Origin of the sequence: Acetomicrobium sp. UBA5826, from assembly GCF_002433005.1 — a bacterium.
Classification (GTDB): Bacteria; Synergistota; Synergistia; order Synergistales; family Acetomicrobiaceae; genus Acetomicrobium.
In genome coordinates, this window is record NZ_DJHF01000017.1 from 57,672 (window position 1) to 115,342 (window position 57,671).

The 57,671-nt window shown below is 44.3% G+C and carries 54 protein-coding genes, 5 tRNA genes and 1 other RNA gene (2 of these 60 cut by a window edge); 4 read left to right on the forward strand and 56 right to left on the reverse strand.

All coding sequences use genetic code 11. The features are described from left to right. The 28 genes from tpiA to rnpB form a co-directional block, all read right to left on the reverse strand. Positions 1 to 194 carry the start of a triose-phosphate isomerase gene (gene tpiA, locus B3N34_RS04675; protein ID WP_286975365.1) on the reverse strand. Its footprint begins 616 nt before the window's first position, so the window shows 194 of its 810 coding nt (coding positions 1-194); its start codon is at positions 192 to 194; its stop codon lies off the left edge, out of view. 78 nt (positions 195 to 272) lie between these two features. Continuing rightward, a complete protein-coding gene (locus tag B3N34_RS04680; RefSeq protein ID WP_286975367.1) occupies positions 273 to 1,466 on the reverse strand; it encodes a phosphoglycerate kinase in 1,194 nt (397 codons plus the stop codon). A gap of 18 nt (positions 1,467 to 1,484) precedes the next feature. Next, positions 1,485 to 2,498 carry a type I glyceraldehyde-3-phosphate dehydrogenase gene (gene gap, locus B3N34_RS04685; protein ID WP_286975369.1) on the reverse strand — a complete coding sequence of 338 codons (1,014 nt, stop codon included), beginning with the start codon at positions 2,496 to 2,498 and terminating at the stop codon, positions 1,485 to 1,487. Between the two features lie 113 nt (positions 2,499 to 2,611). Further along, complete coding sequence (gene whiA, locus B3N34_RS04690) at positions 2,612 to 3,514, reverse strand: DNA-binding protein WhiA (RefSeq protein WP_213698028.1); 903 nt, start codon at positions 3,512 to 3,514, stop codon at positions 2,612 to 2,614. Continuing rightward, positions 3,475 to 4,650, reverse strand: coding sequence for a gluconeogenesis factor YvcK family protein (locus tag B3N34_RS04695; protein WP_286975372.1), 1,176 nt, complete (start codon positions 4,648 to 4,650; stop codon positions 3,475 to 3,477). The genes whiA and B3N34_RS04695 overlap by 40 nt, the downstream gene beginning before the upstream one ends. Then, positions 4,634 to 5,605, reverse strand: a complete 972-nt coding sequence (gene rapZ, locus B3N34_RS04700) for an RNase adapter RapZ (RefSeq protein ID WP_286975374.1) — start codon at positions 5,603 to 5,605, stop codon at positions 4,634 to 4,636. Before rapZ ends, B3N34_RS04695 begins: the two co-directional genes overlap by 17 nt. After that, entirely contained in the window at positions 5,592 to 6,386 is a 795-nt protein-coding gene (locus B3N34_RS04705; RefSeq protein ID WP_286975689.1) for a MogA/MoaB family molybdenum cofactor biosynthesis protein, read from the reverse strand. The genes rapZ and B3N34_RS04705 overlap by 14 nt, the downstream gene beginning before the upstream one ends. After that, positions 6,379 to 6,879: a cyclic pyranopterin monophosphate synthase MoaC gene (gene moaC / locus B3N34_RS04710; RefSeq protein ID WP_213697943.1), complete on the reverse strand. Its 501-nt coding sequence runs from the start codon at positions 6,877 to 6,879 to the stop codon at positions 6,379 to 6,381. Before moaC ends, B3N34_RS04705 begins: the two co-directional genes overlap by 8 nt. Positions 6,880 to 6,882: 3 nt before the next feature. Next, positions 6,883 to 7,857 (reverse strand): GTP 3',8-cyclase MoaA, encoded by a 975-nt coding sequence (gene moaA / locus B3N34_RS04715; RefSeq protein WP_213697942.1) that lies wholly within the window; start codon positions 7,855 to 7,857, stop codon positions 6,883 to 6,885. Then, complete coding sequence (locus B3N34_RS04720; RefSeq protein ID WP_286975377.1) at positions 7,848 to 9,752, reverse strand: molybdopterin biosynthesis protein; 1,905 nt, start codon at positions 9,750 to 9,752, stop codon at positions 7,848 to 7,850. Before B3N34_RS04720 ends, moaA begins: the two co-directional genes overlap by 10 nt. Then, on the reverse strand, positions 9,746 to 10,990 hold the full coding sequence (locus B3N34_RS04725) for a molybdopterin molybdotransferase MoeA (RefSeq protein ID WP_286975379.1): 1,245 nt from the start codon (positions 10,988 to 10,990) through the stop codon (positions 9,746 to 9,748). The genes B3N34_RS04720 and B3N34_RS04725 overlap by 7 nt, the downstream gene beginning before the upstream one ends. 19 nt (positions 10,991 to 11,009) lie before the next feature. Further along, positions 11,010 to 11,660: an SPOR domain-containing protein gene (locus B3N34_RS04730; RefSeq protein ID WP_213697939.1), complete on the reverse strand. Its 651-nt coding sequence runs from the start codon at positions 11,658 to 11,660 to the stop codon at positions 11,010 to 11,012. Positions 11,661 to 11,693: 33 nt separating this feature from the next. Beyond that, positions 11,694 to 13,181 carry a B12-binding domain-containing radical SAM protein gene (locus tag B3N34_RS04735; RefSeq protein ID WP_286975381.1) on the reverse strand — a complete coding sequence of 496 codons (1,488 nt, stop codon included), beginning with the start codon at positions 13,179 to 13,181 and terminating at the stop codon, positions 11,694 to 11,696. Between the two features lie 3 nt (positions 13,182 to 13,184). Next, positions 13,185 to 14,339: a cell division protein FtsZ gene (ftsZ, locus tag B3N34_RS04740; RefSeq protein WP_213697937.1), complete on the reverse strand. Its 1,155-nt coding sequence runs from the start codon at positions 14,337 to 14,339 to the stop codon at positions 13,185 to 13,187. A 26-nt stretch (positions 14,340 to 14,365) separates the two neighbouring features. Further along, positions 14,366 to 15,673: a cell division protein FtsA gene (gene ftsA, locus B3N34_RS04745; RefSeq protein WP_286975384.1), complete on the reverse strand. Its 1,308-nt coding sequence runs from the start codon at positions 15,671 to 15,673 to the stop codon at positions 14,366 to 14,368. Positions 15,674 to 15,728: 55 nt separating this feature from the next. Further along, the gene (locus B3N34_RS04750) at positions 15,729 to 16,526 is read right to left on the reverse strand and encodes a hypothetical protein (RefSeq protein ID WP_286975386.1); all 798 of its coding nucleotides are present in this window, start codon (positions 16,524 to 16,526) and stop codon (positions 15,729 to 15,731) included. A gap of 4 nt (positions 16,527 to 16,530) precedes the next feature. Next, positions 16,531 to 17,988: a UDP-N-acetylmuramate--L-alanine ligase gene (murC, locus tag B3N34_RS04755; RefSeq protein WP_273702080.1), complete on the reverse strand. Its 1,458-nt coding sequence runs from the start codon at positions 17,986 to 17,988 to the stop codon at positions 16,531 to 16,533. Then, positions 17,975 to 19,084: a UDP-N-acetylglucosamine--N-acetylmuramyl-(pentapeptide) pyrophosphoryl-undecaprenol N-acetylglucosamine transferase gene (locus tag B3N34_RS04760; RefSeq protein ID WP_286975389.1), complete on the reverse strand. Its 1,110-nt coding sequence runs from the start codon at positions 19,082 to 19,084 to the stop codon at positions 17,975 to 17,977. Before B3N34_RS04760 ends, murC begins: the two co-directional genes overlap by 14 nt. Beyond that, positions 19,084 to 20,220 (reverse strand): FtsW/RodA/SpoVE family cell cycle protein, encoded by a 1,137-nt coding sequence (locus B3N34_RS04765; protein WP_213697934.1) that lies wholly within the window; start codon positions 20,218 to 20,220, stop codon positions 19,084 to 19,086. The genes B3N34_RS04760 and B3N34_RS04765 overlap by 1 nt, the downstream gene beginning before the upstream one ends. Further along, positions 20,213 to 21,574, reverse strand: coding sequence for a UDP-N-acetylmuramoyl-L-alanine--D-glutamate ligase (gene murD / locus B3N34_RS04770; protein WP_273003317.1), 1,362 nt, complete (start codon positions 21,572 to 21,574; stop codon positions 20,213 to 20,215). The genes B3N34_RS04765 and murD overlap by 8 nt, the downstream gene beginning before the upstream one ends. A gap of 3 nt (positions 21,575 to 21,577) precedes the next feature. After that, positions 21,578 to 22,537, reverse strand: a complete 960-nt coding sequence (gene mraY / locus B3N34_RS04775) for a phospho-N-acetylmuramoyl-pentapeptide-transferase (protein WP_286975396.1) — start codon at positions 22,535 to 22,537, stop codon at positions 21,578 to 21,580. Further along, positions 22,527 to 23,933 (reverse strand): UDP-N-acetylmuramoyl-tripeptide--D-alanyl-D-alanine ligase, encoded by a 1,407-nt coding sequence (locus B3N34_RS04780; RefSeq protein ID WP_286975399.1) that lies wholly within the window; start codon positions 23,931 to 23,933, stop codon positions 22,527 to 22,529. Before B3N34_RS04780 ends, mraY begins: the two co-directional genes overlap by 11 nt. Further along, positions 23,930 to 25,447 carry a UDP-N-acetylmuramoyl-L-alanyl-D-glutamate--2,6-diaminopimelate ligase gene (locus B3N34_RS04785; RefSeq protein ID WP_286975401.1) on the reverse strand — a complete coding sequence of 506 codons (1,518 nt, stop codon included), beginning with the start codon at positions 25,445 to 25,447 and terminating at the stop codon, positions 23,930 to 23,932. Before B3N34_RS04785 ends, B3N34_RS04780 begins: the two co-directional genes overlap by 4 nt. Positions 25,448 to 25,477: 30 nt before the next feature. Next, on the reverse strand, positions 25,478 to 27,127 hold the full coding sequence (locus B3N34_RS04790; protein WP_286975404.1) for a peptidoglycan D,D-transpeptidase FtsI family protein: 1,650 nt from the start codon (positions 27,125 to 27,127) through the stop codon (positions 25,478 to 25,480). A 2-nt stretch (positions 27,128 to 27,129) separates the two neighbouring features. Further along, on the reverse strand, positions 27,130 to 27,519 hold the full coding sequence (locus tag B3N34_RS04795) for a cell division protein (RefSeq protein WP_286975407.1): 390 nt from the start codon (positions 27,517 to 27,519) through the stop codon (positions 27,130 to 27,132). Between the two features lie 25 nt (positions 27,520 to 27,544). Further along, the gene (rsmH, locus tag B3N34_RS04800; protein ID WP_286975410.1) at positions 27,545 to 28,447 is read right to left on the reverse strand and encodes a 16S rRNA (cytosine(1402)-N(4))-methyltransferase RsmH; all 903 of its coding nucleotides are present in this window, start codon (positions 28,445 to 28,447) and stop codon (positions 27,545 to 27,547) included. Further along, positions 28,435 to 28,863, reverse strand: coding sequence for a division/cell wall cluster transcriptional repressor MraZ (mraZ, locus tag B3N34_RS04805; protein ID WP_273003324.1), 429 nt, complete (start codon positions 28,861 to 28,863; stop codon positions 28,435 to 28,437). Before mraZ ends, rsmH begins: the two co-directional genes overlap by 13 nt. 104 nt (positions 28,864 to 28,967) lie before the next feature. After that, positions 28,968 to 29,303, reverse strand: an RNA gene (rnpB, locus tag B3N34_RS04810) — RNase P RNA component class A. 85 nt (positions 29,304 to 29,388) lie between these two features. On the opposite strand from rnpB, the gene B3N34_RS04815 reads away from it, so the two are divergent. Continuing rightward, positions 29,389 to 30,186 carry a CheR family methyltransferase gene (locus tag B3N34_RS04815; protein ID WP_273003325.1) on the forward strand — a complete coding sequence of 266 codons (798 nt, stop codon included), beginning with the start codon at positions 29,389 to 29,391 and terminating at the stop codon, positions 30,184 to 30,186. Positions 30,187 to 30,264: 78 nt separating this feature from the next. On the opposite strand, the gene B3N34_RS04820 is transcribed toward B3N34_RS04815, so the two are convergent. The 13 genes from B3N34_RS04820 to B3N34_RS04880 all read right to left on the reverse strand — a co-directional run bounded on the left by B3N34_RS04820 (position 30,265) and on the right by B3N34_RS04880 (position 40,103). Further along, positions 30,265 to 30,897, reverse strand: coding sequence for a V-type ATP synthase subunit D (locus B3N34_RS04820; RefSeq protein WP_213697925.1), 633 nt, complete (start codon positions 30,895 to 30,897; stop codon positions 30,265 to 30,267). Between the two features lie 20 nt (positions 30,898 to 30,917). After that, entirely contained in the window at positions 30,918 to 32,348 is a 1,431-nt protein-coding gene (locus B3N34_RS04825) for a V-type ATP synthase subunit B (protein ID WP_213697924.1), read from the reverse strand. Then, positions 32,338 to 34,140, reverse strand: coding sequence for a V-type ATP synthase subunit A (locus B3N34_RS04830; RefSeq protein ID WP_273003326.1), 1,803 nt, complete (start codon positions 34,138 to 34,140; stop codon positions 32,338 to 32,340). The genes B3N34_RS04825 and B3N34_RS04830 overlap by 11 nt, the downstream gene beginning before the upstream one ends. A 36-nt stretch (positions 34,141 to 34,176) precedes the next feature. Then, on the reverse strand, positions 34,177 to 34,515 hold the full coding sequence (locus B3N34_RS04835) for a V-type ATP synthase subunit F (protein WP_009201038.1): 339 nt from the start codon (positions 34,513 to 34,515) through the stop codon (positions 34,177 to 34,179). Continuing rightward, positions 34,505 to 35,542, reverse strand: coding sequence for a V-type ATPase subunit (locus B3N34_RS04840; protein ID WP_286975417.1), 1,038 nt, complete (start codon positions 35,540 to 35,542; stop codon positions 34,505 to 34,507). The genes B3N34_RS04835 and B3N34_RS04840 overlap by 11 nt, the downstream gene beginning before the upstream one ends. A 22-nt stretch (positions 35,543 to 35,564) precedes the next feature. Further along, positions 35,565 to 36,155 carry a V-type ATP synthase subunit E gene (locus B3N34_RS04845; RefSeq protein ID WP_286975420.1) on the reverse strand — a complete coding sequence of 197 codons (591 nt, stop codon included), beginning with the start codon at positions 36,153 to 36,155 and terminating at the stop codon, positions 35,565 to 35,567. A 12-nt stretch (positions 36,156 to 36,167) separates the two neighbouring features. Further along, positions 36,168 to 36,641 carry a V-type ATP synthase subunit K gene (locus tag B3N34_RS04850; RefSeq protein WP_009201041.1) on the reverse strand — a complete coding sequence of 158 codons (474 nt, stop codon included), beginning with the start codon at positions 36,639 to 36,641 and terminating at the stop codon, positions 36,168 to 36,170. Between the two features lie 69 nt (positions 36,642 to 36,710). Beyond that, the gene (locus B3N34_RS04855; protein WP_286975421.1) at positions 36,711 to 38,744 is read right to left on the reverse strand and encodes a V-type ATP synthase subunit I; all 2,034 of its coding nucleotides are present in this window, start codon (positions 38,742 to 38,744) and stop codon (positions 36,711 to 36,713) included. After that, the gene (locus tag B3N34_RS04860; protein ID WP_213697918.1) at positions 38,731 to 39,057 is read right to left on the reverse strand and encodes a hypothetical protein; all 327 of its coding nucleotides are present in this window, start codon (positions 39,055 to 39,057) and stop codon (positions 38,731 to 38,733) included. Before B3N34_RS04860 ends, B3N34_RS04855 begins: the two co-directional genes overlap by 14 nt. Before the next feature lie 527 nt (positions 39,058 to 39,584). Beyond that, positions 39,585 to 39,661: transfer RNA gene (locus B3N34_RS04865), tRNA-Arg, on the reverse strand. Positions 39,662 to 39,674: 13 nt separating this feature from the next. Then, positions 39,675 to 39,751: transfer RNA gene (locus B3N34_RS04870), tRNA-Gly, on the reverse strand. A 196-nt stretch (positions 39,752 to 39,947) separates the two neighbouring features. Continuing rightward, positions 39,948 to 40,017 (reverse strand) — tRNA-Pro (locus tag B3N34_RS04875). A gap of 11 nt (positions 40,018 to 40,028) precedes the next feature. Then, positions 40,029 to 40,103: transfer RNA gene (locus tag B3N34_RS04880), tRNA-Ala, on the reverse strand. A gap of 120 nt (positions 40,104 to 40,223) precedes the next feature. Here B3N34_RS04880 and B3N34_RS04885 point away from each other — a divergent pair. From B3N34_RS04885 to B3N34_RS04895, 3 genes are read left to right on the forward strand one after another with little or no spacing between them, the layout of a single operon-like run. Next, complete coding sequence (locus B3N34_RS04885) at positions 40,224 to 40,412, forward strand: MoaD/ThiS family protein (protein ID WP_213697917.1); 189 nt, start codon at positions 40,224 to 40,226, stop codon at positions 40,410 to 40,412. A gap of 6 nt (positions 40,413 to 40,418) precedes the next feature. Then, positions 40,419 to 41,321 (forward strand): ATP-binding protein, encoded by a 903-nt coding sequence (locus B3N34_RS04890; protein WP_286975425.1) that lies wholly within the window; start codon positions 40,419 to 40,421, stop codon positions 41,319 to 41,321. A 14-nt stretch (positions 41,322 to 41,335) separates the two neighbouring features. Continuing rightward, positions 41,336 to 42,982: an Rqc2 family fibronectin-binding protein gene (locus B3N34_RS04895; RefSeq protein WP_286975428.1), complete on the forward strand. Its 1,647-nt coding sequence runs from the start codon at positions 41,336 to 41,338 to the stop codon at positions 42,980 to 42,982. Here the strand turns inward: B3N34_RS04895 and B3N34_RS04900 are convergent. From B3N34_RS04900 to nusA, 15 genes are all read right to left on the reverse strand, one after another. Beyond that, complete coding sequence (locus B3N34_RS04900) at positions 42,945 to 43,844, reverse strand: RluA family pseudouridine synthase (RefSeq protein WP_286975429.1); 900 nt, start codon at positions 43,842 to 43,844, stop codon at positions 42,945 to 42,947. The two genes, B3N34_RS04895 and B3N34_RS04900, sit on opposite strands and share 38 nt — an antisense overlap. Before the next feature lie 14 nt (positions 43,845 to 43,858). Next, complete coding sequence (locus tag B3N34_RS04905; RefSeq protein ID WP_286975432.1) at positions 43,859 to 44,227, reverse strand: TraR/DksA family transcriptional regulator; 369 nt, start codon at positions 44,225 to 44,227, stop codon at positions 43,859 to 43,861. Between the two features lie 28 nt (positions 44,228 to 44,255). Continuing rightward, positions 44,256 to 47,039, reverse strand: coding sequence for an isoleucine--tRNA ligase (gene ileS, locus B3N34_RS04910; RefSeq protein ID WP_286975434.1), 2,784 nt, complete (start codon positions 47,037 to 47,039; stop codon positions 44,256 to 44,258). Positions 47,040 to 47,151: 112 nt separating this feature from the next. Beyond that, on the reverse strand, positions 47,152 to 49,083 hold the full coding sequence (locus B3N34_RS04915) for a TRAP transporter permease (protein ID WP_286975436.1): 1,932 nt from the start codon (positions 49,081 to 49,083) through the stop codon (positions 47,152 to 47,154). Positions 49,084 to 49,134: 51 nt separating this feature from the next. Beyond that, a complete protein-coding gene (locus B3N34_RS04920) occupies positions 49,135 to 49,608 on the reverse strand; it encodes a DUF1850 domain-containing protein (protein ID WP_286975438.1) in 474 nt (157 codons plus the stop codon). Then, on the reverse strand, positions 49,605 to 50,258 hold the full coding sequence (locus B3N34_RS04925) for a protein-L-isoaspartate(D-aspartate) O-methyltransferase (protein WP_009201053.1): 654 nt from the start codon (positions 50,256 to 50,258) through the stop codon (positions 49,605 to 49,607). Before B3N34_RS04925 ends, B3N34_RS04920 begins: the two co-directional genes overlap by 4 nt. 135 nt (positions 50,259 to 50,393) lie before the next feature. Beyond that, positions 50,394 to 50,470, reverse strand: a tRNA-Arg gene (locus tag B3N34_RS04930). A gap of 240 nt (positions 50,471 to 50,710) precedes the next feature. Then, complete coding sequence (gene ribF, locus B3N34_RS04935; protein ID WP_286975441.1) at positions 50,711 to 51,682, reverse strand: riboflavin biosynthesis protein RibF; 972 nt, start codon at positions 51,680 to 51,682, stop codon at positions 50,711 to 50,713. 30 nt (positions 51,683 to 51,712) lie between these two features. Next, the gene (gene truB / locus B3N34_RS04940) at positions 51,713 to 52,627 is read right to left on the reverse strand and encodes a tRNA pseudouridine(55) synthase TruB (protein WP_286975444.1); all 915 of its coding nucleotides are present in this window, start codon (positions 52,625 to 52,627) and stop codon (positions 51,713 to 51,715) included. Then, positions 52,620 to 53,612 (reverse strand): DHH family phosphoesterase, encoded by a 993-nt coding sequence (locus tag B3N34_RS04945; protein ID WP_286975447.1) that lies wholly within the window; start codon positions 53,610 to 53,612, stop codon positions 52,620 to 52,622. Before B3N34_RS04945 ends, truB begins: the two co-directional genes overlap by 8 nt. After that, positions 53,602 to 53,988 carry a 30S ribosome-binding factor RbfA gene (gene rbfA / locus B3N34_RS04950; RefSeq protein ID WP_009201057.1) on the reverse strand — a complete coding sequence of 129 codons (387 nt, stop codon included), beginning with the start codon at positions 53,986 to 53,988 and terminating at the stop codon, positions 53,602 to 53,604. The genes B3N34_RS04945 and rbfA overlap by 11 nt, the downstream gene beginning before the upstream one ends. Then, positions 53,969 to 54,298, reverse strand: a complete 330-nt coding sequence (locus tag B3N34_RS04955; protein ID WP_286975450.1) for a DUF503 domain-containing protein — start codon at positions 54,296 to 54,298, stop codon at positions 53,969 to 53,971. The genes rbfA and B3N34_RS04955 overlap by 20 nt, the downstream gene beginning before the upstream one ends. Continuing rightward, the gene (gene infB, locus B3N34_RS04960; protein ID WP_009201059.1) at positions 54,295 to 56,262 is read right to left on the reverse strand and encodes a translation initiation factor IF-2; all 1,968 of its coding nucleotides are present in this window, start codon (positions 56,260 to 56,262) and stop codon (positions 54,295 to 54,297) included. The genes B3N34_RS04955 and infB overlap by 4 nt, the downstream gene beginning before the upstream one ends. Positions 56,263 to 56,322: 60 nt before the next feature. Continuing rightward, entirely contained in the window at positions 56,323 to 56,616 is a 294-nt protein-coding gene (gene rnpM, locus B3N34_RS04965; RefSeq protein WP_273702077.1) for an RNase P modulator RnpM, read from the reverse strand. Continuing rightward, positions 56,601 to 57,671 carry the 3' portion of a transcription termination factor NusA gene (gene nusA, locus B3N34_RS04970; protein WP_213697907.1) on the reverse strand. Its footprint extends 48 nt past the window's final position, so 1,071 of the gene's 1,119 nt are visible here — the last part of the coding sequence; its start codon lies off the right edge, out of view; it ends in the stop codon at positions 56,601 to 56,603. Before nusA ends, rnpM begins: the two co-directional genes overlap by 16 nt.

Here is a 57,671-nt window from a genome sequence, read left to right on the forward strand (position 1 = left end):
GCAATTTCTCTACCAGCGGTCTCTAAACTGACGAAGGGCGGGAATATACCGAGTTCTACTTTGTTTTCTTTTAAAAACCCTTTAAGAGACGTATCTTTTGCTATAGCTGCAAAAAGCTCGACGATAAATTCCTTCGTCTCCTTGGGTCCTTTGTGCATCTTCCAATTGCCTGCAAGAAAAGGAACTCTTCTCATGGTTGATCCTCCTTAATTAAAGTCAAGCGGAGCACTTTTGGCGCTCCGCTTGCGTGATCTTCCCTAATCTTCTAATTTTTATTCACCCAACAGGGGCTCGATACCGGGAAGCATCTTACCCTCCATAAACTCAAGGCTGGCTCCGCCTCCCGTGGAAACGTGAGACATTTGATCGGAAAATCCGAGCATATTCACGGCCGCAGCGGTGTCTCCCCCACCGACAACTGTGTGTCCGCCATTTTTAGTGACTTGTGCTACAGCAAATGCCACCTTTTCGGTACCGGCTCTGAAGGGCTCTAGTTCAAATACTCCCATAGGACCGTTCCAAAAAACTGTTTTTGCTTTGCCTATTATCTTGCTAAAATTATCAATGGACTTTGGTCCAATATCAAGGGCCATCATGTCCTCCGGTATTGGCGTCTCAAGATTTACGACAGATGTCGGCACATCGGCTTTTACGTCTGGCGCTGCGACGGAATCAACGGGAAGATGAATCTCAACACCCCTGGAACGGGAAAGCTCAAGCATTTCCTTAGCATATTCCAGTTTTTCTACTTCACACAAAGATTTTCCTATTCCATATCCCCTAGCCTTTAGGAAGGTATATGCCATGCCTCCGCCTATGATGATGTGATCAACCTTGGAAATGAGGTTCTCGATAACTCCTATTTTATCCGACACCTTGGCTCCCCCTAAGATAAGTACATAGGGATGAGCCGGATTGTCCCTTACAAGGCTGAGGGAATCGATTTCTCTTTTTACGAGAAAACCTGCAAAGGACGTCAGATAATCGACCACCCCACGTGTAGAAGCATGTGCTCTATGGGCAGCGCTAAAGGCATCCATTACGAAAACCTCAAAGGGCTTTGCAAGCTCTTTCGCAAAGCCGGGGTCATTTTTAGTCTCCCCCTTATAGAAACGTACATTTTCCAAGACGAGCACTTCTTTTTGTTGCTGAGAGGCAACTGCGCGTGTTACTTCTTCGCCAATGCAATCTGGAATAAAAGTAACCTTCCATCCGGTCAATGTCTTTAAATGCTCTGCTACGGGCTTAAGCGAGAACTGCGGATCCCGTCCCTCTTTAGGGCGACCTAAGTGGGATACCAGAGCGAGATGGGCTCCGCTATTTCTCAAAAACGTTAAAGTATCGAGGTGTGCTTTAATGCGCGTGTCATCGGTAACGACACCGTCCTTCATAGGCACATTAAAATCGACCCTGACTAGAACTTTTTTACCTGATACGTCTTTGGAGTCTGGGATCCTCAATTTCATATGCAACCACCTGCCTGACTAGAGCGATTTTGCAACGTAGTTTGCCAAATCGACCAGCCTGCAGGAATAGCCCCATTCGTTGTCGTACCATGCAAAGACCTTAACCGTGCTGTCTATTGCCATCGTTTGATTGGGCATAAAAATAGCAGAATGGGGATCTCCTATGAAGTCAGCGGACACCAAAGGACCGGGTTCGTAGGCGAGAATGCCTTTCAATTCTCCTTCCGCGTATTTTTTCATTGCTGCATTGATTTCTTCAACTGTTGCCGGTTTCTTTAATTCTGCAACCAGATCCACGATGGACACATCAGGCGTAGGAACGCGGAGCGCAATTCCGTTAAGCAATCCCTTCAATTCCGGAATTACCTTGCCTATGGCCTTTGCTGCACCCGTAGATGTAGGAATTATAGAAAGGCCCGCAGCTCTGCCGCGAGCGGGGTCTTTTTTATGGGGGAAATCCAAAGTCACCTGGTCGTTCGTATAAGAATGCGCCGTAGTCATGAGCCCACGCAAAATACCGAATTCCTTGTGCAACACCTTAACTAAAGGAGCAAGGCAATTTGTGGTACAAGACGCATTGGAGATGATTACATGTTTGGTAGGATCATATTTATCTTCATTTACTCCCATTACTATTGTGATGTCTTCATTGCTGGCAGGTGCCGAAATTATTACCTTTTTAGCTCCTGCTGCCAAATGAGCTTTTGCCTTTTCTCCATCGGTGAATCGACCCGTAGATTCCACAACGACATCTACTCCGAGGTCCTTCCACGGAAGTTTGGAAGGGTCCGGCTCAGCGCACACCGTTATCTTATGCCCATCGATAATTATATAATCACCGTCCACTTTCACTTCGCCAGGATAACGACGATGGACGGAATCATATTTGAAGAGATAGCCCAATATCTCCGGCGATGCCAAATCATTGACGGCAACTACCTCGCATTCTTTTTGGGCATTGTATTGCATCAAAGCCCTCAAAAACAAACGTCCAATACGCCCAAAACCATTTATAGCTATTTTTTTTGTCATAATACACTCCACCTCCCGTAAGCTTTAGAAGATCAACTTGCAACCTGGTTGTTCGAAATTAGGTGCAACTTATATTATATTTTAACAGCCGTGATGGGTTATTACAAATCGAATCATGAGCCGGAAAATTCGACTTCTTCGAAACCGCCATCCAGGTCTATATCGATGATTTCTTTTATGATGTTTTCAAGTTTGTTCCATCTGTATTCTACAGTGCTTTTACTTACGGGCTTAGATAACAATTGCCCGACTTCCCGAAGAGTAGCACTGGGGTAGTTTAGTCGTACAAGCACTAGATCCTGCATATATGCAGGAAGATCGTTTATAATGCCGGACTTAACGAGCAATTTACTAATATACAGCTGTTTTTCGGCCGCTTGAAGGCTTTTTCTGATATTGGACGTGTCACAATTAACCTGTTTATTCGCTCTACTTTTAACGGATCGGATTATAAATTTTTCCTCGACCATAAGAGAGGTCTTCATAAGTTCCATGCCCGCAAGAAGCCTCGTGATGGATTCGTGGCTACGAACCTGCACCTCGTAACTGCCAGAACGATTTCTAAAAGTATTCTTTATTCCCTTGGCATTTATGAAAGCTAATAGCTTATCGCATAACTTATCATTTTTAATCCTGAAGACTAAGTGATAGCCGTTTTTAGGCCAGAATATTGAACCGCAGCTGCCAAACAACCCCCGCAACCATGCCCAAGAGGCTTTTGATCTGGAGATGTCTTCGTAAATATCAAAGGGTAAAATCAACTTTACCCGACCTTTTTTGTTTTCGGGAACTCTCATATAAGACGAAATATTAACATCCGACCATCGCGTATATTTCCAGAGCGAATAAAGCCTCCTAAAGACATACAATCGCAGCGATGCGCATATTGCATAGTTCATCTTTTGCTTGACAAAAATTCCCTCTATGATTCCTGAACATTCGGTATCGGTCCTGCTTTTATCGAAAGATACGCTATTTATCCACTCATCCCAGAAAATTGAATCGATTCTTTCCATATTTCCTTTTCCCTCGCACTTCTTGCTATCTTCATCAGACATTCGGCTAATTTAATTGAATCATGCCGGACCGCCCCTTCTTCAATCTTACATAACTCATCCTCAATTAAGTATATACCGATTTTCTTGAACTTCTCCCTTTCCTCGGGTGTTAACAACAACGGCATCGAACCTTGGGCAACATATTTTGATACAATTTCATGAGGTAAAGCCTTAGAATTGGCCACTACAAAGTCAGGAAAGCCTTTTAAAACTTTACTGATCCATCTCACGTGGTCCCATACGGTAAACCCTTCGGTTTCGTAAGGTTGAGTCATGAGGTTGCAAACATAAACAACCGGCGTTGAAGAAGTTTTAACGGAATCGGCGACTTTTTCCACAAGGAGGTTGGGTATGACACTGGTAAAAAGACTGCCCGGTCCAAGGATTATAAGATCGGCATTTTCAATTGCCTTCAACGTCTCGGGCAGTGGCTTTACGCTCTTAGGCTCAAGCCAGATATCGTCCAGGCATTTGCCGTAATTTGTGATATTCAACTCACCCTCAATTCTCTCACCGTTTTTAGTTTTTCCCACTAAAGTTACGCTTTCAGTGGTAACCGGGAGAACTTGTCCCCTTATAGCCAGCATATTATTCAATTCCTCTATTCCCTTTCTGAAGTCACCAGCTATTTCCGTAGCTGCAAGGAGAAGCAGGTTGCCCAAACTGTGGCCGGTTAATTCTCCGCGATCAAATCGAAAGTTAAGAAGCCTGTTTAAAGAACTATCATCTTCAGCAAGAGCTAAAAGGCAATTTCTGATATCACCCGGCGGCAATACCCCCCACTCCTGGCGCAAACGCCCGGAGCTGCCACCCTCATCGGTCACTGTAACGACGGCCGTTATATTTCTGGTAAAACATTTCAAACCCCTCAACAAAGCAGCCAGCCCTGTTCCTCCGCCAATAGCGACCATGTAGGGCCCCATAGAAAGCCTCTGACGCGACGCGCTGAGATAGACATCCCTATATTTTTCTTTATTTTTTTCCCTGTCTTTTGCCATACCGTCGTTAGTGGAATCAGCTGCTTTCTTAGAAAATATATAAGCCACAGCTCCACCCAAAAATGCACCGGCAAAAAAACTAACCAGCGACGACATCGCTCACTTTCTCCTTATCCTTTTCTATATCCCGATGCCTGATAATACACTTTTCTCCATCGGCCGACAGCTCTTTGGCAAGCCATTCGGAATAGGCAACGGAACGATGCCTCCCTCCTGTACAGCCAACGGCAATGTGCACCTGCGGTTTGCCCGTTTTTCGATATAAGGGAAGAATCAGCTTTATCAAACGCAAAGATTCGTTGTAAAATTTCTCAGTTTCAGTGAAATTTAACAGATACTCCTGAACCTCAACGTCTACCCCGGTAAGATTACGAAGGGGTGGGCAATAAAATGGATTTTCCAAGAATCTTACGTCAAAAACGTAATCACAGTCCGAAGGGATGCCATATTTATATCCAAAGGAGGTTATGATAACCGATGGTTCCGCATCCATCATGCCCAATGATTTTAACAAGGCATCCTTCAGCTCTTGAATACTTAAATTACTCGTGTCTATTACCACATCGGCCAACTCCCTTACGGGAGCCACCACGCTTCTCTCTTTCGAGATCATTACGCTCAAAGGTAGATCTTTGCCCAGAGGGTGCCTTCTTCTCGTCGTTTCATAACGCCTTATTAATATATCGTCACCGGCATCCAAAAAAATCACCTTAACTAAGGACACTTTGCTTTTGAGCGTCGTTATAACATCTTCAAAACCTTTAAGAAGGATGCCGCCCCTAACATCAATTACCGCAACTATACCGTTATTGACGGCTGCCTCGTGAGTTTCAAGCATGTCTATCAATTGCGGCAGTATTGCCGGCGGGATATTATCTATGGCATAAAAACCAATGTCTTCCAATATCTTTAAGGCGGTAGATTTACCACCGCCTGACATTCCTGTAATGATAATACACTTTGAGATGCCTTGCTTCTCATGCTCCTCATTGTGGTTATTGCACGGTATATCGATTTGCCTTTTATTATTCTTCCCTTCAATGTTGGACATGCCTGTCTGTTAGCACCTCCACAGCGTGCCTTAGGGTAGGAGATACGGCGGAGAAGCATTCTGTTGCCCCTTTTTCACTCCCGGGAAGGGCAACTATAACGGTCTTTCCCCTCGTTACAGCCATTCCCCTGCTCAAGATGGACATGGGATTGTTTAAAGATGTCGACCAACGCATATACTCGCCTATACCATAGATAATCTTGTCCGATATTTCTAAAATGGCCTCAGGAGTCACATCCCTTGGCGAGATACCAGTGCCCCCAGTTATCAAAATTAAATCGAGCCCTACATCATCACACCAATGCCGGACAACCCTCTGTATTTCCTCTATTTCATCAGGTACTATATCGTAATTTTTTCTCACTGCACCTATGGATTGGGAAATCTCCTCAAGGGAGGGAGCTGATGTATCTATCAGCTCTCCTTTGCTTCTTCTGTCGCTGACTGTCAAAATCCCCAAGTTGATGGGGAACCACTCGTCATATTCCATAGATAGACGTAAAAATCCACCCTTGAATATCTCAGCTTCATTGTCACTATGTAACTTTAAGATAACCTCTCCGTTGTCAAAGGAAACGAGGTTTTCGCTGTCTTCGACTCCATGAGATAGTACCAACGTCAGAGCCGACTCGTTTAAGGGCAACAAAGGCATGGGAGCGGTTATAAAAATTTTTTTTACCATCCCATCGACCATAGTCTCTCCCTTATTACCTACATGAAGATATGCCATTGTAACGTCCTTTTCGCCATCATAAATTCTTATCAGTCTCTTCTTAATCATCCTGTGCACTTTCCCTATCCTCCCAAAGGTAGTTGCCGCTTTTGCCGCCGCTTTTTTCGACCAAGCGTATTGCCTCAAAATGCATTCCCTTGTCTATTCCTTTACACATGTCATATATGGTCAGAAGGGCTACGGAAACTGCCGTCAATGCCTCCATCTCTACGCCTGTAACTTCTCTGGCAGATACTTCAGACGTTACCTTTATGCCATGGCGCAATTCATCCAATTCGCACCGAACCTTCACATGATCCAGCCTTATGTTGTGGCACAGCGGAATTATCTCACAAGTCTTTTTGGCAGCCATTATGCCTGCAAGTTCGGCGACCTTTAAAACATCGCCTTTTGGGACATCGCCCTTATCAACCATATTATATATTTTATCCGGCAAAATGATCCAACCGCAGGCTACAGCTCTTCTTGAAGTCAAATCTTTCGAACCGACATCTACCATCATAGGATGACCTGAATCGTCCAGATGCGTTCCAAAGCCCATCGCTTAACCTCCTATTTGGGACATATGACTGTCTCCGGGAACCAACTTTTTCCAATTCGCGGGTTTTTCCCAGGCAGCCGTCAATATCCTGCGTTTTACTTCCTCTAAATCTCCCTTTCTTAATGGAGAAAGTAAATCGAATCCGCCGGCTGCAAAGAGACAGTTTTTCATCTCCCCTGTCGCGGTAATGCGCAATCGGTTGCAGCTATCGCAAAAATGGTGGGTTACCGCGGCTATTATCCCTATTTTCTGCCCGGTTTTCGAATTAACGTAATATTTTGCCGGCCCATCGGTTGCCGAAGGAGTTTCCTCCGCCATCTTCCAGTCTCCGGATGAAAAAAGTAAATTTTCTATAGTGGAAGCAGAAATAAAGGAGTCTCTAGACCACAAACCTTCATCGAGGGGCATGAATTCTATAAACCTTAGGGTAGCCCCCATCTTTTTGGCCAAATCGGCCAAGGACATTGCTTCCTCTTCGTTGAAGCCTTTTATCAAAACGGTATTGATCTTTAAAGGCAATTTCAAACAGCTCCATAGCGTTATCCCCTCAATTACTTCGTTTAAATTCCCGATCCTTGTTATGAACCTGAACTTTTCGGCATCGAGGGTATCCAGACTTACGTTCAGCCTTAATCCCAGATCTTTTATTTCATCTATATATTTTGAGAGCAGAGAAGCGTTAGTCGTTACTGCAAGCTCCAGCGCAGGAAAGGACTGGCGCAAGGTTTGCAATAATTGCGCAAAACCCTTTCTTACGAAAGGCTCGCCTCCCGTTAGCCTGACTTTTTTGACTCCGAGTTCCATTAAAAGTTGGATTAACAATCGTATCTCTTCATACGTCATTATTTTATCATGGGGTATCCACTCTACCCCTTCTTCAGGCATACAATACCGACAGCGATAGTTGCACCTGTCGGTGACAGATATGCGCACGTAGTTCAGTTTTCTTCCCAACCTATCTATGAGCTTCAGGGCCAACGGTATCCCCCCATTCTCTTAACCTTTTCTATAAATTTAGAATCGCTGACGGAATCGATGAGCGCCTCAATGCCGGGATGCGTCAATTCCTCTTCAGGAATTACAAGCTCGTAAGGTTCTTCAGTAATCGGAATAAAGTCCAAACCTAGAGCATCAGCAGCAAATTTTATGCCAAGCGCGACATCGGCCATTCCCCAGGCTACCCTACAGGAAGCATCGAGATGGGTCATCGTTTGATCCTCGTAGCCTTTGACGGAAGCACTCTCTATTCCCTCTTCCCTCAACAGCGAATCGAGCAACACTCTGGTCCCTGCACCCGGCTGTCTATTGACGATACGCACATCGCCACGTGCCAAATCTTGGACGGAACTTATCTTCTTCGGGTTTCCCCTTTTTACTATAAATCCCTGCTGACGATAGAAAAGCAAAAAACGCTTCCATTTATCGCTTATAGGCTTAAAACTTGCTATATAGGTATCGTTGTATGACATATCTTTCGGATCCAGAAGGTGTGCTGCCGAAAGGTGGGCTTCTCCTCTGGCTAATGCTGCCAATCCGCCCAAGCTTCCGACAGACCTAATTACCAAATCAGCACCTCTTTTTCTAACAAATGAGACCAACTGGGCCACTGCCGGGTCATCGGAGCCTTGAAATAAAACGCGCTTTTCCCACAGTACCTCTTTTGTTAACCTGACTTCAATTTCCTTGCCTTTAGGACATTCGTAGAGCTTTGGTGGTATTAAAGCAAAACCATCCGAATCGGCTGTCGCTCTCATGGAACTTGATCCCCCGGAAATAGGCCACGAGTACTTTTTGTCCCTTAGCCTGATAACCTTCACTCTCAGCCATTCGCTTATCCCCTGTGGGGATGAATGAGATATAAGAAGAGGCAGGCTAAACTTTTCCCTTACAACCATGGCTTCGTCCAAAATTTTATTCTCGTCAAAATTTCCCTTCATCAACAATTGCAACAAAGGATAGACAACGCTCCAAGCAACAACCATTGTTGACATCGGAAACCCCGGCATTCCCACCACAGGTTTGTCTTTTACTGTACCAAGCAAAGCTGGCCTTCCGGGTCGCATTAAAACCCAATGAAAGATAAGCTGTCCTTCCTGCTCTATTACATTTGCTGTGAAATCCCTCTTCCCTTTGGCCGAACCGGCGCCAATGAGAACCAAATCATATTTGTCTACGGCATCCGCCAAAACTTCCTTCAATTTTTCCGGGTCATCTTTTACGTGAGGGCCAACGACGAAGGGGATTTTCCATTGTTCAAACATTCCCTCAAGCATTATCGAGTTGCTTTCCATTACTTTACCGGGGGGCAAGCCATCGGGGCTTTCCTCGGGTTTCCTTGGAACGATCTCGTCACCCGTTGGAATAAATATTGCCCTAGGCTTGGAAAGCAAGGGCAATTCTCGCAATCCCACGGCATAAAATAGGGCCATTAAATTAGGATCTACCTCATCGCCAAAATGGGCCACAATTTGTCCTTTTACTATATCCTCACCTATGGGCCTGAGGTTTGCACCGGGAGGAACAGATATATAGACATATAGGTTATCATTTTTTAAAGATGTATCCTCCACCATCACAACCGAATCATATTGAGGCGGAACAAAAGCGCCTGTGTTTACCCATTGATATTGTCCCGTATTTAACGCTACAGGCGTGGCCGCAGTAGCCCTGGACGTAGAGTCAGAAGAGACGGCATATCCATCTACGGCTGATGCCGGATAGTGGGGCACATTGACAGGAGACGCTATATCCTCTGCGAGCAATCCCCCAAGAGATTCCGACAAGGGGACATTTTTGACTAGAAAATCCCGATTACCCCAATGTGCTTTTAATAATTCCCAAGCTTCTTTTAAGGATATATGTTCTCTCACCATAGAATAACTTCTATCTCCTCTCCCTTTCTAGTCGTCTCCCTATTGATGGGCAAGACAGCGAGTCCTGCTGTCCTTTTCAAGGCAGATATGTAACCCGATTTAGAATTCACAGGTACAACGCCGTCGAATTTTAATGAAACAGGTATATACTCTTCCACCCCACTCCGACTTATGAAATCATCAAGACATTTAAGTTTGATTATTTTAAAGTTTTTCTCATAAAGGCGAGCCCCCCCGATCATCATATCAAGCAATGGAAGCAAAACAACCCTGGCGACTACTGAGCAAGACAAGGGATGTCCCGGTAGAGAGATGACTAATTTTGATGATCCTTCTTTATTAATGCCTCCTATAAGGGTGGGCTTGCCAGGCTTCATGTTGATGCCTCTCACGATTAAACCGGGGTCTCCCAGGTTTTGGATTACGTCATAGCAAAAATCTCTACTCGAAACGGAGGACCCACCGCTCAAGATAATGACGTCAAAATCCTCTAAAGAATTTTCAACAGATTCCTTGAGACGACGAAAATCGTCGGGAACTATCCCTAAAAACCGAGAATGGAATCCGTAATGCTTTAACAAAAGATGAAGCATAACACCATTGACATCTCTTACACATCCGGGAGGAAGCGGTTTTGTAGATATATCAACGACTTCATCTCCTGTACTGAGGATCCCAATTTCAAGATCAATTACATCGATCTGTCTAACGCCTAAACCGCAGGCAGCCGGGATATTCTTAAAATCGAGAATGTCTCCGACTTCGGCTATAACATCATTTGTTGCTATCTCTTCTCCCCGGGAAATGACGTTTTCTCCGGGCATTACGCTTTTTCTTACCTCGATCCATGGGCCGCTTTCTTCGGTGTCCTCCAGCATAACCACGGCATCTCCATTGCAGGGTAGAATACCACCCGTAAAAATTTGCATTGCACCTTCATGAGGCAATGGCTCCTCAGCCACTCCTCCCATAGGAACAATGCCACACTTTCTTAAAAAAACGGGCGAAGAGGGCGATGCACCAATAACATCAGCACTTCTAACGGCATATCCGTCGCGGAGGCTCCTGGGAAAGGGAGGATGTGGTTCTGGAGCTTTCAGGTCTTTCCCCAAACGCAATCCACAGGCGTTGTCGATGTCCACTCTCCTCGTCCTCATTTTATAGGGAAAGCCCAAGCTATCGCATACAAGCTTGAGCGCCTCGGATCTTTCCAGCAATTCTTCCACAAAACCCGACATAATACCTTCCTTTTGTATTCTAATATTTTACTATTAACGTAGGCAGATTCATGGCTTTAAGGTTCTTTTCCAGTTCCTTTGCATCGGAATTATCTTTGCCTGCGTAAACTTGTACTCTATAGTATCGTTTACCGTTTACGACGGCTTCCGTTATGCGCACTTTATTTTGATATCCCGATGTTTCAAGTTTATTTTTGACGTCTTCCGCTCTCCATTTTTCGGCAAATGAACCTACCTGAACTCCCCAACCGCCATCGGAAATTTGACGATCCGACGGCTGAGACGTTTGAGATTGAGACGGCTGCTGTTTTGCAACTGTTTGAGATTCTTGTACCGATGCAGTGGAGCTATCGGTAGACGCTCTGGAAGAAGGGGTAGCAATAACGTTATTTTCAGGTCTTAAAGAAGGTTCTTCTATAGGAACAGAAGGTTTAGCTACTTTAGAAGCAGTAGAAACCTGGGGTTTCTCCTCGGATTTAGGGGTTGCAGGTTGATCTATAACGTTGGGAACTGTTGCTTGTTCCGACAACGTTTTTACAGGAGCGAAGAAAAACATCTTTATTCCAAGATATAAGAGCCCTATAGCCACCAACCCGATGAGAGGAACCATTATTTGGCCAAAAGAAAAAGTGCTCTGTTTTTTCTCCTTTTGCCTGTCTCTTTTCATCATTTCACTGTCACTCCTTTTGCATGGACTGTCGTCCTAAAATCCAAGAATTGCCGATTGCTCTTTTTGATCTTCCCTTGACAACGGCAAATTAAGAAAACTATTATCTTTATTTTTTTCAAAGACATCGATCGACATTTCGGCCTCAGTTAAACCATACCATGATAACACATATTCCTTAAAGGAACCCTTAAAATCAACGGATTTTAACGTTATTACTTTACCAAAGCCTTTTAAATTTTCTTTCAATATTTTTAACCTTCTCTGACCCTCTTTTATTCCTACAAAGGGCTGGTCGGAAAAGGGAGTGCCTGGTTTTGGGACAAAGGGACTTATCGATATGGTGGATTTTAATTTCAGCTGCTCCCAAATTTCTTTCGTCAATTCCGCAATGGCTCTGACGTCGTCATCCTTTTCATCGGGAAGTCCCAACATAAAATACATTTTAATCGAACTAATTCCATATTCTTTAGTCATTGCGAGCTTTTCAATTATAACTTTATTGGTAAAGCGTTTTTTTAACGAACTTCTCAAATCATCGCTCCCGGCCTCAGGTGCAATAGTTATACTTCTCTTTCCTCCCATTGCCATAGCCTCAACAACTTTTTCGCTCAAAGCATCTATCCTTAGAGAAGCAAAACTGACTTTCTTTTTAACGTTTGTAATAACATCTAGAATAAAATCTAATTCGGGATGATCGCCAGCCTCGGGAGTAACCAGTCCAACGTTAAAATCATCGTAATCTTTAAATTTATAGATATACGATGCTATGTCTTCTGCCGATCTATACCTCGCTTCTCCAAAATTATTAGGTACAACGCAATATGGACAATTTCTAAAACACCCTCGCTGCAATTCCAAAAGTAAAGTCCTTCCAAAGGCAGCCTTGGATGTCAACCAAAGGCTATGTCCCATGGATTGTGAAAGGTCTTCTACTCTTCCTCTTTTTCGGTTTAAATTATCGTTGTTTGATATAATTGTGCGGTTATGGATTGGCGGAACATATATGGATAAGGATGTCGAAAGGTCATCCCACAGTTTCTTCTTGTTGCCATGGTGCATATAGGATCGTATAGATGCGACTAGATGATCTATAACCACTTCTCCATCGCCCAAGCAAACGAAATCAGCTACTGCCGAAAAAAGCAACGGGTTTATATATGTCACGGCTCCTCCGATTCCTACAACAGGGCCGTCAATAGAGGCCCTATCGCGCCAATACATCGGTATTTTATTATAACGCAACATTTTCAAAACATTGATATAATCAGTTTCAAAGGAAACCGACGCAGTTATTACAGGAAACTCCGATAACTTTCGCTGCCCCTCGACAGATCTTTCCATCATGTCGAGAAAGAAACGTTCTACCCCAACGCCTCTTTTCTGTAATGCTGCGTATATATAGTGAAACCCCAAATTCGCCATGCCCACTTTATAGGTATTGGGATACATATATGCCCACAGGGGTGCTCCTCCTCTGGGCATATCCAAAAGGACCGTTTCGTCAAGGTTTACGTTTGACACTTATTATTCCTTCTTTTTCCTCCTGACCACTGTTGGAAGATCGAACGTATCGATCTGAACGCCGCTGATTCTAAACAAATCCTCCTCCGGCATTTTAACCTCGGCCTCCTCAAGGTCGATGCGAGGTTTTCTTTTGCCCTGCGTAGGCCTTCCCTTACCGGTTTCACCCTGAGAAAGGGTCGAAGCAAAGCCGGAAGCTATTACAGTAATTTGCAACTTGTCATCCATTTCTGGATCCAAGACATGTCCCCAAATGATTATTGCATCCTCTGAAGCAGCTTCCGTGATAACCTGGGCTGCTTCTTTTATTTCGTGAATGCCTACGTTGTTACCGCCGGTAATGTTAAAAAGAATGCCCTTTGCTCCCTGCATAGGAGTCTCCATTAGAGGACTGTTTATGGCTGCCTTTGCAGCTGTAATAGCCCGATTCTCGCCCGTAGCCTCGCCAATGCCCATGATAGCGGATCCGGCATTGCTCATTACAGCTCTAACATCGGCAAAATCCACATTAATTAAGCCGGGGCGCAATATTAGATCCGTAACCCCTTGAACCGCCTGGCGCAGCACCTCATCGGCAAGTTTGAAGGAATCTAATACTGCGACCTTCTTGTCGGATATTTCAAGCAGTTTGTCATTGGGTATCACGATGAGCGCATCCACCTTGCCCTGCAAATTCTTTATTCCTTCCAAGGCTTGCATAAACCGCCTCTTGCCCTCGAACATGAACGGCTTTGTCACTACAGCAACGACAAGAGCACCTACTTCTTTTGCAGTCTCCGCTACGACCGGAGAGGCCCCCGTTCCCGTTCCTCCCCCCATTCCTGCTGTCAAAAAGACCATGTCGGCGCCTTGTAAAATTTCCTTTAATTCATCAGCGGATTCCTTGGCTGCCTTAAAACCAATTTCAGGATCCGAACCGGCACCCAACCCCCTCGTCAACTGCTCTCCGAGCACTAATTTTATATCAGCCAGGTTCTGCTCTAATTGGGTTACATCGGTGTTAGCAGCTATAAACTCGACTCCCTTGAGACCACTTGAAATAATATGATTTAACGCGTTGTTACCTCCCCCGCCAACGCCAATTACTTTAATTACCTCTTTGTATTTGCGACTGTGGTTTTCGTTATCAATTTCAAATAACTTTGCCTTCTCAGCCATTTGGCAACTCCCCCAGAAAAAATCATTTAAAAAAGTTCCTTAAAAGTCCTTTTTATCGTGCTTAATGCCGACTTAACAGCCTCGAAAGGATGAAAACTTTCAGCTTTCTCCCTTCGCGCCTTCGTTTTTATTTGTTGTCCGGCAGAAGAGAAAGAAATAGAGGGGCCTATGAACTTCAAGGGATATTTCTCCAGGATGTTGACATACTTAATGATACCTGCCGTTGAGGCGTACTCACACCCGTTTCTTCCGGGAGGCATTTTTTGAGACTCCATAGGTCCCGCAACCCTTACTGGGATGCCCAGCACATCCGACACCATTTCTGCTATGCCATAGGTTTTTGCAACCCCTCCTGTTAGAACAACGCCGCTTGGGAGCAATATGGAACCAACATCGCGAAGCTCTTTTTTTACAAAATCCTCGAAGAGTTCTTCTAAACGATTATAAACCACTTCATGCACCTGTCCGGCATTGCATGCTCCCCTTTTACCTTGGGCAGCGTACTCAATTTCCTCGTCGAAGGCATCGACATCCTCCCCCAAAGAGACATGTTTTTTTATTTCTTCTGCAGCTTCTATTGGTATCTTCAGGACCCGTGCTATATCGTTGGTTATATGATCCCCGCCTATTTGAATCACCGATAATTTTTTAAGAGCTCCGTCTACGTAAATGGAAATGCCGGTAGTCCCACCACCTATATCTACAACAGCTACGCCTGACAATATCTCTCCGGGCGTCAGCACACCTAAAGCACTGGCCAGCGGCTTTACTATCAACCCGGCGACACTAATGCCTGCACGTTCTGCGCAATTGATAACATTTTGTACCGTTGCCGTTGGAGACATGATCGATTGAACCTCGACTTCAAGACGAACACCTGTCATGCCCAAGGGGTCGTCGATACCTCTTTGTCCGTCTATCGAGTACATTATCGGTATTGTATGGACAGTGCAATAATTGTTTGGCATGCTTATCTCAGACAACGAGGCCTCTATAACCCTTTGAATATCGGCTTCGACGACTTGTCTTGGAGTGCTGCCCAGGGAAATCATCCCCTTTGAGGTTATACTGGTGGTAAGGGCACCGCTAAAACAAACAAAGGCACGGTCCACGCTTATTCCCGTCATTCCTTCTGCATCCTCCAAAGCGGATGCAATGGATTTGACCACATGTTCAAAGTTGACGATAAGGCCCTTACGCAAACCAACGGAACGAGCCGATCCTACTCCAATAATCTGGGCTTCTCCGGTATGTCGGTCTCGTTCTGCTACGATTAATGAAGTTTTTGTCGTGCCTATATCAAGCCCTGCGATTAATTCAATCTTTTCGTACATTTTGGCTGATGCCTCCATCCCGTGACATCTACTTAAAAAAACAAACAAAAGAGGCTCATCTTGTCTTTATCACTATTTTATCTTTATATGTTGCATCAAGATACAAGACATTCGCATCGGAAGATTTAACGATTGTTTCAATTGCAGGAGATAAACTTTTCCATATACTTTCAGAGAATTCCAACAATATGTTAACATCTCTACCCATAGATGCAAAGGAAACCTCTGCAACAATATCTCCCGCTAATTTTGATAAGGCAATTCCTCTTATTTTTTCTACCCACGGTGTCTGGTGCATCTCCTCTATAAATTTTACCATTGTCCTAACGGGGAAAATGCTCTGTCGCACCTCAATGAGGTTTGTGGAATCTATATCGGGAACCAAAGGAGGCATTGTATCGTCCCATACTATGTTAAGCTCATTATAGCTCGGATTATCGATGCCACCATCTTTCCATAAAGGGTTGCTCTCAGGCCAACATAACCCAGCTGTCGTTATAAACCATTTCCTGTCACGCCATCTGGCGGCAAAATAGGGTTGCAATTGAGTCCACTGTAAGACCACCCTTCCCCAACCTTCAGCTTTCATGGAAATTTGGATGGGGTATTTTTTCTCCACTTCATTTTTCAAATGTTTATATTCAAAAAATACCAAGGGCCAAAACCTGGAAGCCGAACCTCCGGCCAACTTACTTGCCTCATTTTCTAACAATGAACTTCTTGGAACGACTTCGATATGTTTTAATCTAAACACATAAGATTGCTCTTCAATGCCGTACAAAAAACCAAAGACAACCGCTAGTATCATCAATAATGGTACGACTCTTATTTTGGCAACCTTTGGTTCCCTCAATATATCACGTCCATTGCATGGACACAGTTCCTTGTTTCTTGTTGCTTGAAGCGATCAGATTCAGTATTTGATTCCCGTATATATTCACGTTGCCGGCACCTAAGGTCAAGAGGATATCGCCAGGGAGTATATTTTCAGCAACTTTTGAAACCACCTCGTCATCGGAAAGGGAAAGGCAATTTTTATGGCCGTACTCACTTGTAAGGCTATCAACTATCAGGTCCGAACTGATGCTCAGTTCCAACTTTTCGTCAGCCGGGTATACGGGCAATATATACACCAAATCAGCCTTCATAAGAGCCTCGGCAAATTTCCTATACATAGCCTTGGTGCGCGAATACCTGTGTGGCTGAAAAATTACCACCAGCCTGCGGGATGGAAAGATGTTACGTAAAGTATCGAGTGTAGCCTGTACCTCCCTCGGATGGTGGCCGTAGTCATCGTAAAAATAGATATCATCGCACACGCCGAGACATTGCAGCCTTCGCTTTGTTCCTTTAAATTTATGGAGTGCATGTCGAATCGTATTGAAATTTATGCCCAATAAATCGCAAACAGCACAAGCAGCAAGGGCGTTCAACACATTATGCTCTCCTGATACTCTTAGGTTTATTTCGCCTATCTCGGCTCCCCGTTTGACAACGGTGAAAGAAACCCCCCCGCCAACGGAGTGATTGACCCCAACGGCACCCCAATCCCATTGCATTCCCCAACCATAGGTAATACACTGGGGCGCGAACTTTCCGGCTACCGACTGACATCCTGTGTCCTCGCCACATATGATAATCTTGCCGTCATCCTTGCGTTTTGATAAAAAACGGACAAAAGCATCCTGAACGGATTGAAATGTAGGATAAAAATTTACATGATCCCAATCGATGTTCGTAACTACCGGTATATAACAGGAGAAGAGCTCAAAAGATCCGTCGCTTTCATCCAACTCAGATACCATATAATCCCCATGCCCAAGTCTGGCATTGCCCCCTATATCCGACACCTCGCCCCCTATAGCGATAGTAGGATCGAGCCCTGCTGCATCCAAGACAGTCGCGATCATTGATGATGTGGTAGTCTTCCCGTGGGCACCGGCTACACCTATGCCTTTTAGTCGGTTGAATATCGAGCTGAGGATGTCTCCTCTTCTTGCCACATTTACTCCTGCTTTTCTGGCATAAACTAATTCATCGTTATCCCATGCGATCGCACTGCTATAAACCAGCATGTCCGGCCTGAAAATATCTATATGAGATGCACCATGGCCACAAAGAACCTTTACGCCAAGCTTCTCTAAATTATATACGTAGTTAGTCCTAGTTACATCGCAACCAGACACTTCATAACCCATCTCTTTCAACAAATGAGCCAAACCGCTCATTCCGGCGCCACCGACTCCCATCAAATGAAGATATTTTATTCCGTCTCCCAGAAGCATCTTTTCGTTAATATTTTTAAAAACACCCAATGGGGCCCTCTCCTTTCGTAGAAAAAGACGATACCACGTTCCAGAAACGGGCACATATGTCGTTCCTTTTCTCGTCACACATATTTTGATCAATACCAGACCTGCATTTATCCGATACTTCCAAAATTGCTTCTTCCAAAAGATTTAAGCCGTTCCTCTCTTGCCAAACTGTCCCTATTCCTGAACGTAAGAAAAGTTCTGCGTTTGCCAATTGATGGTTGTCCGATGCCTCTTCCCAAGGAACTAATACACTTGGTACATGATAGCAGATAAGCTCCGAAAGTGTCGATGCCCCACATCTTGTAACGACGTAGTCGGCCAGGGAAAAATGAGCGGACAGATCCCACGCTTGAGGCAAAACAATCACGTTATCGGAGATCCACCGTATACCATGTTTGCCTTCCGGTCCTAACAACATGAAGATATGATTTTTCAGGCTTTCGCGTTTAGCGACCTCAATTACGGCATGTTTTAAAGATTCTCCCCCAATAGAACCGCCCATAACCAGAGAAAATCTCTTCTTTGGCGGAAGAACGCCATCTCCTCCAAGCGTCTCCCATGCCTTTTGTTTTTTTATTATATTGAATTTACGAACGGGAATACCCACATGTCTAAAATCACTCTTTCCTAAGTTTATGCATTCCTCCCACCCCGTAACAATAATCATTCCCTTCCTGCTGCAAAGCCTGGTAGATTTGCCGGCAACAGCATTTTGTTCGTGAGCGATCATTGGCACCCTCAATAAAGAAGTCATTAAAGCAAAGGGAACCGATAAATAGCCTCCAAATAGAACAATGAGATCGGGTTTAATGTTTCTGACTATATTGCGTATCTTAACCAAAGAAAAAGTCAATTCTTTCCAACGGATGAAAGAGCGCAATCCCCTAACGCCAAGGGGAGATCCGGATAACGATAATGTCATGGGTTCTATGTTTAACGCATTGTAAATTTTTTGCTCCAGCATTCTATTTCCGCATAGATAAATAATTTCAGCGGGCAATTTCATTTCTTCGATCCAATTGCCGAAGGAGACTGCCGGCAATATATGCCCGCCAGTTCCTCCGGCAACAAATAGCATCTTCAACTTATTGCCCATCAAGACGCGCTCCTTTTGATCATTCTATTATTCTCGGCAGAACAGCGCAACAACAATCCTATTTTAACCCACGTTGCCAGCAAAGCACTGCCACCGTAACTCAAAAAGGGCATGGCCTTACCCGTCAAAGGAATTAGAGTGGTCACGCCTCCAACGTTGATAAAGAAAGGTATCAATATCGAAAGCCAAAGCCCGAAGACAAGATATCTGCAGTATCCATCATCAAAATCACGCCACATGTAATAAACCCTGACAGAGATCACGGCAAAAGCGCCAATAACCGCCATGGAACCTAAAACACCCAGTTCCTCGGCAGAAATGGCAAAGATAAAGTCAGTATGTGCTGCGGGCAAATATTGGAGTTTTTGTAAACTCCTGCCAAGCCCGACCCCCCAAAAACCTCCGTTTGCAAAGGCGATCAACCCCTGTATTATTTGAAACCCCTCGTTCAAGGGATCTTGCCACGGATCAATCCAAGCCTTAAGTCTTCTTAATCTGTAGGAAGCGTTGAATATCAGAATGATTGCTGGGACAGAGGTGGTGACCAATAAAATTAAGGGATATTTCCATCCGTACTTCATGATGAAAATCCCCAAACCTATTGCTAAGAGAATCATTGTGGATCCGATATCAGGCTGAAAAAGGAGAGGAATAGCACTCACGATCAGTACGCTTATCGTGCGCACGAATGCGCTTATTGGAGGTTCTTCATATCGAGATATAACGCTGGAGAGGTAGATAACGACAGAAAAAATTAAAAACTCCGATGGCTGAAAGGAGAAAGGCCCCAACCTTATCCATCTAGAAGATCCGCTTACAGACATTCCAAATGAAGGTATCAACGTCGCAAAGGACAATAGGAAAGCCACAATCCAAAGAAATGGTGCAACTTTTCTCCATATATCAGTGGGAACAGAATAGGACAGAGCCATTCCAGCCAGGGATACCAGGAACCACTTGATTTGTTTCATTCCATACATCCAAGGCGTCCCAAACTGCTTGATTGAAAAATAGCCCGAAGCAGATGTTATCATTATGATCCCAAATACCGACAGAGCTAACGGGATCACAATCAGCCACAGATCAAAGGCGTGCGAATTTTCTTGAGCTTGAAAGATATCTCTTTCGTTATCCATTTTTCACACTATCCGCCTCGACAATGGTTTTAACTATTCTCTTAAAATCCTCTCCTCTTTCGTGGTAGTTTTTATACATGTCCCAGCTTGTACAGGCTGGAGAAAGCAACACTATATCGCCCGGGCAGGCCATATTAAAGGCACAATACACTGCCTCCTCCATGGAAGACACAAGAAGATAATTGCGAAAACCTATCCTCTCCAGGGCTTCGGATATCGCTCCTTTTTCTGCACCCAACAAAACCGCACCGCGCGCATGCGCTTTAACAGCCTTGGCGAGTTCATCGTACTGCTCTCCCTTTCCCTTTCCCCCCAAAATAATAACCTTTGTGCCTGGAATAGATGTTATGGCAGTTATTGAGGAGGCTACGTTAGTTCCTTTCGAATCGTCTATAAAAGTTATGCCCCTTTTTTCTCCAACCTTTTCGCATCGATGGGGAAGGTTTTTAAAATCCGATAATAAGTGAGATGTTCTTTCCGCGTCACACCCCAGGTAGTAAACTGCTGCCATGGCCATGGCCGCATTTTCGACGTTGTGGCGGCCATATAAAGGCAAGATGCTATATGAAAAAAGTTTTATATCGCGGCTTCCTGTCCTTAAATAGGCTTCAGAATCGTGCAATATTATTTCGTCTTGTTCTTCACATTTGCCCTTACTGCAATCGGGGGCCCAACGCAAAACAGCCCCCCGACATCCATTTGTCCCTAAAAGTTCTCGGTCTTTATTCTGGTATACACAATATCCATCGGAAGAAAGAAGGTCTATAATACGCTTTTTCGATTCGACGTAAGCATTAAAACTTCCGTGCCAGTCGAGATGATCGGGGCATATATTTGTAACGACCGCAATATGACAACTGAACCGATTTGCCCAATGAAGCTGAAAACTGCTAATCTCGGCTGCTATGAAATCCAAGTCCTGTTTTGCAAAATCCGCCAGCGGAAAGCCGAAATTTCCGGCCAATGCCGTCTTGTAACCCAATTCAGATAATAAATGAGCTATTAAAGCAGATGTGGTGCTTTTTCCGTTAGTCCCCGTTACCCCTATGATTTTTCCTATTAAATAAGGAAACACAAAATCAAGCTCTCCTTGGATAGGCACCCCAGCATTTTTTGCCATCTCTACAGGCAAGCTTTTTGGGGATATTCCCGAGCTCAATACTACTGAATCGCAGTCCAGCATTTTATTCGTGTGGCCCTTTTCTTCCCACAAGATACCTTTTTTACGGTAGAGATCCCTGGTATCTGGATCGATCTCTTCCCGCTCGGTTACGAAAACTTCATATCCCAATTTTTTCGAGAGAAGAGCCAAAGACTTTCCGCTTATTCCACTCCCAACTACAGTTACTTTCATGTTCTAGATCACCTGCCGGGCCAACAATGCCATCAAAAGAGACGCTCCTACAAGGTGTACGAGCCAAAACCGTACTACGATATGGCCTTCAGGCCAACCGCATAACTCGAAATGATGATGCAAGGGGCTCATCTTAAAAATTCTCTTTCCGAAGCACCTAAAGGATATGACCTGCAATATTACGGAAACAATTTCTATGCCAAATATAAAAGAAACCGGAAATATCAATAATATGCGTCCTGAAAGAGCAACATTTCCCATTAATAAACCAGCGATAAAATGAGCTCCCACATCTCCCATAAACACCTTGGCCGGATGGGAATTATACCATAAAAAAGAAAGAGAGCATGCCAACCCAATGATGACGGATATAATACATGAATCGATATTCGAGATGAGTAGAAGTATGACAAGCGATATTGCCGAAGCCCCTGCAGCAAGTCCATCGAGACCATCGGTAATGTTCAATGCATTGTACAATCCTAGAGCAAAAAAAGCTAAAAATATGAAAGCTAAACCAGAAGGAATTGCAGGCAAATATTGAGAAAAAAAGAGATCGATCTCTCTGGAAGCAATCCATGCCCAGGGCAAGACAACGATTATCTGGCCAAACAATTTCGCCCTTGACGTCAATCCTTCACTCGATCGTTTTGACAACTTAATAAAATCGTCTACAAAACCCACTGCCGCACCACCAAGGGGCAACCACCAAAGGATTAAAGTTTCCATCGCATTCCCGCTTTTTACGTTTATAAAGAACGAGGCGATGAACGTCAATACGACAAATATAACGCCGCCCATAGTCGGCGTCCCCGCCTTTAGGACTAAATGACGCTCGGGGCCATAGCTTTTTGGTGTCTGCCCCCACTTAAATCTCAAAAATAACCCTATCCATATTTTTAGCAAGAAAATTCCAAGAACGACTAAAAAACCGAAGATCAAGAACAAATAATTATAATTCATGCAAAGACCACCAATCGTAAATGCGTTCCATTTCGTATGTCCTAGATCCTTTTACTAAAACAACGTCTCCTGTTCTCAAGATGGTCTTTAAATGGCTGACGATATCTTCCATATCCTGGAGACATAATACGTTCTTATAATTTTTGTTTATGTCCTTCCACTCGCTCCCATGTATCAACACCTGGTCAGCCGCTGCGGCAGCGTAATAAAGGACATCGTCATGAAAACGATTTGCGTAACTGCCGAGCTCTTTCATTCCGCCCAATACGGCAATTTTGCGCCCCCTTGAAGGTATTAGGCAGAGATTATCTATGGCAGCTTTCACGGATACGGGGCTGGCATTGTATGATTCGTCGATGAATAAAACTCCCTCTTCGCTTTGAAGTATAGCCCCTCTGCCTCTAGGCAAACTCATAAACAATAACCCCTGGACAATATCATCTGGAGCAACACCATACTCGCACCCAACGGCAAAAGCAAGCGATATTATAAGTGTGTGTTGCTTTCCCCATAATTTGCTTTCAACAGTTTTAAGGCCAAAAGGTGAATCTATAGTTATCTTTCTGAAATAATGGTTCCCATCCAAACGCAATGATGAGTCAGTGATTCTATAGATGCACGAAGGGCTCGTCCCAACGCTTATAATTTTAGAAGGTCGGTGTTTTAATTTATCGATACCTGAATTCAATATTGGTGAATCGCCGTTCACAAACAACAGTTTGCAGTCGGCGGTTACAATTTCCAGTTTTGCCCCCAAAACACCCTCAATATCCCCAAAGCCCTCTAGATGTACAGGTTCGACAGAGGTTATCACCGATGACGATGGCCTGAATTTGTTAGCAATCTCTCCAATTTCACCCTTTGCATTGGCCCCCATTTCCAAAACCAAAAATTCCGTATCCCTTGGCGCAGCCAATATTGTAAGGCAACAGCCCAATAGGGTGTTGTAGTTTCCTCTTGAGACATGAACGCGATATATTCTTTCCAGGACCTTGCCTATCGCTTCTTTGGTCGTGGTCTTTCCAACGCTTCCGGTAATAGCAACGATTTCTCTTAGGGACGAAAGCCCTGCAAGATATCTTTCCGATGCCTCTAAAATGGCCGCATCAGGCGAAGGGACTCCAAAAAAAGAGATATCTTTATTAAAAGAAGTAAACTTTGACATCTCCTCATCTTTAAGTATTACTCCCTTTGCACCCCTCTTTATGGCATCGCTTATGAATGAATGGCCATCGGACCTATTTCCCTTTAAGGCTATGAATATATCTCCCTTTTCGATCTTTCTGCTGTCCGTCTTTATTGAACAAGGCAAAGAAATATCAGCACCGCAAAGGCGAGTGCAGTTGAAGAGTTTCCCCACAGTCATAGCCTCAGGAAAAGAATCTGTCGGACTCATGAAAGTGTCCTTCCCTTTAGATTGCACCATTCCTTCAAGGCTTCAAAGTCGTTATAAGGTATCGTCCTGTCTTTGAATATTATTTGACGCTCCGGCCCCTTTCCTGTTACCAAAACTACATCTCCTTTACCCGCGCGATCTAACGCGAAATGTACAGCCTCTTTCCTGTCTATGATAGTCCAATATTCAGAGCTCCCGGGGGATGATTTTATTCCATCTGCTATCTGCATCGCAATATCCCTGGGATCCTCGCTCCTCGGATTATCCATAGTAACGACTATACAATCCGCAAATCGGGCGGCTATGCTTCCTAATATCGGCCTATTCTCCTTAAAACGCTCTCCTCCATGGCCGAAAACAAGCCAGACCCTCCCACTACAGAGGGGTTTGACTGTGGAAAGTACTTTTTCTAAAGCATCCGGAGTATGGGCATAGTCAATTATACATACAGGACCATCTTCTACAAAATACCTTTCCAGTCTTCCTGGAACGGGAGGGCAATTTTCTAAGCCCTTTCTGATCGCCTCCGCGTCAAAGTCTAACGACCAAGCAACGCTAGAGGCAGCTAAGGCATTCAATACATTGTATTCTCCCAGTAGAGGCAGGGTGACATTTTCGAGCGTAGAGCCGTCAGGGAAACTTATATCCACGATGATGCCTCTAATTGAGCTACTTCTTATGGAACCATAAAAGGCGTTATCTGCCTTTTGGCGCAGGGAAAAACCTAAAATGTGTGGTGCAAACTCATTTGCAATCTTTTCTCCATAAGGATCTTCGGTATTTATGGAAGCTTTCCAGTCGCCACGCATATATTTTATGAAGAGATCTCTCTTTGCACAAAAATAGTTTTCCATATCACCATGATAATCCAAATGTTCGGGGGTCAAGTTCGTAAACACCGCCCTATCGTATAGACAGCCGAAGATACGCTTTTGCTCTATGCCATGAGAAGAGGCCTCCATTACACATGCGTGGCATCTGTTATCTACCATTTTATTTAACAATGACTGAATCAACGGAGCTTGAGGAGTTGTGCGATCGGCATCCTCGTGGCTTTTTCCGTCGTTATAGACTATGGTTCCTATTAACCCGCATTTCATGTCACCTGTATCTAAAATGCTTTTGATAAGATAGGTGGTCGTACTCTTTCCGTTAGTTCCCGTAACAGCAATCATCAGTAGTTTGCTCGCAGGCAGGCCGTAAAAATATGCAGAAGCTAATCCGCATGCTTCCCCTGCATCCTTTACTATAAGTTGAGGTATCGCCAAATCATCAACCCTTTCGGATGTAAGTACAGCCACTGCTCCCCTCCGTTGCGCATCCTGTGCGAATTCAACCCCTTTTCTTTTAGTTCCTTCGAGGCAGCAAAAAAGAGCGCCTTCGCCTACATGTCTACTGTCTATGGAGATCTCTGAAATTTCATTCTCCAAGCAGTTAGCGCCCGCTTCTATTATTTTCTTCAGACATCGTCTTCGGAAAAGAAAGTCTGCCAACTCTTTGATCGAAACTTTCATTTCCAGTCACCCATCCTATCGTTTGAGAATTTAAAAGCCGCTTGCCATCATCTCTTCAACGATTGTCCTAAAAATAGGAGCTGCTATTACTCCAGCTAAATAACCCTTTGCGCCAGGGTTTCCTACAGTGACTATTAAAACGTAACGAGGGCTGTCATATGGCCAAAAACCGGCAAAAGTGGCTACGTGAGTATCTTGCAAATATTTTCCCCTATGGGCAACCTGAGCGGTACCGGTTTTCCCGGCCACCTTCGCGTTCTCAACATCGGCACGCTTCCCTGTGCCCTCTGCTACTGCTTGTCTTAAGGTCATTCTCAACCTTTCGGCCGTTGAATTTGAAAGCGCTCGGCCAATCTCCCGCCTCTGGCCGTGGTAAACTTCGTTGCCCTTTCTGTCAAATACGTTTTTCGTCAAATAGGGACGAACCAAAAGGCCTCCGTTTGCAATGGCCGAAAAAGCTTGGGCTAACTGGAGAGGCGTAACTGCTATACCCTGCCCCAGAGCGATGTTGGCAGGCACAACGCCCCACCATTGAGATGGAAGGGGGAGCAATCCTTCTTCTTCACCAGGTAATTCTACGCCTGTAGGAAGGCCAAACCCCCAGCTTTTAAGGGCATTGTAGGTAAAATTTGCGGGCATCATCATACCAATTTGAGCCATCCCAACATTGCAGGAGTTAATAATTAATTTATTGAAGTCCTGATTTCCATGAGCACGCCAATTTACCTCACGAATCACATGATCCGCTATTTTTACAGATCCTGAGCAGTTGAACCTGCTTTTTGAGTTAACATACCCGTTTTCCAAGGCTATGCCCATAATGATAGGTTTTAATACTGAGCCAGGTTCATATACCCTGCCTATCGCGTTGTTTCTGAGTGCATCGCCCGAGAAGGTCTCTCTATTCCCGGGGTCAAAGGAAGGAAAACTCGACATGGCTAATATTTCTCCGGTCATGGGATCCATACATACAGCCGCTGCCCATTCCGCATTGTTCACGGACGCCCCGTTTTGCAAAGCCTCATCGACTATGTACTGCAACCTCCAGTCGATTGTAAGAACTACCTCGCTTTTAGGGAAGAGCATTTCTTCCTCTGAAGATAAATTTGCTGCTTCGAAGTAATTCCCTGCGGCGTCTCTTATTAAATTTCTCATACGTGGCGGATTGTACAGAAAAAAGTCCCATTGTCTCTCGACTCCGGAAAGGCCTTTTTCATCTATGTCGACAAAGCCCAACAGATGGGCCATATGCTTTCCAAAGGGATAGGAGCGCTCCATTTCCTTTATGCCGTATACCCCTTTTAAATTTAAAGATAATATCTCTTCGCCCTTTTTTAATGTTAATTTACGGACTAACCACATAAATCTACCCTCTAGAGGCTTTTGTAGTTTCTGGACGACTTGATTAGGAAGATGCTGACCTAAAGCCGACAATTGGTTTGGATCCCAAAATGCAGGATCGACAAACATGCTCAATCGCGGAACGGATAAGGCTAGAGTTATGCCGTTTCTGTCCGCAATCGTGCCTCTCGACGATGTTACCAAAACTTGCTGCCAATACTGGCTCCTTGCCCACATTACAACTCTTGAATCGGGAATAAGACAAAGTTGGACAACTTTAGCCGTTATAACAACAAAGGCTAAAAATATTAAAAGCCAAAGACCCCTAGACCCTTTCAAAATTAGTCCTCTCTATCCTCCTTGGCGCTGGCAAAGGCAGAGAAAATTCCAAGCGTCTTTCTTTTTTCAAGAGCTACAGTCGGTAAATTATCTCCTTGAAAACGTTCACTATCGGGAGCGATTGCAAGTCGTATCGTAGAACCTCTCTCTAAGCCCTTCGTCATGCCCAATTTCCCGCTGGCATAATAGACGACCCGATCCGGGGCCATCATGGAAAGAAGGCGTTGAGAAAGAAGCAAATCTTTTTGTTGTAATGCTTCAATTTGTTGGTTTAAAGCCATCAATTCATGCTCTAAATATAGACTGTAAAAACGAAGCCCCGCAAGTCCGAGGAGAGCTAGGGAAACCAATATAATATAAGCATAAATGCCCTTTTTGCCCTTTGTTGCCACCCTTACCACTCCCCATCAAAAAATATCAGGATCTTATTAAAACGCGCAATTTTGCACTTCTAGATCTCGGATTACCTTCGATTTCTTCCTTCTTCGGTAAAATTGGTTTCTTAGAAAACATCTTTCCAATTCCTTCTTTTTCCCAGTCTTTAAAGGAATGTTTAACGATCCGGTCCTCCAGAGAATGGTAGCTTATGACTATTAAATGTCCACCGCTTCGAAGGCAACCCAGGCTGTTTTTCAATCCGTTTTCAAGTGCTCCCAATTCATCGTTAACAACAATTCTTAGAGCCTGAAAGATCCTTCTTGCCGGATGTTTTCCCATTTGTCTCTGAATTTTTGCCGGAAGTGCCCCCCTAATTATCTCCACCAACTCCGCAGTGGAAGTGATCAGCCCTTTCTGCTCGCGATATCTGATTATTGCCTTTGCGATTTGGCGGGAGTAGCGCTCCTCGCCGTACTTGTAAAAGATATCAGATAACTCTTTGATGCTATAGTAATTTATTATATCAAAGGCTGTTAATTCAGCATCACGGTCCATCCTCATGTCAATAGGTCCCGGTTTATTGAATGAAAACCCTCTTTCATCATCGTCAAGCTGCAACGAAGAGACGCCCAAATCGAATAAAATTGCATCAACCGCTACAGATCTAAAGCTATTTTTAACGACATCGCCTATGAACCTGAAATTTGATTTAACTAACAAGGCCCTTTCGCCGAAGGGTTTAAGCTTTTCCGAAGCTATTGCTAAGGCTCTCTCATCCTGGTCGAGTCCTAAAAGCTTAATGTCGGGAAAAGTCGACAACAAAGCATATGCATGCCCGCCAAGCCCTACAGTAGCATCGACAACTAACTTTATATCGTCAGATAGCGATAGTATATCTATAATCTCATCAGTTAATACAGGAACATGCCTTATTGCTTCCATTCTACGCCCTCGACGATCGTTGACAGGTTTGACAAAATATCCTGTCTATATTTGTTCCAGGTCTCACGATCCCATATTTCCAGATGATCTCCAACTCCGATGATGCTGACCTCCGTTTCTAAATATGCATGCGACTTTAACATCTGTGGGAGAAGTATTCTCCCAGCCGAATCGAGGGTAATTTCATGAGCCGTTGCCAAAAATACGCGCAAAAAATCTCTAGCCTTACTTTGAGAAAAGGGCATCTTTTGCAATTTTTCAAGCAGCTTCTCCCACTCATCCTTGGAATACAAAGAGATGCACCTCTCGACGCCAACAGAGGCAACGAGCTGTTCCCCCATCTCCTGCCTAAACTTAGATGGCAATACCAATCGGCCTTTACTGTCCAGGCGATGCTCATAGGTCCCGATCATCATCTCACACGCCATCCCACTTTAATACACTTTCTACCACTTTACCACCAAGTCAACACATAATACAAGCCCCAGGGCCTANNTAGGCCCTGGGGCTTGTATTATTTATTTCGAGCATTCCATAAGCCGGGTTCTGTAATATTGATGACCATTTATCTCGGGATGAGCTTGCGCCCATCCTCTAGCGATCAACCCGGAGGTCAGCGGGCCACCTCATCCCTCCCTATTAGATCTTGCTCCAAGCGGGGTTTGCCTGGCTCACTGGTCGCCCAATGACCGGTGGGCTCTTACTCCACCTTTTCACCCTTACTCCAAATGGGAGCGGTATCTTTCTGTAGCACTATCCCGAGGCTCGCGCCTGCTGGACGTTATCCAGCGCTTTGCCCTGTGGAGCCCGGACTTTCCTCGTTCTATCCCAGGAACGCGGTCATCCGGAATGCTCGAAATCTTGTTTATTTTCTATGTTAAAGATATCATCATGAAGACCTTTTTTCAACACTACAATATTGGCTTTTAGGGAGGGTTCTTATGGAAACGCAGTTTTCGCCAATGCCCGGATACGATGAATTCAAAAATAAAGTAAAGTCGCTAATGAACATTGAACTTGACGCCTATAAACAGCAAATTCACCGACGGGTCCATATGTTAATGCAGCGTTGGAAATGTTCCAATTATGATGAATATTTCGAAATACTGAAAAAAGACCCGGAAAAACGAAAGGAGTTTTTGGACTACCTCGCAATCAATGTGTCTGAATTTTTTAGAAATCCATCAATATGGTGGCATTTGCGAGACAAGGTTTTGCCGGAGTTAATAAAGGAGAAAGGAAGACGTCTTAAAATGTGGAGTGCCGGCTCAGCTACAGGAGAGGAAGCTTACTCCCTGGCAATTCTGGCTGAAGAGCTTAAGCTCTTATGTCCGCCTTACATAGATGCATGGGATATTGACGAAGAGGCAACAAACATTGCTTTAAAGGGAATATATCACCAAAGACAATTAGCAAATGTACCCCCAAATTGGATCGATAAATATTTCGTCAAAATTGACGAAGAACATTTTAAAGTTAAGGACACGATAAGAAGACGAGTCCAATTTAAAATCATGAACCTGCTCAATGCCACCTTCCCCCAGAACGAATATGACTTAATATTATGTCGAAATGTCGTGATATATTTTTCTGCAGAAACTAAGAAAACTTTGTATCAAAAGTTCGTCAAGACTCTACGTCCGGGAGGCATAATGATGGTTGGTGCCACTGAGCATATTTACGATTATCGCAGCCTCGATTTGGAGCCCCTGGGACAATTTTTATATAGGAGAAAATAAAAGATAAAAAATCCCGTGGGATTTTTTATAAAGAACATCCCGCGGGATTTCGCGTAAACAACGAAGATAGACAATTACTTAATGGGATCTGACTATTTCCTTTATCCGCATTAACCTGCTTAAGTTAGATCGTTCCATTTCGTCTAATCTCATAGTTATATCCCTTATCGTTTCCTCAAAGGCCGGAATCATAACATATTCGAGGGCATTAACCCTTCTGCGTGTACGTTCTATTTCGCTGGCCATCAACCGTAATGCCTTCTCTTCGCTGGCAAGGCGTATCAAGTCGGGGAGCAGTTCCTGAAATTGCTCCAACGCCAAATCCAGGCTGCCGGATGTCATGGCAAAGCCGTAACCTTTCACCTGTTCTTCTGCTTTGTCTATTGTATATTCGGGAACCGCGACGCTCATAAGGTTGCGAGTCTTTACATGAACGCCTGTTTCTCCGCCGCCAGCCATTAATAAAGATTGCTCCAGTACGGCCGGCACCATTTGGGCACGGGCCATCAGAAAGCTTCGATAACAGGCGAAAATGGCCGCTTCCACTTTCTCGCGCAAATCCTTTACATCTCTTGCTTTCTGCAAGAATTGCTTTATTAATGCATCCTGCTTATCTTTTAATAATTTATGTCCTCTTTTTGCGGCCGCAAGTCGCCTCTTGATGACGTTTAGCATCATTCTGTTGGGATTGACGTTCAATTTATTGGCCAACTCTTATCACTCCTTTTAATTTACGATGTAGCAGAAGAGGTGGCCACCTCGTCTTTATTTGTTTCGTCGTCCTGACGTTTGGGTTTTAGGTATTTCTCGATGTATTCGTCCCTTACCCGCTTCAGCTCCGTCAAAGGCAGAGGTGCAAGCAGTTCCCACCCAAGCTCGAGAGTCTCCAATATGGTCCTGTTCTCGTACTCGCCTTGCCTTACATATCTATCTTCAAACTTATCGGCAAACTCTGCGAATGCCTTATCACTTTCCGTTAACGCTCCCTCGCCAAGGATAACGGCCAACTCTTTAGCCTCTTTTCCTCTAGCATATGCCGCAAACAACTGATTCAAAAGGTCGGCATGGTCTTCTCGCGTTTTATCCCTTCCTATTCCCTTGTCCTTCAATCGCGAAAGAGAAGGCAGCACATCGACGGGGGGATATATGCCTTTACGGTGAAGTCCTCTGCTCATAATAATTTGCCCTTCCGTTATATAGCCCGTCAGGTCAGGAATCGGGTGAGTTATATCATCCTCAGGCATTGTTAGTATGGGAAGCTGTGTTATGGAGCCCTTATAACCACGCAGGCGGCCTGCCCTCTCATACATCGTAGCTAGGTCAGTATAGAGGTAGCCGGGGTAACCTCTTCTGCCGGGCACCTCTTTTCTGGCTGCTGATATTTCCCTTAAGGCTTCGCAATAGTTGGTCATGTCAGTTAATATGACAAGTACGTGCATATCGAGCTCAAATGCCAGATACTCCGCACAGGTAAGGGCGAGCCTTGGCGTAGTTATACGTTCAATTGCAGGGTCATCGGCAAGATTTAGGAACATAACGGCACGCTCGATAGCTCCCGTTCTTCTAAAGTCATCTATGAAAAAAGAGGCTTCTTCAAATGTGATGCCCATTGCAGCAAATACTACGGCAAATCTTTCTTGAGAACCCAAGACGGTAGCTTGACGCGCAATTTGAGCAGCCATCTTATTGTGAGGCATACCGCTTCCTGAAAATATTGGAAGCTTCTGTCCGCGAACAATTGGGTTCATGCCGTCTATAGTGGATATCCCTGTCTGTATAAACTCCGACGGATAATCTCTGGAGTAAGGATTGATAGGATATCCGTTTATATCCAAATGCTTCTCCGGTATTATGGCAGGCCCGTCGTCTATGGGCTCACCCCTCCCGTTAAAGATCCTTCCCAATAATCCCCTCGAGACGGGAATCATCAATACTTTTCCAAGAAAACGAACCTTCGTGTTTTCAAGATCTATCCCCGTAGTACCTTCGAAGACTTGAACAAGGGCCTTATCTGTCGATATTTCCAAAACGCGGCCTCGTCTTCTTTCGCCGTTGCTCAACAAGATCTCGACGAGCTCATCGTAGCGAACGTCAGCCGTTTTTTCAACCACCATAAGGGGGCCTGAAAGATCATTGATTGTTCTGTATTCTTTAGGCAGCATAATTGTCGCCTCCCGTTGGTATTATCTTATTGATTTGAGAGCGAATCTCAGCTTCAAGTTGGTCGAGGGAATCTAACTTATCTTCAGAAACATATCTCATTCTAGCTATATTTTCCCTAATGGGAAGTTCGAAAAGTTTCTTTATGTCTGCTCCTCGACGCAATGCATCTTTCGCTGTATGATGGAAAGTTAAGATATTGCGAAGCATCTTAAACTGCTTATCCATTGAGGCATATGTATCGACCTCATGAAAAGCATTTTGATGCAAAAAATCTTCCCTTATCGATTTAGCCGTTTCCAGAACCAAGCGCTCCTCCCGAGAAAGTGCGTCAATGCCGACTAACCTCACGACTTCCAGCAATTGCGACTCTTCCTCCAGGAGAGACATGGCTTCGATCCGTTGCATGCTCCATTCGCCGTCGTACTTTTCATCCCAGTATTCTCCCAACACATCGGTATATAGAGAATAACTGTTTAGCCAGTTTATGGCAGGGAAATGCCTCTGATAAGCCAACGATGCATCCAATCCCCAGAATACCTTTGTAACCCTCAAGGTGTTCTGACTTACGGGTTCCGAAAGATCTCCGCCAGGGGGAGAAACGGCACCAATAACGCTTATGGCACCTTCCCTTCCATCTTTACCCAAGCATATGCTTCTGCCGGCTCGCTCATAGAAAGATGCCAGTCTTGTCCCCAAGTATGCAGGGTAACCTTCTTCGCCGGGCATTTCTTCCAAACGACCGGATATTTCTCTTAAAGCTTCTGCCCATCGGCTTGTCGAATCCGCCATCAAGGCAACTGAATATCCCATATCTCTATAATGCTCAGCTATTGTGATGGCTGTATAAATGCTGGCTTCTCGAGCGGCCACAGGCATATTTGACGTGTTTGCTATAAGGACTGTTCTCTTCATGAGAGGTTGCCCGGATCTCGGATCCTGTAATTCGGGGAATTCCAGCAAAACGTCAGTCATTTCATTGCCACGCTCACCACATCCAACATACACTACTATCTCAGCGTCTGCCCACTTGGCAAGCTGGTGCTGGATGACCGTCTTGCCGCTGCCGAATGGGCCGGGAACGCATGCAGTTCCTCCTCTGGCAATAGGGAAAAACATATCTACGACGCGCTGACCTGTGAGCAGCGGTATTTCAGGTTTTAACCTTCGGGCTACCGGTTTGGGAAATCTTACGGGCCAGCGCTGCATCATTGTAACCTTATGCACATTACCCCGCTCATCTTCTATCTCAACAATCACATCGTCAACAGTATATTCTCCCTCTTTTATGGACCTGACTTTACCCTCAACTCCATTGGGAACCAATATACGATGTTCAACGAGAACAGTTTCCTGAACGATCCCCAGTATATCTCCGGGGCCCACGGATTCTCCGTTTTTGACTTTTGGGACAAACCCCCACTTTTTCTTTCTATCGAGAGCAGGTACATCAATACCCCTCGTGATATATGGACTTTGTGCTTCCTTTTCTATCATGCTCAAAGGCCTTTGTACTCCGTCGAAAAATTGTTCTATAAGTCCAGGCCCTAATTCGACGCTTAAAGGAGCCCCTGTGCTTATAACAGGTTCCTTTGGCTTCAAACCTGATGTTTCCTCGTAAACCTGAACGAAAGCGTTATCTCCCTTCAACTCGATAATTTCCCCGACCAAACCCAGGTCGCCTACTCGAACAACGTCGTACATCGAGGCGCCGGCCATGCCGCTTGCCACTACTAATGGCCCTGATATTCTCGTGATAGATCCCTTTATCTGCTTACGAGCCGTCTCGCCCATCGAAAACTCCCTCCAAATTCAAATAATTTTGCTCAATTATTTATTTGCGAAAATATCAATACCTACTGCCTTCTCTACCCAATTCTTAATCTGCGTTGAACCAAAACCTGTAGAGTACTTTAAAGTTGGTACCGGAATTACGCTTAACATGTTATCCCGCGTTAGTTCATCGATAATACTATCGAATTTCTCATATATATCTTCGGTGATAAGGCAGATAGCGTATTGTTTATTAATGATATCAATCAATATTTCTCTAAATTTCTTATCGTCATTCGGATCGTCTATTACAAACTGTTTTAAACCTATCGCCTGGAAGGGCAAAACGCTTTCATAATCCCCCACTGCTGCTATGGGATGTGTCCTACGCTGCATGGCGCAACAACCCCTTTATCATATCTTTCTCTACCCCGCTGGCCTTGCCCACGAGTATAATTCTCAAATTTTTAACCTCTGTCTCTTTTAGCCAGAGAAAGCGGAGAACCTGTTCAGGGGCAAAAGGATCGTATTGGTATTTGTTTAAGTATTTGCTGATCATCCCATCGGACCGTTTTTCAATTTCGGGCAAAATCCTCGACGCATCCATTTCTTCGACGTTATCCAATATACGTCCCATATAACCAAAGGCAAGTTCCCTAGCCCACGATTCCTTTGGTTCGGCGTACAGCTGCGCCAAAAGTTCTGTTGAATATGTGCCGCCGGAATGAAGATAGTTTGATATCTGCGATGCATCGGCATTCATCCTCTTAAGCCGCAACATCGTTCTGATATTTTCCCCGTCGATCCGAAAACGAACATATTCCTTTACGCCGTTATAAGAAAGCTCATCTGCTATCAAGCGCATTATATAAAACATATGTCTGTCTAAAAGTTGTTCTATCTCTAGAATATTTTTCGTCTGTTCCCATATCATTACGCATGATGGAATTATCCTGTGCAACTGATGAGGAAGGAGTCGGTAATCTTCGCTTTCAACAGCTAATATCATATCATCTGCCGGATATGAACCCATGGAAACCAACAGATCCCACCGACTTTTACCACCCTCTCTCTGGGCAAACATTCCCTTTAATATGACCTTCAAATTATGGAAGTCATAAGGGATTTGAAAAAGCTGAACCAGCTGTGGGTCAGGAACGAATTTTCTGAGCTCTCCATAGGTGTATGAAAGCTCTGCTTCCAATAAATTATCGTATGAAGAGTTGTTGCCCATTTCAGCAATCCATTGTCCATAGCACGTCTCGATGAACAATTTCCAGGTAGACTCAAAGCTCTCAGCCTCTGCCATTTGTTGCATGGCCGAAGTATCGATTTTTCTATTTTCCATCGCCCTCAAGCGGGATACGGCATAGGTGTATTCGCTTCTGGCTTCCAATTGTCTCACCGACCCTAAATTTATCATGATTCATCTCCTATTAAAAGGGCTAATCCGAGAAAAGTTCCCCTGCAATTATCAATTCGAGCTCGTCTTGGATGCTTGCTATTAGCATATCAAAGGAGCAGTTAATATCGATATCGCCGACATTTAGGATAAAACCCCCTCTAAAAGGTAACTTTTCATCGGCTAAACTCAATTTGGTATCATTTTTCCGATTGAAATTAGATACCCATTCTTCGTCTATAATCGCCTCTTCTTCACCGACATAGATCAGCCCTTCGGATTTTTCCGACTCTTTGACGGCAGTCTTCAAGACCGTTTCGACGAATGAAGCATATTTCTCAGGATCAAGGGTGTTCATCTTTTTTCTGGCTTTCGTCAGCGTCTCTTCGATCAGAGATCTTTTCATCGATAGTTCAATCTTCCCTAGATCCAGATCCGCGACAATTTCTCTTCTCTTAAAAATATTTTCTCTTTCTTCTTTCGCCTGTTGCATCCATTCTTCCTGTATTTTCTGAGCTTCCCCTTGAGCCTTTGAAATTATCTCTTCGGCTTGTTTTTTAGCCTTCTCCAATATTTCGTCGGCTTGTTTTCTTGCATCATCTTCTATTTTTGTCTTGACATCAGCCAATGCCATTTGGCAACACCTCTATAAGCTAATGCCGTTCAGCAATATGATGCTCATCAAAAGAGCCAAAACGGCATAAGTCTCCACCATCGCAGGCAATATAACTGCTTTACCAGTTTCCTCAGGCCTTTTAGCAATAAGCTGAATGCAGGCAGCTGATGTCTTGCCCTGCGAATATCCTGAAATATATCCAACTATTGCGATTGGCAAACAGGCAAAAAGTATGGCCATCCCCTGTTCCAAACTAACCGCAACCGGTTCACCGCCAAGCAGTCCAACCTGCATGATAGTAAAAAATCCTATCAGCAAACCATATATCCCCTGAGTTCCAGGCAGTGCCTGAAGTAACAAAACCAGACCAAACTTCCCGGGATCCTCTGTCATGACCCCAGCTCCCGATTCACCGGCAACACCTACACCAAGAGCAGAACCTGAACCGGCACACCCCGCAGCCAACGCAGCACCTAATATAGCTAATGCAAGTCCCCATTCCATAATCAAATACACTCCTTTCAAAAATTATTAATTGGCATAAATTGCCATGTTTTTAATGTAATTGTTGAACTAACTGGAAGCATTAACGCGAATTAAATGATCTAAATCATAGCTTTCTGCAATGTCAACATAACGTGCATTCATATCAAATGGATCGAATGCTCTTCCTCCTGCTTTGTAAAATTTGCTGAAGAATTCGACGTATTGGAGACGCAAGGAATGGACAAATGCCCCTAAAACGTTAACAGCTATGCTAAATATATGTCCGCCTGCGAACAAAATTATCCCCAATAGCCAGCCTATGTAGGGAATATGAAATAGCTGCAACGTCAATGTATTGATGATCATCGCTATGGCTGACGTGGCTAAACCAAGCGCTAAGAGCCTGCTGTAACTTAACACGTCACCTAAGTACGATGTTATGGAATATAGGCTCATGATCCCGGAAAACAATTTGGAAAAGACATTTTTCTTTTCCCTTCCCTGAGTTGCAACCAATATACAGGCTCCTGCAATTGCTGCTATTGCGCTGGCAGAAGAAAGCGAAGGCGGCAACATTCCAGCACGAACGAGTATATAGAGAGCCAAACCCAGAAGGAAAGTTATCCAACCACCTTGGTCCCCTATCGCTCCGATGTAATCCTTCTTTCGAAGATTATCGAAAAAGGCGATGAAGAGTCCGAAGATTATTTGAACGAAACCAATGAACAGAGAAAAACCGAGGAAAGGCATGGGATTGTACATTACGTCAGTGATCTTTAATGAATTTTTGATATCTCGAAGTGATGCTAATATGGGAAATGCATCGATCATATCCCCGAACAGCGAGCCGGTCAAAACACCCACAAGTACCGATGAAATTCCTGCCAGAACAAACAAAACAAAGAATTTAAAGGCATCCTTACGAGGGCAATACTTCTTAATGGTATACAAAAAGATCAAGGCTAAGAGGGCACCATATCCTGCATCACCTAAACACATGCCGAAAAATAAGAAATAAAAGGGAGCAAAAAATGGTGTTGGATCGATGCCATTGTACTCTGGTAATCCGTAAAGTTTTGTCAATGGCTCAAAGGGAGATGCCCATTTCCTTGAGACTAGATATACAGGCGGTTCATCCTCTTCCTCCGGTTCCGAAATTTCCATGTGAACTAATGACTTGTAGGAAGACAATGCAGACTGTATGCGATCAATCGCAATCGTTGGAACCCACATCTTATTCCAAGTGGCATGTTCCGTCGAAAGCCCAGAACCAATAGCTTCAAGCCTTCGTTTAATTAAATCATAATAATCGTGGAGTTGCTCGAGGTACATGAAATTCTTTTTAGCTTCATCGGAGATTGACGCAAATAGTTTTTCTTCTTCAGCGATGAGTTCCTTCTTTGTCTCTGCCATGTTTTCAAGCTCTTCAACTGGCGTTCCAAGCAACCTGGGATCAAGCTCTATTATTGAAGCTCCGTTAGACGTCAACAAATTTCTGATTTCTTCCTTTTTCTCCTTTACGAAAAGGGCAATCAAATATACCTCCTTGTCCTTTTCTTTGGGGGTAGATATGAAGAAATCACCTTCGTCCGGATTGATCGAACCTTCCAGCAACGATTTAAACACCCCGGTTTGTTCGACCGGTATAGCAGCCATTATGCCGGTTACGTAGTCCGTTCCCTTTGTTATCAACGAAAGAGGAAGTTGAAAATCGACGACTTTTGCTACTATTCCTTCAATGTTTCTGAGCCTGGAAAGTTCTGCCCTTATTTCAGATAATTTCTTTTCGACCTCTCTCAACTTAGCCGAATATTGAACGATATCAAAACTCTCTTCCAGCCTCGATATTTCGTCAAGTGATACCTTAGGCTTGTTTCCAAGCATTCTGGCTATCTTGCTTCCCTCTTCCTGATAGTAAGGCTCGAGAAATCTTATAGCAAATCTTGCGTCGGACAGCTTTTCGTCGAGAGATTTAATGCTTTCGGGCCGCCATTGATCTTCTTCAGCTCGCTCTGTAGTAATTACCTCACAGCACCCGAGACGCTGAAGTTCGCTCATAACCTCTTCTCTTACGGACTCATGAACGACGAGATCGAGCTTGCAAAACTTAGTTATTGCCATATGTTTTCATCACCTCTTCCATCACTAAAGCAGCAACACGATCTACTTTAGGAAGGTAGGTCTCTCTTTCAGAGGAGATTTTCTTTTTGCCTTGCTCGATGATAGATTGGGCCTTTTTCTCAGCTTCGGCTTGAGCTTGTTGAACTATTTCCCTGTACTGAGCTCTTGCTTTAGCTTTTGCCTCTTTGATAATTTCTTCTGCCTTCACGCGAGCTTCTTCGATGATGCCGTTGGCTTTAGTTTTGGCCTCTTCCACCAACTTCTTCGCAGATTCTTCAGTCTCCTTGAGCTCTTGCGCTATATCTGCCGGCAATGTTATCAACTCCTTTGCTCAGAAATTGTGAGACCGCTTATGGACGGGATAAACCTTGTTATGAACAACACAATCGGAACTCAGTGTAATCATTTTTAGACGCCCTGTCAAATCGATAGAGTTCCTTTGTATAAAAAAAATGGAGGAATCATCGGGAATAGAGCATTTGGCCAATTACAACCTGCCCGATCGCGCCCCATGATATACTATCACAAATCATAATTTAATATCAATGATTCATATGAAAATTCTTAAAAATCAAATGTACCTAATATCATTGTACTAATAGACCGACTTATTAACTGATAGAATTTATCACTATGCTTATAGATAATATTATCCCGAGCTTAATTAACAGATACTACTATAACAGTCCCCTGCTGCCTTCTTGGGCAAACAGGGGACTGTTATACATGATACTGATTGATGTGTTGACCTGATATTGCCATTTGTTAACTAACCGCAATATCGCAGGAAAAATTTTCATTTTTCATTGATATTATTTTGATCAAACACCGTGAAAACTATGGCGCGCCCGGCGGGACTCGAACCCACAACCTACGGATTAGAAGTCCGTTGCTCTGTCCAGTTGAGCTACGGGCGCCCTTCAAATAAACTGGAGCGGGAAACGGGATTCGAACCCGCGACCTACGGCTTGGAAGGCCGTCGCTCTAGCCAGCTGAGCTATTCCCGCCCTCGACGCGAATAATACTAGCATAACGAATGTGCTTGCGCAATACCTTAGACGTTAAAAAATCAAGGCAAGAAAATCATAAAATTCTCTAATTCTCAAATACTACATGCCAAACTTCCACAACCGCAATAAAATAGGGCAGGATAAAGCATATCTCATATCTAATGCTAATGTCCTGCCCTTTTTATTGTCATTCTGGTCGGGGCGAAAGGATTTGANNCCCTGCTCCCAAAGCAGGTGCGCTAACCAGACTGCGCTACGCCCCGAATTTTTTTATTGGTGGAGCTGGGGGGACTCGAACCCCCGACCTTTTCCGTGCGAAGGAAACGCGCTCCCTCTGCGCTACAGCCCCTTAAGCGAAATTCATTGTAAGCGTCTTATCGCTCGCTTGTCAAGCATCATTACATGTGATATGGTATTTTTTCGCGTCAATCCCTGTTCATTATTAACAGCACAAGGGGGCTCTGAAATAGTGAGGGTTCGCTACAATAGTGAAGTGCTTGAATTTAAAGAGACGATGTCAGTAAATAAACTTTTAAAAAAAATGGCTTTAAATAAAGGCGAAGTGGTCGTCATAAGAAATGGAGCAATCGTTACCGAGGACGAGATGCTCAATCCTGACGACGAAGTCCGGATCATCGATACCGTCAGCGGAGGTTAAGCATCTATGAAGTGCAGAATTTGCCGTGAAAAGGCCATTATAGGCTTGCCTCAACATAATTTAGCCCTATGTGCCGATCACTTCGACAATTGGATGTTGAAACGAGCTGCCAAAGCTATAGATGAATTCAAGATGTTTACCAAAGATAGCAAGATATTGGTAGCCGTATCTGGCGGCAAGGATAGTTTGGCGCTTTGGGATATACTCACTCGCCTCGACTACAATGCTCATGGCTTGTACATAAATTTAGGCATAAAAGAAAATGATTACTCCGATGAAAGCGAAGAGCTCTCGAGGACATTTGCAAATCGTATCGGGAAAAAGTTACACGTCATAAACGTCAAAGAGCTTCATGGCATGTCAATTCCCGATAAGGCGTATTCAAAAAAGCGCAAGACCTGCTCAGTATGCGGAGTAACGAAGAGGTATTACATGAACAAAACGGCCAGAGAGGGAAATTTTGACGTAATAGTCACAGGACACAATTTGGATGATCAGGCGGCTGCCCTACTTGGAAACTTTCTTTACTGGAAGTTCGATTATCTGGCCAAAGGAGCGCCTTACTCTCCTCCCCTTCGGAAGGGCGAATTTGCTAAGGCTAAACCGTTGATTCTTTGTACCGAGAAAGAAAATACTGTATATTGCTTGCTTCAGGGGATTGATTATATCCAGAAGGAGTGTCCCTATTCCGAGGGTGCCACGTTCCTGCGTTGGAAACACATTCTAAATGAGATCGAAGAAAACTCTCCGGGTGCAAAACAAGCTTTTTACCTCGGATATGTCAAATACATAGATATCTTTAAAGCCCGGAATATAGACATGCCTGACTCCCGCTGCGAGATCTGTGACATTCCTTCTTGGAATGAAGTCTGTTCTTTCTGCGCCTTATGGGATTTGAACAAAAAATAAAGGAGAAATCTCAAGTGCACTACGGACCGGAGATGACCCATGGTTGGGTTTTGGATATAAACGGGCGATTCGCAAACAAGAAACTTTACCGTTGTGAAGCCGGACCTGAATGGTTGGCATTACAGCTTGGGCATAACGGCGACTGGCTTTGGTTGAGTTGGGATAGTCGCTGTTGCGGGATAGCATTGATCGATAGATATGAATTGGAAATTTTAAAGGACCTCAAAGACAAAACTCACCCCATTTTTGGAGTCGTCAAAAGCCATATTGTCGGTGGGTCGTTGGTTCGTGCCTTTCAATTGAACAGAGATCGTGTATTAGTGTTGGAATTTTCAAGACCACTGGGAGCCGGAGTTGACGTTTCCCGCTTTATCGTATTTGAAGCAACGGGAAGACAGGCTAACTTGATTATTTTAGATGACAAAGAAAAAGTCATAGAGACCGCAAAACACGTTCACCCCGAAATAAACAGGTATAGATCCATACTTCCCGGGCTGCCTTATGTATCTCCTCCACCTTTCAGCGGTCCTGATGTTGAAAACTTCAGCAAAGAGGATATGACGAACTTAAAGAGGTACCGAGGCATTGGAGCCACTTTGGCCGGAATTTTGTCGAAGGAATGGGAAAATAAGTGCATCGATTTTGAACCCTATTTGCAGAAGCTTTACTTTCTCCCCTTAAGGGAATTAATTTGCCAGAATATAGACGGCTATTTGACCGTTTTTCCGATTATATTGGACAAAGCCTTGAAGTGCGACGAAACCCCCCTCCTTTTTTCCAGGAAGATCCTTTTTCAGTTTTTCGATCGAGAGAGAGAGGTTATGCTCCAACAAATACACAAAATCCTTGATTCCGATAGGCGGAGATTATCGGATAAAATTAGGGGGTTATCGAACCTCATTTCCATGGTCGAGAAAGCAGAAAAATGGAATCACTACGGCACCCTGCTGTTATCCTATGCTCATGAGGTCCGCAAGGGGTCTTCTTCGGTTAAATTAAGGAGTTGGGACGAATGCTTCGGAACGGTTGAAATAGAACTTGATCCGAAGCTATCACCTATCGAAAACGCAAAAAGATACTTTAACCTTGCCAAAAAATATCATAGAGATCAAGAAAGGCTTCAAAGGGAAATGGAGACCTTACAGGCTTCCTTAAGGGAACTCGACGAATATCGTGATTTTGTCTCAATTTTAACCGACATTAGCGATATAAAAAAGATATTGGATGATTTTACGTTTAATGGCATCGGCACTGAGGACTCAAAAAGAAAGAAAAGATACACCCCCCCTCATAAGAGGTTCGACCTCAAGGGCGGATACATCGTGTATGTCGGATTAAACGCAAAGGCAAACAGATATGTTACATTTGAAGTAGCTTCGTCGGAGGACATTTGGTTTCATGCCAAGGAAGTTTCAGGATCACATGTAATTTTAAAATTATCTGGAAATGGGGCAAATGACAGATTAGTCGAATTCGCCGCTTCGTTGGCAGCCTATTACAGCAAGGCAAAAAATACATCATATCATATTGTTGACTACACTCTACGAAAGTATGTGAAGGCATTGCCAAAATCAGGCCCTGGACATGTCACCTATACCAACTTTTCTTCGATTCGAGTTTCGCCTAATTTGTGGCTCGAGCTCCTAAAAGAGCTTTCTTAAGTTCCGAAGGCAAGAAGGACCTAAAAGTCATTATCCTGCCATCCCTAGGATGCGGAAAAGCAAGCTTCCATGCATGAAGAAAGAAACGGTCCTTGGGAACCCATTCTGCTTTCAAATTGCATCCGTAAAGCCTGTCTCCAACGATGGGACATCCCATATCCTTTAAATGAACCCTTATCTGATGGGTCCTGCCGGTGTGGATGGCGCAGCGTAAGAAAGAAAATTTATCGTTACTCCAAAGAACCTCATATTCTGTGATGGCCTCCCTGCCTCCAGATACGACAGCCATCTTTAGCCGATTCTTCGGATGTCTGCCTATGGAGCTTGCAATAGTTCCCTTTCCTTTATTGGGATGTCCATATACTAAGGCTAGGTATTCTTTTTTCACAGAGCGCGCTTTAAAGGCATCTGTAAGTTTCTGTTTCGAGAAAAGGTTTCTGGCTATTACCATTAGTCCCGATGTTCCGGCATCCAGGCGATGGACTATACCCGGTCTTCTCATATCCGAATCTGCAAGCTCAGGGTATCGATATACAAGCCCATGTACTAAGGTGCCGTACCAGTGACCAGCAGCAGGATGAACGACAAGGGGAGCAGGCTTATCTATAACTATAATATCGGCATCCTCGTAGAGCACTTCAAAATTTACAGGTTCAGGCTCGAGCATTGCCTCCTTCTCTTCATCATGGAAGCTCAGCTCGAGGTTCATGGCCTCTCTTACTTTCATCGATGGCTTAAAACCCGCTTCCCGCAGAGCTCTTTGAATTTGGCTTCGAGATCTGGTTGTTATTTTGGACAAGGCAACGTCGAGTCTTTCACCTATAAATTCATCCGAAACGACGACTTCAACATTCTCAGCCATATTCTAGGATATCGTCATCTCCGTTTATCCATATTGGTTTTACAGGTTATGCAATAGCGAGACCACGGCATGGCCTGTAGCCGTTCATTTTCTATTACATTACCGCATCGTTCGCATAATCCAAACTTATCGCTCTTTTTTTCGAGCTTGGCAAGGGCATGGTCTATATCGGCAATCATTGCCTTTATACTCTCCAATTTCCCGGTTATTTGCTCACGGTCGAGCATATCCATTGCAGTATCAACAAGGTGATTTGTATCCAGCGTCGATAATTCACCCATATTGATGTCGGTCGCCTCAAGCAGCAGCGATTCCACCACTTTACTAAGCTCTTCCTTCTTCTGAATTAATTTCTTTTTCATGTCCTCGCAGTAATTGTCCATTTTATACCAACGCCTGCCCCCATTCAGTTTACCGAGATTGTTGCAACACCTGATTACACCTGTTGCAAAGGCCGATTTCCGACACTTCAGGCGCATACATCCAGCATCTCGGACACTTCTCTCCCTTGGCCCTGGCAATGGCTACTTCGACACCCGTCTCATCGTCATCGTGCATTACCGGCGCTTCCGGCAAATCTTCAACCCACTGAACGTCAGATACTATAAAAACTTCCTTCCACCAGTAGGAAGATAAGAGGTCCTTTAACTTTCTCGTTTCGTCATCAAGTTTTATGTTTACACAGGCTTCCAGAGATTGCCCAATCAGATCTTGGTTGCGGGCAATTTCGAGGCCTCTGCTTACCGCTCCCCGAAGCCATAGGATCCTGTCCCATTTCTCCTCCAGCGATTCGTGATAAAGATTCGAATCCAGGACAGGCCAATCCTCCAGAAATACGCTTTCGGAAAGCGAGTTATCTATTTGACGTAAGTACTGCCATACCTCTTCGGAAGTGAAGCTCAGTATGGGCGAAAGCATTAATGTTAACTCCTTTATTATATTCCATAAGGCAGTCTGACAGCTTCTCCGCAATTTCGAGTCAGAAGCCTCCACGTAAAGTCGATCCTTATTCACGTCCAGATAAAATGCCGAAAGCTCGTTGACGCACAGCTGATGAATCGTGAAGGTGGGAACATGAAATTCAAAGTTCTCAAATCCTTTGGTGACCTTGCTTATCACGCCCTGAAGTTTAGACAGTATCCAAAGGTCCATCTCCTCCATTTCCTCAAAGGGAACGCTGTCTTTATGGGGATCGAAATCGCTAAGGTTGCCAAGGATATATCGCAAAGTGTTTCTTATCCTTCTATAGGATTCGACCAAATTGCGCAATATGGTCTCCGATATCCTTATATCGTTTCTATAATCGGTAGAAGCAACCCATAGGCGCAATATATCTGCCCCGTATTTGCCTATGACCTCCTGGGGTTGTACCACATTACCGAGAGACTTTGACATCTTGCGGCCCTCACCGTCCACGATGAATCCATGGGTTAACACCATCTCAAAGGGAGCTCTTCCTCTTGTGGCAACGGACGTAAGCAGAGAAGTTTGAAACCATCCTCTATGCTGGTCACTCCCCTCCAGATACATTGTGGCAGGCCACTTCAGCTCGGGTCGTGTCGTCAGAACCGCCATGTGGCTAGTCCCCGAATCGAACCAAACGTCGAATATATCAGTCTCTTTTCGGAGGGACTTCGATTTGCATTTTGGACAAAAAGCAAGATCATCCAATAACTCCGCCGGTTCCAGCCGCCACCAGCAATCGCTACCTCCTTGGCTTACCTTCTCGCTTACCCTTCTAATGCGATCGCTTGTGAGAATTAGCTCTCCGCAGTCATTGCAATAAAATGCAGGTATGGGAACACCCCAAATCCTCTGCCTGCTGATGCACCAATCCGACCTGTCTCTTACCATGTTGGCAATTCTGTCCTGTCCCCAGGAGGGTATCCATTGAACCGACGATATCGCCTTTAACGAATCATCCCTGAATTTTGACACGGCAATAAACCATTGATTCGTCGCCCTGAAAATAACCGGCTTTTTGCACCGCCAACAATGAGGATAGGAGTGCATTATCTTGCCCTCTCCCAAAAGCCTTCCTCTTTCCCTCAAAAGGCCCATCAATTTTTTAGATCCGTCATCCAGGCTTAAACCGCCAACTAACGGCGTCTCCGGGGTAAAATAGCCTCTGTCGTCGACGGGATTGTATATTTCGAGTCCATACCTTACTCCGGTTTCAAAGTCCTCGACGCCATGTCCCGGTGCAGTATGGACGCAACCGCTTCCTTCGTCCAAGGAGACATATTCTCCGAGGACGAACAATATCTCTCTGTCATCGTAGAAGGGATGAACGGCCTTCCGACCTTCTAATTCTTTTCCCTTTATCTCGTGAAGTATGCTGTCGAAATGAATACCTGTCTGCTGCTGGACCTTCTCAATCAGCCCCTTTGCCAATAAGAAGATCTTGTCCCCGGAACTCGCAAAGACATAATCGAAATCAGGATGGACAGCTATTGCTAGACTTGCGGGAAGAGTCCATGGCGTAGTAGTCCATATGATGGCATAGGCTTCTTTTCCCTTCAAAAAAGAAAAGTCGCTCGCATTCAATGAATAGGCGACGTATATAGATGGCGAATATATATCTTCGTATTCTATTTCTGCGGCTGCAAGTGCAGTTTGGCAATCCGTGCACCAGTAAATGGGCTTCTGGCCCCGATATACGTACCCATGGTCTACCATTTCTGCGAAAGCCTCAAGTTCAATAGCTTCATATTCCGGCTTGAAGGTGATATAAGGGTCTTCCCAATCTCCGATTACTCCCAAACGCTTAAACTCATCGCGTTGAACATCTATGTAGCGTTCCGCGTATTGCATGCATTTTTTTCTTAATTCGATGGGATCCAGGGAATCTTTATCGAGGCCCTCATCCTTCAGGGTTCTAAGCTCTATAGGAAGGCCGTGAGTATCCCAGCCGGGCACATAGGGCGCAAAATAACCCCTCATCCATTTATACTTAGGTATCATATCCTTTAATATTTTGTTAAAAGCAGTCCCGATGTGTATATTGCCGTTTGCATAAGGGGGACCGTCATGTAGGACAAAGGGTTCGGCACCCCTTCTTTTTTCCATTAATTTTTCGTAGATATCGATGTCCTCCCAGAACTTCAACATATTCAATTCTCTTTTTGCAAGGTTAGCTTTCATCGGAAATGAAGTTTTAGGCAAATTCAACGTGTCTTTATAGTCGTCCGGCATTTACAAAACCTCCTAGAATCGTTGTTTAAGAAGGTGCCGCAAAGACATAAGCGGCACCTTATAAAGTGCATTATACACATAATGACATGAATATAGTACCCTTATTTATTTTTTAACTTTTCTTTAATGCTCTCCTTTTTTGGAAGAAGATGGTAAATATCATGACCGCCAGACCAAAGGTATCGGAGTATAATCCAGGCTTCAAAAGACCTATGGCCCCACAGAAAATTATAATCCTGAGCCAAAAAGGTATTTGGGCTTTATAGTAGCCTATGGTCGACATTCCAAGGAGAAATACGCCCATCATGGCCGTTGCTATGGCTAGGACAAAAGGTATAGGTGTTACGTCCACCAATACAAGCATCGGGTTCATTACATATATATAAGGAACCAAAAAACCTGCCAGAGCCAGTTTGACGGCAGTAACGCCTGTTTTCATTGGTTCAGACCCTGCAATGCCCGCCCCGGCGTAAGCCGCCAAAGCTACCGGCGGACTCAAATCCGCGGCAATACCAAAGTAAAGGACGAACATATATGCCGCTATGGGAGCGACGCCGAGTTGAAGAAGGGCAGGTGCTGCAATTGTGCTCGTTACGATGAAGTTCGCCGTCGTAGGAAGACCCGCTCCCAACAATATACAGGTTACCATTGTAAGAAGTAGTGTTATTAACAAATTTCCTTGAGAAATCGTAATTATCAGGCTCGCAATTCTAAGTCCGAGACCCGTCAATGTGGCCATTCCTACTATGATCCCTACCGTGCCGCAGGCGCAAGCCACTCCAAGAGAACCCTTGGCTCCGTTGGCTAAGCCGTCAATTAACTTGGGAAACGTAAGCCTCGTTTCTTTAGATATGAAGGACACGGCTATTGTGGTAAGTACGCCATAGTAAGCAGCCTTCATGGGAGTATATCCGGCAACGAGGAAATATATGATTGCAAACAATGGGATGAGCAAATGCCCCTTTACTCTCAGTAATTTCCAGAGTTCGGGCAATCTTTCCTTAGGCAATCCCACCAGGCCAAGCCTTGTAGCTTCGAGGTGTACCTGTATCATGACGGCAGCGTAATATAAAAGTGCCGGAATTACGGCTGCCAAGGCAACTTTTATATAAGGAACGCCCAAAAACTCAGCCATGATGAAGGCTGCTGCGCCCATTATTGGGGGCATGATCTGCCCGCCGGTGGAAGAGACGGCTTCAACGGCTGCTGCGAAATACGGTTTATATCCTATACTCTTCATAAGGGGAATGGTAAAAGTGCCGGTTGTGCAGACATTTGCTACCGACGAACCTGATATGGTCCCCATGATTCCCGAGCTTAATACGGCCACTTTTGCGGGACCTCCCGTAGACTTGCCGGCTATGGCCAATGCCAAATCTATTACGAATTTACCCATTCCCGTCTCCTGAAGAATGGAGCCAAAGAGGATGAACATAAAGACAAAAGTTGCCGAAACGGAAATAGGCACTCCAAAAACTCCCTCTGTACCCAAGTACATATGGTTAATTATACGAGCGATGTTAAACCCCCTGTGGGCAAAAAGCGAAGGAAAATATCTGCCGAAATAGCAATAGATGATAGAAATAATAGCAAGGATCGGCAACACAGGGTTTGAAACTCTCCTGGTGGCTTCAAGGAGCATACCAATACCCAAGAATCCAATGAATATGTCCATGGTCGTTGGAAGCCCGGAGCGCATGATAAGCTCGTTAAAATGTATCACCATATAAAGCACAGAATATGCCGCGACAGTCGCCAGAATGAAATCATACCAAGGAATTTTATCACTTGGGGATTTTTTGGTAGCAGGATACATTAAAAAGGTCAAAAACAGCACAAATGCCAGGTGAACCGCCCTCTGCTTCATGGCCAAGAGAAGACCGAAACCAGCTGTGTAAAGATGAAAGAGCGACATTGCAACAGCTATCACTAAGATAAAATAGTTCTGCCACCCCTTTAGCGTTCGATAACGCGATTCAGTATCGTATTGACGCATGACTTCATTTAGATCGATTACTTGATCCTGAGGCTTGTTGTCCACCATTCAGCGTCCCCCTTTTAAGAATGAATTTTCGTTATTTTACTATATATTTTACTATAATAAGGGTCTCATTAGCACGTATAGGCGAATCGACTCTCCTCGATAAGTATTGTAGAGTTCGTATCGCTCTCTGCCTATGGTCAATATATTCTCACCTATCGAATCATTACCCACTCTGCATTGAACATATGGCCAATGACGTCTACCTCCACGAAATATCAGCCAATTCTTCGTCTTGATCATCGAACCAGGATATTGGTCAAATGTCGGCAGCCCCGCATTGTGGGATTTAACCCTCTCTTCGTAAAGCCATATGCGGTCCCCCTGTAATATGAACACATCTTCGACGGGAGTTCGCTCGAGGCTGTGAATATAGCTTAAAACCATCCCTTGCCCCAGGGGAACCAAAAATCCGTCCCTTCCGCTTGCATGGGAAAGACATAACCAATACTGCGGAACAAACAATAAATAGATTTCAGCAAACAAAAGAAGCAAACAAAGCAATATCAAGCTGAGCTTTTTTCTCATATCTCTTTCACTCCTGGCAAAAGCGGCACAAAAGAGCAATAGTCATGTCGTTCTTCATGAAGCCTGCCTTTGAGTTTTGTTATTTTAATCAATTGTTCCGTTCTGAAGGATACGACCAGGGGAACTACCAACCTGCCGCCTTCTGCAAGTTGATCTATCCATGTCTCCTCTATTTTGCTCGCTGCTGCCGTTACAATGACGCGGTCGAAGGGAGATTCTTCTGCCCAGCCCAACCTTCCATCGCCTATCTTTGTCTGAACCTTATCCGCAATTCCAAGTTTCTCAAAGACCTTTTTCGCCCTTTCCGACAAAGCGGCGATCCTTTCTATTGTGTATACCTCGCATCCTAAAAATGCCAAAACCGCTGCCTGATAACCCGATCCAGTGCCAATTTCAAGGACTTTGTCGCCCTTCTGAGGGTCCAGCAATTCTGTCATCTTGGCCACGATGTAAGGTTGCGATACTGTCTGGCCTTCGCCGATAGGTAGAGCGCAGTCCGCATAGGCAACGCGTCGCAAATTATCGGGCACAAAAAGATGTCGCGGCAACTTCGACATCGCTTCAAGCAATGCTTCGTTTTTTATATTGCGACTTTTTATTTGAGTTTCCACCATCACTCTTGCTTCTTCATGCCAATCTGGGGATGCCATTTCAATTCACCCTATATATGAAATGTTTGTTACCAGTATACTATAGAACAGCACATAAAAAATAATAGACAGATCGAATTGAAAGACCTGTCTATTATTTTTTATGTCATCATTAACTCGATGAACTGCATTATATGGCGGGCCTGGCCGGACTCGAACCGGCGACCTACGGCTTAGGAGGCCGTCGCTCTATCCTACTGAGCTACAGGCCCGTCAACGACGGAGTTAATATTATCATGAACAACGGTTGTGATTCAACTACCTTTTAGAGAAATTCCAAAAATTACGAGATGGTTAAGAGGTAACTGAACACTTCTCACAATCTGTGAAATGATATTTCTTGTATTTATTACGTATCTATGTCGACCGCATTAAATATAACGGTCAAGCAAAACCAAGTTTATATACACGCTGATAATTTGCAAATATATTGCAACAGCATAATTAAGCCTTTATCTAGAAATTCTATTATAATTCGTAACCTTCAAGCGATACTCATAACTTTTCCAGCATTCTTTTAGCGAAAACAACAGCCCCTCCCGCCTATAAAACCAAGGACGGCAAATTTCTCTTATCCTCTCGACATCATCTTTCATTTGAGCAACTAGCCCTTCCGCTGATTCAAACTTTTTTTCTTCTCTTATTTGGGCCAACAACAGAACAGCGATCATTTCACCGTAGAGATCTCCTTCGAATTGATCCAAATGCACTTCTATCCGAATTTCATCTCCTCTTTCGAAAGTGGGATTATATCCTATGTTTAAAGCTCCACTCCACCATTTGCCATGAGCCAAGACCGCCGTCGCATACACCCCTTTAGGGGGTAGCAGTTTAAGCTCTGATGCAGGCAAATTAGCCGTAGGAAATCCCAGTATTCGCCCCCTGTGATCGCCTTCCGTAACTGGTGCTATGATGAAATAGGGATATCCCAACATGGCTTCGGTTTGTTGCATATATCCTTTTTTCACGAGCTGCCTTACCAGGGAACTGCTCACAACCGAACCGTCAATTTTAAACGGCGGTATAGCCGCGAAAAACCAGCCTTTTTTTGTTAAGTAACTTTTCAAGAATTCGACATCACCGGAGCGATGTTTACCGAATTTGAAGTTTTCACCCACTACTATTCCTCTTGCTTTATATCGAGATCCTAACTCCTCGATGAAATCTTTTGGGTTTAAATCTTTCACGTCGCTGAAGGGGATTTTTATAAAATCCGGAATATTGAGGAAAGAAGCTATAAAATCCCTCTCCGAATCTGTAAAAAGGGGAACAAAACAGCCGTTTCCCAATACGATTTGGGGGTGTGGCACAAATGTCATTACCCCCCAAGGCATATCCATCCTATCCGATGCATCTCTGGCAACTTCAAACAAAGCCTGATGTCCCTTATGAAATCCATCAAATGAACCCAAGACAACTATCACAGACACCACCCCGATCGCGTCTGGTAAAAATTAAAGAACAATGTTAGTGTCCGGTTTAATTGCACAGCCACCATTGAGCCACCTGATCTTACAAAACGATATTGTTCTACATCCTTTTACCACAAAGGCCTTTGAGGGTTCAATTATGCCCCACCATTTTATTCCCAGGATGTTTGTTAACTCCTGTCCATTCAATAGCCTGTCTTCCTCGGTTTCATTCGCTTCGCAGGTACAAAAGTCTTTAAGCATTTCTTGAGGGGGGATTATCATTTCTTTTGCAGCTTCATTCGAAAGTTGCTTAATAAAATCAAGACTAAGGGCATCCTGCAACTTAAAGGACCCTATTTCAGTGCGTTCCAAGAAGGCAACGTGGGCCAAACTGGCCAATTTAGAACCTAAATCTCGAGCTAGGCTTCTAATATATGTACCCTTAGAACAGACAACTTCCATGGTGAACTTACCCTCTTCCGTGATAGGGCTTATTCTTTTGATGCTCTGTATGAATACCGCCTTTGGCTGTAAGAAGACTTTTTTATTTGCGCGGACAAGCTCGTAGGCACGACTCCCTTTTACGGATACAGCAGATACGTTAGGAGGAACCTGTAACCTGTACCCTAAAAAACTCAGCAAAGTTGAGTCTATATCGCTTTCTTTGATATGCCGCCATTCGGCTGTGCCTATGACCCTTCCGCTTGCATCGTCGGTGTCCGTCTGTTCTCCAAGTTTTATTGTAGTTATATACTTTTTAGGAAGCTCCATAACGTAAGATGAAGCACGAGTCATTTTACCTACGAGTAAAATGAGCAACCCGAAAGCGGGTACATCTAAAGTTCCGGCATGCCCTACTTTAGTCTTTCGCCCGACTTTTTCCTTTAGCAGGGCAACACATGCAGCACTGCTTATACCTTTAGGCTTATTTATCAAAAGAAAACCCGATTTACACATTTTTGACGTATTCCTCGATCGATTTCGACACTACATCCAAAGCTTTCTCTATGGGAAGGTATATCTTACAGGCTGCAGCCTGAGGATGACCTCCGCCATCCCATTTCTGTGCCAATTCTCTCACGGACACGCTGGTCACAGCTCTGAAACTAACCCTTACTTCGCCGTCTTCTCCTTCTGTCATCAGAGCGCTTATTATAGCTCCTTTGACATACAAAAGTTGATTCACTATACCTTCTGAATCGTAAGGATCAGCATTGAGCTTTTCAAAATCTTCCTTTTTTAGCCAGCTTACAACCGCCTTCCCATCGGGCGTGGAAAAGGCTCGCATAAAAGCTAAACCCCAAAGCTTAAGGCCTTCGAGTCTTCTGCTGGCATATATATATCTAAATATTTGTTCGGGATTTATCCCGGAGCTCAAGACGTCCTGAGCAATTAAGTGGGATTTAGGCGTAGTATTTGAATAGGTAAAATGACCCGTATCAGTAATTATTCCGGTGTAGATTCCAATACGGGCGTCCTTTGGAATAGGAAGCTTGCTATCATTAAGCAGGTCCCAAATGATTTCAGCTGTGGCCGATGAAGATGTATCTATATAATTGAGACGACCGAACCTCTGATTATCCATGTGGTGGTCGATGTTTACAATTAAAGTAGAATCATAAAGATCAAGAATGCCCTGGACAGTCCTCTCGAGATTGCTGGTATCTAGCACTATTATTGCTGTATCCGGCTCCCTTACGACATCGGGCACAAAATTCATAACTTGGTATTCCTCGACAAAGGGCAAATATCCATATGCTTTGGGCATAGGATGAGTACCTCCCCAAATGCACCTTTTACCAAGAGCCATGCCCCAGGAATAGAAAGCACTGCCCGAACCGATAGCATCACCATCGGGTCGCTCGTGAACAAAAATAGCCCATGTTTTTTTAGTCAATATGGCATTTAAGATTTCTTTTAAAGAATCCCCATTATCCCTCATCGTCTGACAACTTTTCGTCTCTCTTCGGTTTTGAATGTTTGTGGGCTATTTTATCGAGCAGCTCCTCAATTCTTTGAGCTCTGTCTTCGGTATCGTCCACGACAAAGACCAGCTTTGGCGCAAATCTGAGTCTCATTTGCCTACAAACAATTCCGCTCAAAGCTCCTGCCAGGCTATTCAATGAATCGCCGATCTCCTTTAGATCGGATTTATCGATCGAGGTGAAGTATACTTTGGCAATGCTCAAATCGTTTGTACATCTTACTTCTGTGATGACCACCTTTTTCAACATTGGATCTTTGGCATTGTTCACTAAAAATTCGGATATCTCTCTCAACATCTCCTTGTTGACCCGTTCAATTCTCAATTTGTCCATAACATTCAACCTCTCGATCGAAATTAATTATTTCGAAACCGTTTTTGGCTTCTGCCAAAAGGACGTGGCGTTCCACCGCATCGAGAAGAGACTCGGCCTCCTTAACGGAAGCCGATGCCGAAACAACAGCTATATAGGCCAAATCCCATATATTATCCGGACCGAGATCGACAACCGATACGTTTAACCTCTTTTTCAAAAGATCAATCAGAGATTTTACGACCTGACGTCTGTCCTTCAGGCTGCCGGCAGAGGGTATTTTTACGGTCATTATTACAACGGCAATGAATAATTTTGGGATATCTCTCATGAAACATCACTTAGATGTCTTTTTTCCTCTAAAATCTCGAAGGCCTCTATGATGTCGCCTTCCTTTATGTCTTGAAATCCAGCGAGAGCTATTCCGCATTCGTATCCGGCGTTTACTTCCCTTACGTCGTCTTTAAACCGTTTGAGGCTGGATAGCGGTCCTTCCCATATGACAATGCCATCCCTTATAATTCTTGCTTTGGCATTTCGTCTGATTGTTCCTTCTTTTACGTAACAACCGGCGACTTGTCCTGCTTTGGGAACCTTGAATACTACCCTGACCTCCGCTTCTCCGAGGATGTGTTCCTTTAGTTTTGGAGCAAGCATCCCTTCAACTGCTGCTTTAACGTCGTCGATCACGTCATATATGGTACGATAAAGTCGTATCTGGATGCCCTTTTGTTCGGCTAATTTTCTTGCATTTCCGTCAGGCCTTACGTTAAACCCGATGATGATCGCATCCGATGCGTCGGCGAGCATAACATCGGACTCTGTAATCCTTCCAACGCCCTCATGAACGATCTCAATACCTACTTCTTCAACGGAAAGACGCAGCAAAGAGGACTTTATAGCTTCCAAGGTTCCCTGCACATCAGATTTTAATATTATCCTTACTGTGGGCATTTCGCCTTTTTCCATCTGCTCAAAGAGCTCTTCTAATGAGGCTCTTTTTACAGCTTGCATTTCCTGCTGTCTTTTCTTTTCTAAGTATTTATCGATGGCATCGCGCGCTTCCTTTTCGTCTTCAACCCTTACAAACCGTTCACCGGCTTGAGGAACATCGTTTAAGCCCAAAAGTTCAGCAGGTAAGCTTGGCGTGACCTCTTTTATGTTGCGCCCGAGATGATCTATCATCGCCCGAACCCGTCCCCACGTGGTCTCAAAAAGCAGTATATCTCCTCTTCTTAGGGTCCCTTGTTGGACGATCACCGTCGCCACCGGACCTTTGCCTTTGTCTAATTGAGCTTCTATGACAACCCCCTCCGGATTTGCCTCGTAGTCAGCGACCAGTTCGTTCATTTCTGCAACGAGGAGTATCATTTCAAGAAGTTCGTCAACGTTGAGCCCCGTTTTTGCGGATATCTCAACCATGATGGTATCCCCGCCCCACTCTTCAGGGATAAGGCCGAGATCTGCAAGTTGCTGTTTTACCCTATCGGGCTTTGCGTTTGGTTTGTCGATCTTGTTTATAGCCACTACTATAGGCACATTTGCTGCCTTAGCATGATTTAATGCTTCAACGGTCTGTGGCATAACTCCATCATCTGCAGCCACTATGAGTATTACTATGTCAGTAACTTGCGCCCCTCTGGCACGCATAGACGTAAATGCTTCATGTCCCGGGGTATCCAAAAAAACTATTTTTTTGCCGTTGTGTTCAACGACAGAAGCTCCTATGTGTTGTGTTATACCTCCTGCCTCTTTTGCGGTGACGTTGGTCTTTCTTATGTAGTCCAAAAGTGTCGTCTTGCCGTGATCCACATGACCCATAACCGTGACTATAGGGGGCCGTGGTAATAATTTTTTGGGAGGTTCCTGTTGTCTTTTTCTCTCAGATTGTATTGCCACTTCCTTTTTCTCTTCATCAGACACCTCTGCTTCGACAGGAACTATCGATAAAACCACATTAAATGCTTTGCCGATTGCCTTAGCTATTTCATCATTCACTATCGCGCTAGCAGGAACCATGAAACCTGCCGTTATAAGCTCTTTTACCACCAAATTAACGGGCTTTCCCAAAATTTTTGCGACCCTTTCAATTGTAGAGCCTTCATCGATCCTTATAACTTCCTTTGCAGTTACAGTAGCTTCTTTTGAATCGCCATGTTTTGCTTCCTTGTCTTCCCGCAACGTTTCCTCAACTATTTGTGCAATATCTGTATCTATGGAGCTCATATGGCTCTTTGCCTCCACCCCTAAGTCTTGTAAAATTTCTAGCAGATTTTTATTTTCGATGTTTAACATCTTTGCCAATTCATATATCCTTATCTTTCTTTTTCCCAAATGCCATTCCCCCCTTGAAAATCATTGGCCGGCATTTCCTGATTCGCCAAGCTTTTGCGACAAATCCTCATAGATTTCCGCCGGAACTTTTGTCCTCAAAGCTTTGGACAGAATGTCCTTTTTCTTTGCCTGTTCAATGCAATTTTGATCGCTACAGACGTAGGCTCCCCTTCCCTGGCCCTTGCCGGTAGGATCGACATAAACGTGCCCTTCGGGGGATCGTACGACTCTAATGAGTTCTTTCTTTGGTTTTTCTGTTTTGCACGCCACACAGGTCCTAGGACGTCTTTTCGTCATCATTACTCTTTTTCCCATTCTTTGGGCAATTCCCCCTTAATTATATCCTCGAACAGATCTTGAAGTGTTGGAAGTCGGTCCGGTTCCATTACATTTATATCTATCTTCCATCCTGTAAGTTTGGCCGCCAGCCTAACGTTCTGCCCTCCCTTCCCGATGGCCAAGGATAACTGATCGGGCCTTACGTAAACGTTGACTGCCTTATCCTCATCGAGCCTCGGCTCTATTTTGACTACTTTTGCAGGCGAAAGTGCGTTTTTGATATATGCTATTGGGTCGTTACTCCAAATAATAACATCAATTCGCTCGCCCGCAAGTTCGTCGCTGATAGCTTTAATTCTATTTCCCTTAGTGCCAATACAGGCACCTACCGGATCGACGTTTGGGTCCAAGGTGGTCACGGCAACTTTGCTTCTTACCCCCGCTTCCCTTGCGATGTTTTTGATATCTATTACGCCTTCCTTTATCTCCGGGACTTCCAATTCAAGAAGGCTCTTCAAAAGCCCCGGATGAGATCTTGACAATACTATGCGAGGACCTTTGGAAGTTTTGCGCACATCCAATACATAAAATTTCTTTCTGTCTCCCGGCCGATACGACTCCGTAGGAATTCGCTCCTCACGCGGAAGCATGGCATCTATCTTATCTCCTATGCGCACTAAAGCCTGGCCGCCTTCATCCCTGAAGACCACTCCGGTGACGATCTCTCCCACTTTTCCCGAGAAGTCGTTGTAAATGATCTGCCTTTCTGCATCTTTCAACCTTTGAGTTATAACCTGCCTGGCCGTCTGAGCCGCAATCCTGCCAAAATCCCTGGGGGATACCTCTACTTTGATCATCTCCCCTTCTTTCGCATCGTCTAATCCCATAGATTTAGCTTCTTCTACGGAAATTTCAAAGGCAGGATTTCTAACCGTATCTACTACCTCTTTTACTTCATAGATCTTTATAATTCCGTTATCCGAATCGAGTTCTACCTCGACATTTGAATTGGTCCCTTTATATTTTTTATATGCCGAAACCAGGGCTGCCTCTATGCTAGAAATTATTACTTCGAGAGGCAATCCCTTTTC

What these genes read in the sequence shown, in the direction of transcription:
- B3N34_RS04680 (WP_286975367.1), bottom strand. Translation starts at nt 1,466, where the DNA reads ATGAAATTGAGGATCCCAGACTCCAAAGACGTATCAGGTAAAAAAGTT.
- B3N34_RS04720 (WP_286975377.1), bottom strand. Translation starts at nt 9,752, where the DNA reads ATGGTGAGAGAACATATATCCTTAAAAGAAGCTTGGGAATTATTAAAA.
- infB (WP_009201059.1), bottom strand. Translation starts at nt 56,262, where the DNA reads ATGTTAAACATCGAAAATAAAAATCTGCTAGAAATTTTACAAGACTTA.
- B3N34_RS04780 (WP_286975399.1), bottom strand. Translation starts at nt 23,933, where the DNA reads ATGAGTCCGACAGATTCTTTTCCTGAGGCTATGACTGTGGGGAAACTC.
- B3N34_RS04705 (WP_286975689.1), bottom strand. Translation starts at nt 6,386, where the DNA reads ATGATTAAGAAGAGACTGATAAGAATTTATGATGGCGAAAAGGACGTT.
- whiA (WP_213698028.1), bottom strand. Translation starts at nt 3,514, where the DNA reads ATGGAAAGAATCGATTCAATTTTCTGGGATGAGTGGATAAATAGCGTA.
- B3N34_RS04905 (WP_286975432.1), bottom strand. Translation starts at nt 44,227, where the DNA reads ATGGACAATTACTGCGAGGACATGAAAAAGAAATTAATTCAGAAGAAG.
- ileS (WP_286975434.1), bottom strand. Translation starts at nt 47,039, where the DNA reads ATGCCGGACGACTATAAAGACACGTTGAATTTGCCTAAAACTTCATTT.
- B3N34_RS04955 (WP_286975450.1), bottom strand. Translation starts at nt 54,298, where the DNA reads ATGAGAGATATCCCAAAATTATTCATTGCCGTTGTAATAATGACCGTA.
- rapZ (WP_286975374.1), bottom strand. Translation starts at nt 5,605, where the DNA reads ATGTCCAACATTGAAGGGAAGAATAATAAAAGGCAAATCGATATACCG.
- ftsZ (WP_213697937.1), bottom strand. Translation starts at nt 14,339, where the DNA reads ATGGCTGAGAAGGCAAAGTTATTTGAAATTGATAACGAAAACCACAGT.
- B3N34_RS04830 (WP_273003326.1), bottom strand. Translation starts at nt 34,140, where the DNA reads ATGGGCGAGACGGCTCGTAAGCAGATAAAGGGATCTATCACGAGAATA.
- B3N34_RS04845 (WP_286975420.1), bottom strand. Translation starts at nt 36,155, where the DNA reads ATGGCATTGGCTGATGTCAAGACAAAAATAGAAGATGATGCAAGAAAA.
- truB (WP_286975444.1), bottom strand. Translation starts at nt 52,627, where the DNA reads ATGTGTAAATCGGGTTTTCTTTTGATAAATAAGCCTAAAGGTATAAGC.
- B3N34_RS04890 (WP_286975425.1), top strand. Translation starts at nt 40,419, where the DNA reads ATGAAGTGCAGAATTTGCCGTGAAAAGGCCATTATAGGCTTGCCTCAA.
- B3N34_RS04855 (WP_286975421.1), bottom strand. Translation starts at nt 38,744, where the DNA reads ATGGCAATAACTAAGTTTTGCAAGCTCGATCTCGTCGTTCATGAGTCC.
- B3N34_RS04900 (WP_286975429.1), bottom strand. Translation starts at nt 43,844, where the DNA reads ATGGCTGAGAATGTTGAAGTCGTCGTTTCGGATGAATTTATAGGTGAA.
- B3N34_RS04760 (WP_286975389.1), bottom strand. Translation starts at nt 19,084, where the DNA reads ATGGGCAATAAGTTGAAGATGCTATTTGTTGCCGGAGGAACTGGCGGG.
- mraY (WP_286975396.1), bottom strand. Translation starts at nt 22,537, where the DNA reads ATGAATTATAATTATTTGTTCTTGATCTTCGGTTTTTTAGTCGTTCTT.
- mraZ (WP_273003324.1), bottom strand. Translation starts at nt 28,863, where the DNA reads ATGATGATCGGGACCTATGAGCATCGCCTGGACAGTAAAGGCCGATTG.
- B3N34_RS04945 (WP_286975447.1), bottom strand. Translation starts at nt 53,612, where the DNA reads ATGAGGGATAATGGGGATTCTTTAAAAGAAATCTTAAATGCCATATTG.
- B3N34_RS04765 (WP_213697934.1), bottom strand. Translation starts at nt 20,220, where the DNA reads ATGGATAACGAAAGAGATATCTTTCAAGCTCAAGAAAATTCGCACGCC.
- rnpM (WP_273702077.1), bottom strand. Translation starts at nt 56,616, where the DNA reads ATGGGAAAAAGAGTAATGATGACGAAAAGACGTCCTAGGACCTGTGTG.
- B3N34_RS04825 (WP_213697924.1), bottom strand. Translation starts at nt 32,348, where the DNA reads ATGCTGCCTAAAGAATACAGAACAATCAATGATCTTTCAGGCCCCCTT.
- B3N34_RS04915 (WP_286975436.1), bottom strand. Translation starts at nt 49,083, where the DNA reads ATGGTGGACAACAAGCCTCAGGATCAAGTAATCGATCTAAATGAAGTC.
- B3N34_RS04730 (WP_213697939.1), bottom strand. Translation starts at nt 11,660, where the DNA reads ATGATGAAAAGAGACAGGCAAAAGGAGAAAAAACAGAGCACTTTTTCT.
- gap (WP_286975369.1), bottom strand. Translation starts at nt 2,498, where the DNA reads ATGACAAAAAAAATAGCTATAAATGGTTTTGGGCGTATTGGACGTTTG.
- rbfA (WP_009201057.1), bottom strand. Translation starts at nt 53,988, where the DNA reads ATGGACAAATTGAGAATTGAACGGGTCAACAAGGAGATGTTGAGAGAG.
- B3N34_RS04920 (WP_286975438.1), bottom strand. Translation starts at nt 49,608, where the DNA reads ATGAGAAAAAAGCTCAGCTTGATATTGCTTTGTTTGCTTCTTTTGTTT.
- B3N34_RS04840 (WP_286975417.1), bottom strand. Translation starts at nt 35,542, where the DNA reads ATGATAAATTTAGGGTCGGTGAGACAATTGGAAGCCAGAAGCGAATAC.
- ftsA (WP_286975384.1), bottom strand. Translation starts at nt 15,673, where the DNA reads ATGTACGAAAAGATTGAATTAATCGCAGGGCTTGATATAGGCACGACA.
- rsmH (WP_286975410.1), bottom strand. Translation starts at nt 28,447, where the DNA reads ATGGAAGCAATAAGGCATGTTCCTGTATTAACTGATGAGATTATAGAT.
- B3N34_RS04695 (WP_286975372.1), bottom strand. Translation starts at nt 4,650, where the DNA reads ATGTCGTCGCTGGTTAGTTTTTTTGCCGGTGCATTTTTGGGTGGAGCT.
- B3N34_RS04815 (WP_273003325.1), top strand. Translation starts at nt 29,389, where the DNA reads ATGGAAACGCAGTTTTCGCCAATGCCCGGATACGATGAATTCAAAAAT.
- B3N34_RS04925 (WP_009201053.1), bottom strand. Translation starts at nt 50,258, where the DNA reads ATGGCATCCCCAGATTGGCATGAAGAAGCAAGAGTGATGGTGGAAACT.
- B3N34_RS04785 (WP_286975401.1), bottom strand. Translation starts at nt 25,447, where the DNA reads ATGAAAGTTTCGATCAAAGAGTTGGCAGACTTTCTTTTCCGAAGACGA.
- murD (WP_273003317.1), bottom strand. Translation starts at nt 21,574, where the DNA reads ATGAAAGTAACTGTAGTTGGGAGTGGAATAAGCGGAAAGTCTTTGGCT.
- B3N34_RS04725 (WP_286975379.1), bottom strand. Translation starts at nt 10,990, where the DNA reads ATGTCGGGTTTTGTGGAAGAATTGCTGGAAAGATCCGAGGCGCTCAAG.
- B3N34_RS04835 (WP_009201038.1), bottom strand. Translation starts at nt 34,515, where the DNA reads ATGCAGCGTAGGACACATCCCATAGCAGCAGTGGGGGATTATGAAAGC.
- B3N34_RS04850 (WP_009201041.1), bottom strand. Translation starts at nt 36,641, where the DNA reads ATGGAATGGGGACTTGCATTAGCTATATTAGGTGCTGCGTTGGCTGCG.
- moaC (WP_213697943.1), bottom strand. Translation starts at nt 6,879, where the DNA reads ATGGGCTTTGGAACGCATCTGGACGATTCAGGTCATCCTATGATGGTA.